The organism is Amorphus orientalis, from assembly GCF_030814015.1.
Taxonomy (GTDB): domain Bacteria; phylum Pseudomonadota; class Alphaproteobacteria; order Rhizobiales; family Amorphaceae; genus Amorphus; species Amorphus orientalis.
Map to the genome: position 1 here is coordinate 1 of NZ_JAUSUL010000006.1, position 55,902 is coordinate 55,902.

Consider the following 55,902-nt stretch of genomic DNA (forward strand, 5'->3'; position numbering starts at 1 on the left):
CGATGAAGGCATCGACCTGCGTGCGCAGGTTTCCGGCCTGACGGGAGAGGTCAGAGGCGGCGTGGACGATTTCGGTCGACACGCGACCGGTGTCGCTGGCGGCGGACGACACCGACACGATATTGCTGGAGACGTTTTGGGTGCCCTGTGCAGCCTGCTGCGCGTTCTGGGCAATCTCGCCTGTCGCGGCACCCTGTTCTTCCACCGAAGACGCGATGGCGGTGGAGATGTCATCGACGCGGCTGATGGTGTCGGAGATCGTTTCGATCGCCTTCACCACTTCGCTGGTCGCGGCCTGGACCTCGGAGATCTGGGCGGTGATCTCGCCGGTCGCCTTGGAGGTCTGCTCGGCGAGCGTCTTCACTTCCATGGCGACCACGGCGAAGCCCTTGCCGGCCTCGCCGGCCCGCGCCGCCTCGATGGTGGCGTTGAGGGCAAGCAGGTTGGTCTGGGCGGCGATGTCGGTGATCAGCTTGACCACGTCGCCGATGCGCTGGGCGGAGGCCGACAGGCCGCGGGCCAGGTCGGCCGCTCCGGTGGCCTCGCCGGAGGCTTCCGTGGCGATCTCGGCGGCCATGGCGACCTGCTGGGAGATCTCGCGAACGGAGGCGGCCAGTTCCTCGGCGGCGGTCGCGACCGTCTGCACGTTGGTGGTGGCCTGATCGGCCGCAGAGGCGACGGTCGCCGACTGGCGCGAGGTTGCGTCGGCAGATGCACTCATGGTGCCGGCGTTCTGTTCCAGGTTGCTCACGGCGTCCTGAACGGTGCGCACGATCGACGAGACTTCCACGTCGAACTGGTCGGCCAGGGCGTGCATGGCGGCGCGCTTCTCGGCTTCCGTCCTCTCCTTGAGGGCGGCCTGCTCGGTGCGCATCCGGTCGGCGCTCTTCAGTTCGTCGAGGAGCTTGCCGGTGGCGATCCAGATGTCGCCGATCTCGTCCTTGGACTGACGCGGCTCGAAGGCCAGGTTCAGCTTGCCGTCGGCCATTTCCGACAGGGTCCGGCTGGCGCGAACCAGCGGGCGGCTCATCAGCCGCGTGCCGATGATCATGGCGAGGGCCACGGCGAGCAGAAGGCCGACGACCGCCGTTACCACGACAAGGGTGTCCATACGGGCCGCGAAGGTGGCCTGGGCGGCGCGCAGGGCATCCATGTCGGCGCGGGTTTCGGCCGCGTAGGCCTCGACCTGTTCCTGAAGGGCCGCTTCGCGGGCGGTGGTTTCCTCGTTGTTGCTCTGTGCGCTCGCCGCGAAGGCGCCGACTTCGGTCGCCAGGCGCGCCGTTTCGACCCGGAACTCGCGATAGTCGGCCATCTCGGAGCGGAGGGCGTCGAAAAGGGCCCGATCCTCCGGCTGAACGAGCGAGTTCAGAGAGGAGAGGTCGGTCTCGATCTGGTCGAGTGCCTCGACGATGCCGGCGGAATAGCGCCGGGCGTTTTCGGCGTCGGAGCTGATGAAGATGCTGCGGGAGTCCAGAACCGCCTCGGTGAGGTGGCGATTGATCTGTTCGAGCAGGTCCACCCGGTGGGCGGCCGTTGCGAGCGCTTCGCTGCGCTCCTCCAGCTTGCTCATTGCGTAGAGGGAAATGCCGGTCACGCTGACGGTTGCGAGGCCGAGAACTCCAACAATGACGGATAGCTTGCCAATAATTTTCATTCTCGATCCTCCGAAGGGCGGCTCAGCTAGTGCTTAGCGGCGTCCTGGCCCTCTCCGTGTTCTGACTTGTCTTCTTCGACCTGCTGTGCCGGCGCGGCTTTGAGGACGCGGCTCATTTCTTCGCGGTCGATATAGTTGAGGCCTTCCAGAAGGATGTCCTGAACCACTTCGTAATTCAGTCGCTCGTTGGCGTTGTTCTTGATGGCCAGCGCCATTTCCGGAAGGTTGTACTTGGAGAGCTTGCCGAATTCGACCTGCCCGTTGGTATAGATTTCGCGGAAAGCTTCATCGACCACGAACGGATCGGGCTCGACGCTCATTTCGCGCAGGACGGCGGCGTCCGCCGTGTAGACCAGCTTGGCGACCACGTAGCCCTGGATGGTGCCTTCACCGACCATCGGAATGGTCAGCAGCTCGAGCTTGCGATACTCCAGACCCTCCAGGTACGGCTCTTCCTCCACCGCGGAGGCGCCGGACGCCCATTGGGCGGCCGCATAGCTCGACCCGAGCGCGGCGGCGCAGACCCAAAGCCCGATGATGACGAGCTTGATCATGGCCGCGCCTCACCGGCAGCGAACGGGGCCGAATAGGTGCCGTCGGACTCCGCCTCGCGGAGCGTGCAGGCGATGATCTCGGCGACTTCCTGAGTTGCCGTCAGGTGGGTGCCGAGCAGCGACAGGTCCCGCTCCAGCTTTCCACGAAGCGTGGCGAGCCGTTCGGCGATCTCCTGGTTCGGTGCTTCGCCGTTGGAGCCGCGCACGAGGCGCGACAGCTCCAGGAGAACGCGGCTCTTCTGACGGCTGTAGACATCGAAGTTGACCGAGCCGACCTGGCCGAGCGCTTCGATCTCGGCGTCGAGGCTGGCTTCGAGGCGATCCAGAAGGCTGTTCAGGGCGACGTTGTAGCGGTCAGCGTGCGTGCTCATATCCATCGTCTCACTTGGATCCACCGGGGAGGATGACGCCGAAGCGCGCGGCCGCGGCGGACAGGATGTCGCCCAGGCCGAATTCGCGGGTCTGTTCGGTTCCGGCCTCGGCTTCGGCCGACGCCTCGGCGGCGGGCTCGGACGGGGCCGCGTCGGTCATGCTGGACGCGGGACCGGTTGAAGCCGCGGCCAGCGCGGGATCGAGGCTGGCCATCCGCCGCGCCTCGCTCGCCTGAAGCTGACTGGCAATGCCGATGCCGCCTGCGCCCGCCATCTGCTCGGCGATCTTCTCAGACATCATCGACCGCCACACGGAGCCGGCGGTGCCGGATCCGAACACGCTGTCGGTGTCATCGGGCATCATGGTCTCCACGAAGGTGGTGAGGACCATCGCCTCGAAATCCTGGTAGGCGCCTTTCGGCTCGATGCCGGGCTGGCTGGCGTAAAGGACCTGGTTGTTGGCCCGGGTGGTGAGCGACGCACTGCCGTCGTTCAGGACCCGCGGCGCGCTCCGGCTGAAGCCTTCGAACGCCGCCTTGAAGTCGGCCTTGTCCGTGCCGGTCGGACCCGCCGCACGCCGCAGCCGATCCACCGCCTCCGCATAGTTCATCGGATCGACGGCATTCACCACGTCGAAGACGATATCGGAGGGAGGGCTGATTGCCATGTGAGCGACCTTCGTCGGGAAATTTAGAACGCGCTCACACTGCAATTGTTAGCTTACGGGAGGCTTGCATCGATCCGGCGAACCGGCTTCACCACTTCCTCAAGTCTCCGGCGCTCCATAAGGCGCTGATATTCTTTCTCGATTCGCTTCGCGGTTTCTTCGACGCGCTTCAGTTTCAGCTTCTCTTCCTTGAGCTTCTCGCGCTCCACCGCGGCCTCGGCCGCCTTGGCATCCGCTTCGGCCGCGAGTGAGCGGACCCGGCGGGCCATCTGCTCCACGAAGAAGCCGTGGAGGAGGGTCGCTTCGTCCAGCGCGGTAACCAGGGCGATCTCGTTCTTGCGCAGCTCCTGCTCGCTCTGGACCAGGCCGCTCAGCCGCTGTTCGGACAGGCGTCCGATCTGCTCCTGGACCGCCTGGAGCCGCTTCATGCGCTTGATTCGATCGTTCATCGTCTCACCCCATCGCCAGCCAGGCACCGAACGCGCTGGAGAACACGATCAGCGCTTCCTTGATTGTGAAGAACAGCAGCAGCAGCCCGCCCGCCGTCACGAACGGCATGGCGATGAAGAAGATCGGGATCTGCGGCGTCAGCTTGTTGGTGATGCCGATCGCGAAGTTCACCACCACCGAATAGATCAGGAACGGGCTGGTGATGCGCAGCGTCAGCATGAAGGCGTCGGCGAGCTGGTCCGCCACGTCGACCAGGCCCAGCCGCGCGGAGAAGCCGCCGCCGGGCGGCAGCACGCCGTAGGAGTCCACCAGCCCCGCCAGAAGCACCCAGTGCTGGTCGGAGGCGAACACCATGGCGACCGCAGTCATGGTGAACAGCAGGGCCGTGCTGGGCAACGGGCCGGATTCGTCGGAGATGCCGCCGAACATGCCGCCCAGGCCGACGAACTGCGCCGCGGCGATCGCCAGCGTCTGGAGCGCCATGAAGAAGATGCGCGCCAGGAAGCCGATCATGAAGCCGATCCCGGTCTCCGACGCGATGGCGAGCAGAAGGCCTGAGGGGCTCCCGTCGCCGGTGGCCGGCCGCACGATCGGATAGAGCACCGGCGTGAGCGCGAGCGAGATGGCGACGGCCAGGAACAGCCGCACCTGCATCGGCATCCGCATGCTGGACAGACCGGGTGCGATGAGGAGGCAGCCTCCGATGCGGCAGAACACGAGGAGCGCCGTGAAGACCGTCTCCGAGGCCAGTTCGCTCACGAGATGGTGCCGAGCAACTTGATCTCGGCGCCGCGCGCGATTTCGACATGGGACAGCACCGGAAGGGCGGGGAACATCCGCTCCACGATCATGCGCACATAGGGGCGCGCATCGGGTGCGGTGACGATGGCGAACGCCTTGCCCTCCGACAGGTGACGGCGGATCACTTCGGAGGCCTGGGTGCCGAATTGCTCGACCAGTCGCGGATCGACGTCGAACTCGATGACCTCGCCCTTGCTGTCGCGCTTGAGGGCCTGATGGAAGGTGAGGTCCCAGTGGTTGCCGAGGCGCAGGACATTGAGCTCGCCGCCGTCGGAGAGGTCGCCGCAGATCTGCTGCGCCATGCGCATGCGGACGTGCTCGACGACCTGTTCCGTGCGGCGGACGTGGGGGACGATTTCGGCGATCGCCTCGAGGATGAGATGGAGGTTGCGGATCGAGACGCGCTCCGCAAGCAGCAGCTTCAGCACCGCTTGCAGCCCTGAATAGGAGATCTGGGCCGGGCAGATGTCGTCGATCAGGCGCTTGTATTCCGGGTCGAGGCGGTCGAGCAGCGCGCGCAGGTCCTTGTAGGAGAGAAGCTGCGGCAGGTTGTTGCGGATGACCTCGGCCATGTGGGTGAGGACCACCGACAGGTTGTCCACCGGCGAGAACCCCTCGCGGCGCACTTCCGTGGCGAAGGCGTCGGTGACCCACATCGCCTCCATGCCGAAGGCCGGTTCGCGCACTTCCTCGCCGGGCACGTCCGGCTTGTGGCCGCCGCCCGTCACCACCAGGAGCTCGCCGATGCGCAGCTGGTGGCTGGCGACGGCAGTCCCGTGAAACTTGATCTGGTACGACTTGGTCGGCACCGAGAGGCTTTCGGTGATCTTAATCTCCGGGATCACGAACCCGTACTGGGTCGCGAACTTGCGGCGCATCTTGTTGACGCGCTGGGCGAGTTCCTGCGGATTGCGCAGAACGGTGGTGGCGAGCTGCTTGCCGACGGCGAGTTCGATCTCCGCGACCTTCAGCGATTCCTTGACCGATTCCTTGACCTCGCGCTGGCGCTCTTCTTCCTCCGCCTTGGCCTGCTCGGCTTCGGCGGCCTCCTTGGCGGCGAGCTGCTTGGGGACCGTGTAGCCTACGAAGGCCATGATGGCGCTCAGCACGAGGAAGGGCAGCATGGGCAGGCCGGGCATGACCGCGAAGATCGCCATCATGCCCGCCGCCACGAAGAGGGCCTTGGGATAAGCGCCGAGCTGGCCGAGCACCGCCTGTTCGGCCGTGCCCCGGGTGCCGCCCTTGGAGACCAGAAGGCCGGCGGCCAGCGACACGATGAGGGCCGGGATCTGGGAGACCAGACCGTCGCCGACGGACAGGCGGGTGAACACGTCGGCTGCTTCGGCCAGCGGCATGCCGTGGCGGGTGGTGGCGATGACGATGCCGCCGAAAATGTTGACCACGATGGTGATCAGGCTGGCGATGGCCTCGCCGCGCACGAACTTGGAGGCACCGTCCATGGAGCCGAAGAAGGAGCTTTCCTCTTCGAGTTCGCGGCGGCGGGCCTGGGCTTCCTTGTCGTCGATCAGACCGGCCGACAGATCCGCGTCGATCGCCATCTGCTTGCCGGGGATGGCATCGAGGGTGAAGCGGGCGCCCACCTCGGCGATACGCGTCGCGCCCTTGGTGATGACCAGGAAGTTGACCGTCACCAGGATCAGGAAGACCACGATGCCGATGACGAAGTCGCCGCCCATCACGAACTGGGAGAAGCCCTGGATGACGTGTCCGGCGGCCGACACGCCCTCGTTGCCGTCGGCCAGGATCAGGCGCGTGGTGGCGACCGACAGCGACAGGCGCATCAGCGTCGCGATCAGAAGGATGGTTGGAAACGACGAGAATTCGAGGGGTTTCTGAATCCAGAGGGCGACCATCAGGATCAGCACGGAGAATGCGATCGAGAGCGCCAGCCCGATGTCGATCAGGAAGGTCGGGATCGGCAGGAACAGGATGGCGAGAATGGCGATGACGCCGCCGGCAAAGCCGACGTCGCGCATCGGAAAGCCGCCTTGGGATCGGGCGCCCGTCGAAGATATGTCGGTCAATTCAGACTCCCCTTCCGGAGCCCGGCTCGGCCGCCTGCGGCGACCGGTCGTTCATAGCTCCAGATTCAAGCGCTTGGGCCACACCCGCCGACGGCTCATGCCGTGCGGTGCGAGCGGGTCACGGTCGGGACCTTGAACCCCGACGCTTTCGGGAAGCTTGCGTGCCGGATCGCCGACGTCGAAGGCGATGACCGACGCAATCCTGAGAGGGGCGCTGCGACGCGACAGCGGGGAGGAGGAAGGGGAGGGGACGCGCGGGACGGCCGACCGGGCCGGGTGGCCCGATCAGGGGAGCAAGGGTCCCGCAACCGGCTCAGAAGCCGGTGATGATCCGACCGTAGACTTCGTCGGTGAAGGCGAAGATCTGGGCGCCGATGAACGTCGCCGTCAGCGCGGAGACGGCGAGAATGGTCAGGATCTTCGGAATGAAGGTCAGCGTCATTTCCTGCACCTGGGTCAGGGCCTGAAACAGCGCGATCAGAATGCCGATCAGCATGGCTGACACGACGGCAGGCGAGGAGGCGACGATGATCGTCCAGATCGCCTGCTGGACGATATCGATTGCGTCGACTTCGCTCATCGTCAGCTCAGGACCACGCCGGGAGTGACCATCATCTTGGAGCCGTCGGTCAGCGTCGCCTCGGGACCGTAAGCGGTGACCCGAACGGACGCGACTTCGCCGCTCTGGGCGCCGTCGGCGGAGGTGACGGTGCGGCCGATCATGTTTCCGGCGAACGACAGCTCGGAGGAGGCCAGCAGGAAATCGAGCTTGGTGTTGGATTCCATCTGCTGCTCGACCTGGGAGAACGAGGCGAGCTGCGCCATGTACTCGGTCGAGTCCATCGGCTTGGTCGGGTCCTGGTTCTTCATCTGCGTGACCATGAGCTGCAGGAAGGCGTCATAGTCAGGTGTCTTGCTGGTGTCGCCGCCGGTCTTGGTCCTGGATGACTGGCCGAATGTCGAACTGTTGGTCAGGCTGTTGATGTCGGACATGGTGCCGCCTCGAATTGACTGGGGAGCGTGCGGTCCCGGCGCCGGCCGGGACTGCAGAGGTCGAAGGTCGGGTTACGCGACGGCGGTCTCGGCGAGCCGATCCGCCGCGCGGGTCCGTCCATGGCTTTCGCTCTGGCGAGACCTGCCGAGGATGCTGTCCTCGACGGCAAACAGGCGCCGGATCGTCCGCAGACCGTCAAACGGCCGGTGGGCCTCCACGTGGCGTTTGACTTCCGCCAGGCCTTCCTGGATGTCGGCGTTGGTGCAGGTGTCCACCAGCGCCTCGTGCATGCTCTCGAACAGGGCGCGCGTCGCTTCGGCGTTGCGCGGATCGATCAGCATGGTCTGGACCACGAAATAGAGCTGCCGGAGCGGCGTGGTTGTGTCCTCGACCTGCATGACGTGGCTTTCCAGCAGGAACGTCACGTCGTTGAGAAGCTCGAGCGTGACCTTGCGGCCGACCCGGATGACGGCGCCGTTGATGTAGATGCGTTCGCCGGCGCGCAGGGAGATCTGGATAGGCTTTGTCATTTGAGGCCGTCCCGAATGGTCCGGTTGATGTCGATGAGGCCGGCATAGTTCTGCGACTTGCCGGAGATGATCTGGTCGGCCTCGCGAATGATCCAAAGGCCGATCGACACGAGGTCGGCGCGCAGGGTCTCGTCGAGACCGTTCTCGCGATCCGCCAGGTCGCGGATGAAGAAACCCCACAGCTGCTGCACGTAACGCAGCGCCTTGATGCTTTCCGGCGCCATCGGATTCTTGGCGTCGGCTTTCCGCAGGAGCGCTATTCCGTGCTCAAGCGCCATGATTTCGCGGCCGCGCCGTTCATCACTGGAATCGTCGAGGACTTCTGCATAGGAGAACTTGTACATTTTTTCTCTGCTCTCGTTTATGCGTACTTCATGATGCTGAGGCGCATGATCTGCGTGGTCAGCGAGTAAGACATTTCGATCTGCGTGGTCAGCTGATCGACTTCCACCTTGGCGTCGACAGGGTCCACGGTCTCGAACGCGTTGATGCGGGTCTCGACGATGTCGATGGCCGCGTGCATGCGCTCGTCGGCGACGTTGATGCGCTTCTCGAAGTGTCCGAGGTTGGCGCGTTCGGAAATCGTTTCGGTCAGGCCGGAGTTGAGGGTGGTGATCGCGTTCTCGTAGACGACCTTTCGGGTGTCCGGATCGAGCGCGTTCATGTTGAACTCACCAAGCATGGTGAGCGCCTTGGCGAGCCTGCGGGTCGCGTCGGTGTTGGCGGTGATCGAAGTGCGCACCGTCTCGTCCGGCGAGATCCGGCTGGTGATCGCCTCGTCGCTGGCCGACGACCAGGTGGTCCCCCAGTCGGGATCCTGGAACAGGGCATCGAACTCGTTGTCGATGAAGTCCTGCATGTCGGCGGGCGTGATGGCGGCCAGGCCGGCGCTGTCGTTCTGGGGCGGAATGCTCAGGCCGAACTTGGCGATGAGCGCGTTGTCCACCGCGGTGCGCGGCGCCCCGTCGTAGTCCGCCATCGGCGGCTGCGAGGAGTTGATGCCTCCGAAGAGATAAACCCGGCCGTCGGTCGAGTTCATGGTCCGGATCAGGGCCTGCATGCCCTCCTTGGACTGGGTCTCCAGCAGCCGGATCGTCTGATTGGTGTCCGGATAGGTTGTGAGGTTCTGCTGGATGGCGTCCATGGTCTCGCCCATGGAGCCGAGCACCGTGTGCGTCTGGCTGATGCGGGCCTTGGCGAGCGAATTGGAGGTGATCATCGCTTCCAGGTTGCCCAGGTCGCGGCGCAGCGCCACGTTGCGGCCCGTGCGGTCGCCCAGCTTCAGACCCACGTCGGCATGGCGGCCGGTGCTCACCTCCTTGGTGGCATCCGACAGACGCTTCTGCATCTCGGCGAGGTTCGACCTCGGAGAATTGTGCAGCGTCGCGGTTGAGATCAGGCTCGTGCGCATGGGATTATCTCACGATCGTCAGGAGCGTCTTGTAGAGCTCGTCGATGAGGCCGATGAGCTTCGCCGACGCGGCATAGCTTTGCTCGAACTGGAGCTGCATCGCGTACTCCTCGTCGAGGTTCACGCCGGTCGCGTTGGACAGCGCCTCGGAGGAGCGGGCGAGGATGGCGGTGCTCTGGTCCACACCCCGGCTGGTGGTGGCGCGCAGGCCTTCGATCCACGAAGTCGATTCCGCCGCGAACTCCGTGACGCTGGACGTCGAGGACAGACCGGTGGTCGGATCGAACCCCTGGCTGGCGTCGAGGCCGTCGACCAGGGCGGACACGCGGGCGGAATAGCTGGCGGCGCCGGTGGTGTTGTAGGTGTAGTCGCCGCCGTTGATGCCGTCGCGGATGCGCGCGGTCGAGCCGCCCTGGTTCGGGTCGGCAGCCGGGTTCACCTTGAGGAGCCCGGCCAGGCCCGGGGTGGCCGGAGGTCCGGCCGGGATGCCGGGGGTCGGCGTATCCGTATAGGTGAACAGGCCCGGCTGATCCGGATCGAAGGGCGGTCCGACCTGGTCGGTCTCGGCGAACGCGGTGATCAGGCCGCGGGCGGTTTCGTCGAGCTGGCGCTGGAACGTGTTGGAAATGTCGTCGCGCAGCTGGGTGAGCCCGACCAGACGGCCGGACTGCAGCGGCATCGTCGCGCCCGCGCCGGTCACCGGCACGCCGTCGACCAGCACCGCGTTGCCCGGAACGCCCGGCGAAAGGACCGTGGACTGGTTGAACGTGACGGTGCGGGGATGGGTCTCGAACAGCGTCACGCCGCTGTCGGTGTAGAGGACGACGTCGTTCTTTTCGCGATTGACGACGGTGATGCCCATTTCCTCCGACAGGGAGGAGATGAGAGCGTCCCGCTTGTCCAGGAGATCGGTCATGTCGGCGCTGTTGCGCGACTGGGACACGATCTTCTCGTTCACGACCTCGAAGTCGGCGAGGATCTTGTTGATCCGGGCGACCGAGGAGCCGATGTCCTGATCGGCCTCGGTGCGGATGGTGTCAACCAGCGCCGAGGCGTCGTTCAGGGTCGTGGCGAGATCGTTCGCCGACGTCACCACGTTCCGGCCGAAGAGCGGGTCGTCGGGTGCGTTGGCGAACTCCACAAGCGCCGAGGACAGCTGGCCGATCTTGGCGGCCGGAGAGAGATCGCTCTCCGGATCTCCGACCGTCGTGGCAAGCCGGTCGAGGCCGTCGAGAACCGCCGACTGGGCGGTCTGTGACGACGTCGCGTTGAGCATGCGGGTGTACAGCGTGGAGTTGTTGGATCGCGTGACGTAGGCGATGCGCGCACCGCCGTCGTCGGTTGTCACGGTTCGCGCGACCTTGCGCGAGTAGTTGGGATCGTCCGCACCAGCGACGTTCTTGCCAGATGTAGCAATCTGGGTCGTCGTCGACTGGATTGCGGATCGCGCCGTGTTCAACGCTACCGACAGGCTCACAATCGTATCTCCGCTCTAGCTTGCTTGCTCGGATCAGCGTTTCAGGTTCATCAGCACTTCGAGCAGCTCGTTGCCGGTCTGGAAGACCTTCGAGTTGCCGGTATAGCTGCGCTGAGCGACGATCATTTCGGTGAATTCGGTAGCCAGATCGACGTTCGACTGCTCCAGCGCGCCGGAGATGATCTCGCCGTTGCTGCCTTCGGTCGGGAAGCCGACCATGATGTCGCCGGAGTTGAGCGTCGTCTGGAACACGTTTCCGGCCAGCTGCTCGAGCTTGTCCGGGCTCGGCACGTCGACGAGCGGGATCCGGAAGACCGGGATCTTCGACCCGTTCTCGTAGACCGCCTGGACCGTGCCATCGGTGCCGATCTCGACGTCGGAGACCACGCTGGCGGCGTTGCCGTTCCGCTCGACGCTCAGCGGCGTGTAGTCGCTCTTGAGCTGGCTCATGGACGAGATGTCGAGGGTCATCGGCTGACCGCCGGGGATGTTGAAGCCGACCGTGCCGGCGGCCGGAGCCGTCAGCTGACCCGTGGTCGGGTCGAAGGTCAGGTTGTTGGTGCTCAGCGCCGCGCCACCCGTGCTGTCGTAGATGTCGAACTGCCAGGTGTCGGCACCCGTCTTCGTGAAGTACATGTCCAGAACAACCTCGCCACCGAGGTTGTCGTAGGTCACGATGGAGCTCTTGGTGTGATAGGTGCCGGCCGCCGGAGCGGCGGCGGTGCCCGGAGCGGCCATCGCGGTGACGCGCGCGTCGATGTTGGCGGTCAGCTCGCCGGTGGTCGTCGGCGTCGCCTGCATGTTCATGGCGGTCAGGTCGACCGGGACCATGTTAGCGTAGCCGTTCAGGGCCGCCGCGGGCTGCTGGCCGCCGGAGATGTCGTAGCCCATCAGGGTGAAGCCGGCCTGGTTCTTCAGGAGGCCGGTCGCCCCGTCGACCTCGAAGCCGCCGGCGCGGGTCAGGAACGGCTGGCCGGAAGGATCCTGGACGACGAAGAAGCCGCTGCCGTTGACCGCCAGATCCGTCGGCGACGTGGTGTAGATCCGGGGGCCTTCCTGGCTGATGGCGTAGCGAACGTTGGTGACGACCGAGCCGGAATTGTAGCTGGTCTTGGAGTTCTGCATCAGCAGGGAAGAAAATTCGGTCGAGGCACGCTTGTACCCCGTGGTGTCGGCGTTGGCGATGTTATCGCCCACCGTCGAGAGTTTCGTGGACTGGGCATTCATGCCCGACACGCCCGTGCGAAGCATCCCGTAGAGGCTCATGGGTATTCTCCCGGTTGGACTTGCCGTACTAGAACTGGTTTGGCTTGTGCGAGGCTGGCCGTCTCGCGGGGGCCGCGGGACGAGACGATGGCGGCGGGCGCGGCGGGTTACCCCTTCATGATCCGCGCGAGCTCGGCGAAGGCGTCCTTGGACAGAGGCGTATCCGGGCTCTGTCGGAGCGCTTCGTAGATTTTCGGGACCAGGGCGACGGCCTGGTCGAGGTCCTGATCGGCGCCGGGCGTGTAGCCGCCCAGAAGCCGCAGATCGCGGGTGTCCTCGAAGCGCGCGATCATCGCCTTGAGGCGGCGGACCAGTTCGCGCTGCTCCTTCGACCAGACCAGTTCGGCCAGGCGCGAGATGGAGCCGAGGATGTTGACGGCCGGAAACCGTCCCTGATCGGCGATCGAGCGGTCGAGGACCACGTGGCCGTCGAGGGTGCCGCGAATCGAATCGGCGACCGGATCGTTGTGGTCGTCGCCGTCGATGAGGACGGAGAAGATGCCGGTGATCGTGCCGCCGCCGTCGAGGCCGGGGCCGGCGCGCTCCAGAAGCCGCGGCAGGTCGGAGAACGTGCTCGGCGCATAGCCGCGCGTCACGGCGGGCTCGCCGGCCGCCAGCGCCACGTCGCGGGCGGCATGGGCGTAGCGCGTCACGGAATCGATGATGAGCAGGACCGACTTGCCGAGGTCGCGGAAATATTCCGCGATCGACATGGCCGACTGCGGCGCGAGGCGGCGCATCATCGGGCTTTCGTCGCCGGTCGAGACCACGACCACCGACTTGGCCCGGTTCGCGGCCAGCGGACCTTCGAGAAATTCGCGCACTTCGCGGCCGCGTTCGCCGACGAGGCCGACCACCACGACGTCGAAACCTTCCGCGCCCGCCAGCATCGCAAGCATGGTCGACTTGCCGACGCCGGAGCCGGCGAAGATGCCGATCCGCTGGCCTTCGCAGAGCGGCGTGAACAGGTCGATGACCTTGATGCCGGTCATCAGCGGCTTGTTGATCCTTGCCCGGGTCATCGCGGCCGGCGGTTCCCGGTCCGGCGGCATCATCCTTTCGCCGCGGGGCAGGGGACCCTGATCGTCGAGCGGTTCGCCAAGCGCGTTGACCACGCGGCCGATCCAGCCTTCGTGCGGTTTCAGCCCCATGGCGCCGAGCCGGTAGGCGGTCTGGCCGACGCCGATGTTGATCTTGCCGTCGAACGGCTTGACCGCGACGGTCTCGTCGTCGACGCGGATGACTTCGCCGGTCACCTGGCGGTCGCCGTCGTCGAAGCCGACCCGGTCACCGAGCCGGAGAAAGGGCGACAGCCCCGCCACGCGGTAGTAGTGCGGCGCGACTTCGCGCACCACACCGCCGATCCGCACCAGGGGAACCTCGGTGCGGGCCTCTTCGAGCGTACCGGCGAGGCGCGTCAGGGTGTTCATGCGGCGCTATCCCTCTCGGTGCGGCGGAAACGAAGCACTGGCGGAGGATCAGGAGCTCGGGCCGAGCGACCGGATGGCCTGCTGCTCGGTGCTTTCGCTGCGCTCGACGGCGGATGCGGCGCTGTCGAAGGCGCGCGAGATCATGATGAGCTTGGTCATTTCCATGATCGGATTGACGTTGGCGCCTTCGGCGTAGCCCTGCTTCACCGAGTTGCCGACACGATCCTCGACGGGAAGCGCGGCCTGGTCGGACAGGACGGCGTTGTCCCCGTAGCGGCTGAGGCGCGCATCGGCCGGCAGCAGGAACAGGCCCAGCGCGCCGATCTGCTGCTCGCCCTGGGAGATCATGCCGTCGCGGCCGATCGAGACTTCGCCTGCGGCCGGGTCGATGGCGATCGGCGCTCCGCCGGCATCGAGAATCGGGTGGCCGGACGAGGACAGGAGGTCGCCCGCCTCGTTGATCTGCAGGCGCCCGTCGCGGGTGTAGGCGTTGCCGGCCGGCGTCTCGATACTGAACCAGCCGTCGCCGTCGATGGCGACGTCGAGCTTGTTGCCGGTGTAGGTCACCGGGCCCGCCTTGCGGGAAATGAAGGTGTCGCCGGTCGAAGAATAGGCCACTTCCCGCGTGCCGAGTTTCGACAGCACCGTGTCGAACTGGACTTCCTCGGCGCGGAAGCCGCCGGTGTTCATGTTGGCGACGTTGTGGGCGACCGTGGTCATACGGCGCTCGAGCGCGACCTGACCGGACAGCGCCACATAAAGACTGGACGACAAGATTTAGCCTCCGCGCCGGAATTGATTGAATGTCATGGCCAGGTCGAGCCCGATCGATGTCTGCGGCTGCCTGGAGAACAGAGTCAGAATTGGAGAGGTCTGAACGCCGGTCTTCATGTCCCACATGGCCGTGAACCGGGCGAGGAACTTCTCCAGTTCCTTCGGATCCTTGAGGGATGCGACATCCAGGCGCTTCTCGATGGTGGCGGCCTGATTGTCGATGTTCGCGCCCTTCATCTCGTCGGGGAAGCCGAGGGCCGTGAAGACGACCTCCTGAAGGGCGGGGTCGGCAAGGATGCTGTAGCCGGACTTGAGGCTGTCGACGTTGCGCTCGAAATAAAGCGCCAGCCGGACGCCTTCGTTCTCCTGTCCGAGATCCGATTCCAGGCTCTGCCGGACGTAACGGGAGACCACGTCCTCGCGGGCGAGGGCGAGTTCGGTCACCACGCTGCCGCTGTCGACGAAGTTGAAGCTGAGCGCGAATTCCTTGAAGCGGTCGTCGTCGAGCCGATTCACGTAGGCCTTCGGATCGTCCAGGCTCTCGCTCAGGATCTTCCGCATCAGGCCCTTGGCGTGCGACATCTCCTCGAGACCGAAGGCCTTCATCGCGTACTTGAAGAGCCGGGTATCCTCGAGAAACTCGTCGACGTTCTTCACCTTGGAGATATTCTCCAGGTAGTAGGTCGTCTCGAGCTTGACCGGAGCCTCCTGCAGCTTGAGCGACAGGGTGCGGTCGAGATCCCGCGTGGCCATACGATATGAAGTGTAGGTCGAGATCATGTTTCGATCCTCGGATGAGCCCGTGGATCGTGACCGCTCAGGCTTGCGCGAGGCTGCCCGCTTTTGCGCTGCGAAATAGCCTCCGATTGATCAGCCTCACGCAAGCTAGTGCGCCCAAAGTCGGTCCGCTCTCACAGGGAAGGATCGAACCTTGGGCGTTTTCCTTGGTCTCATCATCGGTATCGGCTCGATGGCCGGCGGCTTTATGGCCATGGGCGGTCATATCGGCGTGCTCTGGCAGCCGTTCGAATACGTCATCATCGGCGGCATCGCGCTCGGCATCTTCATCATCGCCAACCCGATGGCGGTGATCAAAGACACCGGCAAAGGCATATTCGAAGCCATCAAGGGAGCGGGCCCCAAGAAGCCGGACTATCTGGAGCTGCTGGGTCTGCTCTATTCGCTGATGCGGGAGCTGCGCTCAAAGCCGCGCAACGAGGTCGAAGGCCACATCGACAATCCTGGCGAGTCACCGATCTTCCAGCACTACGCGAAGATCTACAAGGACAAGTACTTGACGCAGTATATCTGCGACTATGTCCGCCTGATCCTCATCGGCAACGCCCGTTCGCATGAAATCGAGGCGCTGATGGAGCAGGAAATCAACACGATCAAGAAGTACAAGACCAAGCCGTATTCCGCGCTCAGCGCCGTCTCTGAAGCGCTTCCGGCGATCGGCATCTGCGCCGCCGTGCTGGGAATCGTGAAGGCGATGGGGGCCATCGATCAGTCACCGGAAATTCTGGGCCACTATATCGGCTCGGCCCTGATCGGAACCTTCATCGGCATCTTCGGATCCTATGCGATCATCGGCCCGCTCGCGACCAAGATCAAAACTGTCCGCGAGAAGCAGTGTCTGCCGTACATCATCATCAAGCAGTCGGTGATCGCCTACATGAACGGCGCCCTTCCGCAGGTGGCCCTCGAGCACGGCCGCAAGACGATTTCCGCCGCCGAGCGTCCTTCGATCGACGATGTCGAGAATGACGTGATTGCCAACACGCCGGGTTCGGCGAGCATGCAGCAGGCTGCCTAGTTCCATGAATGCGATGAATTCCCAGGCGCGCGGCGACAACATCCGCGACATGCTTCTCGACGCAGCCGGCCTGTCTCTCGACCGGCTGCCGATGCTCCACGTGATCTTCGACCGCGTGTCGACCTACTGCGCGGACGGTCTCCGGCAGCTCGCCGCGTCCCAATGCTACTACTCGATGAGCCACATCGAGAACGGCCGGATCGGCGACGTTCTGGAAGAATATGAAGGCAACGCCGTGGTCGGCGTGTTCCACGCCCCTGGCTGGGACTCCCATGTCATCGTCGGGTTCGACCGCGACTTCGTCTTCACCATGGTGGAGGCGCTGTTCGGGTCCGACGGATCGGAGCCGCCGATCGACGACGAACGGGCCTTCACCAACATCGAGCTGAGCATCTGTCGGGCGCTGTTCGAAATGGTCGGCAAGGCGATGAAGGAATCCTTCTCGCTGGTCACCGACACGACCTTCAAGTTCGAGCGTCTCGAGACCCGTCTCGACTTCGCGGTCATCGGCCGTCGCAACAACCAGTCGGTCGTGGCGAAGTTTCTGCTGCAGGCGATCAACCGCGGCGGCGAGATGTTCGTCATGATCCCGCAGTCGGCGCTGACGCCGATGCGGCAGACGCTGGCGCGCGCCTTCACCGGCGATTCGTCCGTCCGGGACGCGACCTGGGTCAAGCAGATCCAGACCGAGGTTCAGAAGACCACCGTCACCCTCAACGCGATCCTGGAATCGCGGAAGATATCGCTCGAAGAGATTTCCAACCTCAAGGTGGGGCAGGTGCTCCAGCTCTCGGCGACGCCGAAGACCCAGGTCAAGCTGGAAGGCAACAACCAGCCGCTGTTCTGGTGCCAGCTCGGCCAGGCCGACGGCGTGTACAAGCTGCGGATCGAGGACATGGTCGATCGCGAGCAGGAGTTCTACGATGACATCCTATCTGGCTGATACCGCGCTGCTCGTTGCTCTGGTCGTCACAAGCGTCATCGCGTTTGCGATGTACCGGCGCCTGAAGCGTCTGGAAGTCTACCATTCCGACTACAAGCGGATCCTGGCCGAGACCGACGACGCCCTTCAGGCGGCCCGCAGCGCCGTCGCCACACTGAATGCCGAAGGGCGCGAGACCGCGCTTGCGCTGGCCGGCCGCATCGAAGCGGCCGAGCGCCTCGTCCGCGAGATCGATACACGGACGGGCCGCTCCGGCCCTTCGGAAACCGCCCGCTCGAACGACAACGCCCGCTCCACGCTGGGCCAGTAGGAACTAGGGGATCCCCATGAACGACACCGATGATTTCTCCGACGACGAGACCCGCGACGACGCGTTCGAAGCGGAGGCCAGTGAGGGTGAGGAGAAGGTTGCGGAAAAATGGACCTTCGGGGCCGAGCGCAATCTCGACTCCATCCTGCGCATTCCCGTCGAGATGCAGGTCGTGCTCGGCTCGGCGAGCATGCCGGTCGCCAATCTGATGAAGCTTGGACGTGGCGCCATCGTCCCGCTGGACCACCGTGTCGGCGAGCCCGTGGACGTCGTGGTCAACGGCCGCATCATCGCCCGTGGCGAAGTGGTCGTCGTGGAAGACGACAACTCCCGCTTCGGCGTCTCGCTGACGGAGATCGTGGGCCCTCCGAGCGCCGACGGCCGCAACTGACGCCCACCCGGCGATCCCGAACGTTCCCGATCCGCAGAAAAGCGAACCCGTAAATGGTCACCGCTACTCCGACCTCGCGCACGCGCCCCCTCAAGGGTCCCGATAAAGTCGCCGCCCTGCTCATGGCGATGGGCAAGCCGACGGCCGCCCGCGTCATGCGGCATTTCAATGCCGACGAGATCCGCATGGTCACGCGGTCGATCGCCGAGCTGCGCCCGGTCGGGGCCTCCCAGATCGAGTCGATCATCGAGGACTTCGCGACCCAGTTCGGAACCGGCGCGAGCCTTGTGGGAACCGTCGACGAGGTCGAGAAGCTGCTCTCCGGCATCCTCGATCCGGACGAGGTGAAGCAGATCGTGAGCGACGTTCTGGGCAACCAGAACCACTCGATCTGGGACCGGATCTCCCAGGTCTCCGAGCAGTCGCTGGCCAGCTACGTCGCGAAGGAGCACCCGCAGACGGCGGCGCTGATCCTGTCGAAGGTGAAGTCGGCCTGCGCGGCCAAGACGATGGCGCATCTGACGCCGGAGCTGCGCAACGACCTCACCCGGCGGATGCTGACCTTCAAGCCGATCGTGAACGAGACGATGCAGATCATCGAGAAGACGATCCATGAGGATTTCATGGTCAACTTCTCGCGCAACGCCGGCTCCGACACCCATGCCCGCATGGCCGACATCATCAACAAGATGGAGCGGGACCAGATGGAGCAGGTGCTGGAGGATCTGGCCGGTTCGAAGCCGAAGTCCGCGGAGATCCTGAAGGGGCTCCTGTTCACCTTCGACGACATCGTCCGGCTCACCCCGCGCGCCCGCACCACCCTGTTCGACCAGGTTCCGACCGAGAAGGTCGTGGTCGCCCTCAAGGGCACGGATCCCGATTTCCGCGACATCATCCTGCAGTCGCTCGGCGCCCGCGTGCGGCGCATGGTCGAGCAGGAAATCGCGAACAGCGAGCCTTCCTCCCAGCGTGACATCGCCGATGCGCGCCGCGTCATCACCGACATGGCTCTCGAAATGGCCGGTCGCGGCGAGATCGAGATCGCCGATGCCGATGACGACGGCTACATGAGCTAGGCGGGCCGGGCACGTGGCCGAAGACCAGGATAAGGACAGCAAGACAGAGGAGGCGTCGGAAAAGAAGATTTCCGACGCGCTGGAGAAGGGAAATACGCCCTTCTCCAAGGAAGCTCCCATCTTTGCGTCCCTGCTCGGCATTCTCCTGGTGATGTCGTTTCTCCTGGCGGAAAAGGTGCCGGAGCTGGCGATCAAGCTCTCCCGCCTGTTCGGTGAGGCGGGCGACATGATGATCGGGGACGGCAGCGACGCCGTCGTCCTGCTGATCGACATCAGCAAGCTGATGGCTCTTTTCATTCTGCCGATCGTCGCCCTCCTGGCGGTGTTCGGACTGTTCGCTTCCCTTTCCCAGAACGCGCCGCGGATCGTCGGGGAACGGATCCGCCCGCAATGGAACCGGATTTCTCCGGCTTCCGGCTGGAAGCGCGTTTTCGGTGTGCAGGGTATGGTGGAGTTCCTACGCGCGCTGGCGAAGTTCGGGCTGGTCGGCGTCATCACCGTGATGCTGCTGCGCAACGAGATCGTCGGCGTCATCAATGCGGTGACGACGGATCCGACGCTTCTGCCGAGCCAGATCCTGTCGCTGTCGACCCGGCTGGTGGCCGCGGTCTGCGCCGCCACGATCCTCCTCGTCGCCGCCGATCTCCTGTGGTCGCGCTTCAAGTGGCGCAAGGATCTGCGCATGTCGCGCAAGGAGCAGAAGGACGAGATGAAGCAGATGGAAGGCGACCCGTTGGTGAAGGCGCGCATGCGCTCGCTCGCCCGCGACCGCGCCCGCCATCGCATGCTGACCAACGTGCCCGAGGCCACCCTGATCATCACCAACCCGACCCACTACGCCATCGCGCTGCGCTATCGCCAGGACGAGGGCGGGGCCCCGCTGGTGGTGGCAAAGGGCGCCGATCTGGTCGCGCTGAAGATTCGCGAAATCGCGACGCAGCACGAGATCCCGATCATCGAGGACAAGCCCCTCGCGCGTTCCCTCTACGACGCCGTGGAGGTCGATCAATGGATCCCGCCGGAGTTCTACACGGCGGTCGCGCGGATCATCTACTACATTTACTCCCACCCTGGAGGCGGTCGTGTCGAACACTAGCCATTTCATGGATATGTCGGGCGAGACCGTCGATACGCGGCGGCGCTACGAAAAATCGCTGGCGCGGCTGCTCCGGCCGTTCATCGCGGAACTGCAGCTCGCCGATGCCGGCGTTCTGATCGGCTACATCCTCTTCGAGCGCGACGAGCTGCTGGCGGACCTGATCGATTCCTCGACCGAGGGACATCTGAAGACGGGGTTCCTGCGCTACGGCGGAACGGCGAGCGCATTCTGCGAATGGGGCCGCAAGCCGATGGCCACCATCGAGCTGGAGCTCCGTCACACCCAGATGACCGCCTATTTCAGTCTGGTCTTCGATTCCGATTTCGTCGGCGTCAATCTGCACGGCCTCCTGTTTTCCCGCTGGCCGGGAGACGACGAGGAGACCTGGCGCCGCTTTGCCGCGGTTCTGGCCGACGGCAGCGTCAGCGAGACCGGCCCCGGCCGAATCGATCGGGCCGCGTCGGACCAGGCGTCGGATCGGTCCCAGAACTGATCGCCGACCGTCTTCTTTCGGACCTTCGAAACGCGCTGACGACGCCCTGTCGCCGGCGCGTTTTCGTTGGTGGTCTGCGCTCCGGGCCTAATTCCGAAGGCATCCGACTTCGCCCGCAGCCTGTCTCTTGTGCGGCGCAAAAAAAGTTCTTCGCCACCAGCCTCGGGCAAGGTTGCGCCCCTAGGGTCACCCTCGATGAAGCAGTGGAGGCTCCTGGTGGAACCTATTCATCTTTTTGGCCTTGCTGGCCGCCATGCGGAATGGGCGGCGACAAGGCAAGCGACGATCACCGCGAATATCGCGAATGCGAACACGCCCGGATTCGAAGCCAAGGACATCGAGCCTTTCGAGAGCGTCCTGGACAAGACGAGTCTGCGGATGGCCGCGACTTCGCAGGGGCATATCGGGGTCGGATACGGTCCGACCGGCGGCAACGAAGCGCGTGAAGTCGACACCTGGGACGTGACCCATTCCGGCAACAGTGTGCGCATCGACCAAGAGCTCGCCAAGGCGAACGAAACGAGCCGCGCTTTCACCCTCGATACCAGCATCGTGCGGTCGTTCCACCGCATGATCATGACCAGCCTGAGGAGCACCGGATGATCGATCCGTTGACGTCGATCGGCCGGCTGGCCGGCGCCGGACTGGAAGCCCAGTCCGCCCGGCTGCGCATCGTGGCCGAGAACCTTGCGAACGCTCAGTCGACGGGGTCGACGCAGGGAGCGGATCCTTACTCCCGCAAGACCATCCTGTTCGAATCCAAGTTCGACGCGGCGCTCGGTGCCGAGCGCGTGCGCGTCGATGCCATCGTGAACGACGACGATACGCCGTTCCGCATCGAATACGACCCGGGTCACCCGGCAGCGGACGCAGACGGCAACGTCAAGCTTCCGAACGTGAACATGCTCATGGAGATGGCCGACATGCGCGAGGCCACCCGCTCCTATGAAGCCAACCTACAGATGATGAAGCAGGCGCGTTCGATGGTGTCGATGACCATCGACCTCCTCAGGGGCTCGTGATGATGATGATTAACTCGATCGGGGCCGTCGGCTCCGTTGCCTCCGAAATCCGCCCTCAGGGCGCCGGCGCTGCGGCCAGCGGTGCCTCGCCGACCGAATTCGGCGACGTCCTGGCGCAGATGTCCAGCAATGCCGTCAACACGCTGAAGACCGGCGAGGCAGCGGCCCTGTCCGGCATCGAGGGCAACACCTCGGTGCAGAAGGTCGTCGAGGCGATCATGTCGGCGGAGCAGACGCTGCAGGCGGCCATCGCGATCCGCGACAAGGTCGTGAACGCCTACCAAGAAGTCAGCCGGATGGCGATCTGAGGACGGACCGATGAAAGCGCTTGCGATCGCCGCCACGGGCATGAGTGCCCAGCAGACCAACGTTGAGGTCATCGCCAACAACGTTGCCAACATCAACACGACCGGCTTCAAGCGCGCCCGCGCCGAGTTCGCCGACCTGCTCTACCAGTTCGAGCGGGTTCAGGGCGTTCCGAACCAGGGCGGCGGCGCTCCGGTGCCGGAGGGGGCCCGCGTGGGCCTCGGCGTGCGCACCGTCGGCGTGCGCAACCTGCACATCCAGGGCTCGCTGGCCCAGACCTCGAACCCGCTGGATCTGGCGATCAACGGCAAGGGCTGGTTCCAGATCGAGGGCCCGAACGGCGAGGCGCTCTATACCCGCGCCGGCACCTTCAACAAGGGGCCGGACGGCGAGCTCGTCACCATCGAGGGCTACAATGTCGAGCCGGCCATCATCTTTCCCGAGGACACGACCGACATCGTCGTGAACGAGTCGGGTGAGGTCTACGCCCGGCTCGCCGGCGAGGAGGAGCCGCTGCTTCTCGGTCAGCTGACCCTGGTCTCGTTCGCCAACGAAGCCGGTCTCGAGCCGCTCGGCGACAACCTCTTCCGCGAGACCCCGGCGTCCGGCGCTCCGTTCGAGGGCGTGGCGACCGAAGAGGGCCTCGGCAAGATCCATCAGGGCTACCTGGAATCGTCGAACGTCGACCCGGTGAAGGAAATCACCGAGCTGATATCGGCCCAGCGCGCCTACGAAATGAACTCCAAGGTGATCCAGGCCTCCGACGAGATGGCCGGCACCGTGTCCAAGGGCATCCGCTGAGGCCGCATGATGGTCCGCCTGCTTCGCCATCTCCTTTCGATCGCGACCCTGGCCGCTGCCGTTTCGGCGGCGGCCGTCGGGTCGGCAAGCGCCGGCCAGGTGCAGGGGCTGCTGCCCGTCCCGGCCGTCACGATCTATCCCGGAGACCTGATCTCCGGCGAGATGCTGACCGAAAAGCCGTTCTATTTCGATCCGGACCGGCCGCTGGCGGTGCTGGATTCGGCGCATCCGATCATCGGCAAGGTCGCCAAGCGGACCCTCGTGGCCGGCAAGCCGATCCCGAACAACTCTTTCGAGGATCCGATGCTGGTGTCGCGCGGACAGCCGACGGTCGCCCGCTTCGAGGCCGGCACCCTGTCGATCACGGCAACGGTGATGCCGCTCCAGTCGGGTTCGCTCGGCGCCATGGTTCAGGCCCGCAACATCGATTCCGGCCAGATGCTCACCGGCCTGGTCCAGGACGATGGCAGCCTGCTCGTGGGGGGCGGACTATGATGCGCTGGCTTCTTCTCATCGCCGCCCTCGTGGTCGGCGCGGCGGCCCCGGCCGGCGCGACCCGGATCAAGGACATCACCAGTGTCCAGGGTGTCCGCGACAACCAGCTCGTCGGCTACGGCCTGGTGATGGGTCTGCAGGGCACCGGCGATACGCTGCGCAACGCGCCCTATACGGAACAGGCGCTGCAGTCGATGCTCGACCGCATGGGCATCAACGTCCAGGACGTGCCGCTCCGGGCGCGCAACGTGGCCGCGGTGACCGTCACCGCCGACCTCCCGGCCTTCGCCGGCATCGGTTCGCGTATCGACGTCAACATCTCGTCCATCGGCGACGCCACCTCCATCATGGGCGGCACGCTGATCGTGACGCCGCTGATGGGTGGCGACGGCGAAGTCTATGCGGTGGCCCAGGGGCCGATCGCCGTGTCCGGCTTCAATGCCCAGGGCATCGCGGAATCGCTCACCCAGGGCGTGCCGACGGCGGGGCGCATCCCGAACGGCGCCATCGTCGAGCGGGTCGTGCCGGGCGGTCTCGCCAGCATCGGCCAGCTCGTGCTGGAGCTGGAGAACCCCGACTTCAAGACGGCGGCGCTGATCGCCGATGCGGTCAATGCCTACACTGAGACCCGCTACGGGCAGGGCGGCTCCCACGAACGCGATCTGCGCACCGTGGTCCTTAACCGTCCGAGCAACGTGTCGAAGGCCCGCTTCCTGGCCGAGATCGGCGACCTCACGGTCCAGCCGGATACGCCGGCCCGGGTGGTGATCGACCAGCGCACCGGAACGGTGGTCGTCGGCCAGAACGTCCAGATCTCGACGGTCGCCATGGCCCACGGAAATATCACCGTGCGGATCACCGAGCAGCCGCTCGTCTCGCAGCCGAACCCGTTCTCCGACGGCGTCACGGCGATCGTCCCGCGCACCACGGTGAACGCGGCCGAAGAACCCGGCCACCTCGCCATCGTGGGTGGCACGGATCTGCAAACCCTTGTCCACGGCCTGAACCGCGTCGGTCTCAAACCGTCGGACATCATCGCAGTGCTGCAGGCCATCAAGACGGCCGGCGCCCTGCAGGCTGAACTTATCGTCCAGTGAGCCGTCGCCTGACGCGGCGGCACGACGACCCAACGGGGAGGGATGGAACCATGATGGTTTCCCGCACACTCGCCGGCCTTCTGGTAGCCTCGTTCGCCGTCACGGCGGCCCAGGCCCAGGACGCCCAGACACAGGCCACCGACATCAGCGCGCAGCAGGCCAGAGCGGCCGCAGCCGCCGCGCTGCGTCCGTCGAACCCCGACGAGCGGGCGGCCGCCGAATACTGCTCCAACATCGCCGACCGGGCGGCGGACGCCCGCTTCCAGCGCCAGGTCGAAGCGCTCAAGGCGCTCGAGGTGAAGGTGCAGGACCGTATCGCCATGCTCGAGCAGAAGCGGGCGGAATACGAGGACTGGCTGGAGCGCCGCGAGAAGTTCCTCGCCAGCGCGGAAGAGAACCTGGTCGCCATCTACACCGAGATGCGGCCGGACGCAGCCTCCGAACAGCTTGCGATCATGCATGAATTCACGGCAGCGGCGATCCTCGCCAAGCTTCCGCCGCGCACCGCGAGCGCGATCCTCAACGAAATGGATCCGAGCACAGCGGCCCAGCTCACCAACATCATGGCGGGGCTTGCCAACCCCGAGACCAATCGAAGGAATTCGGGATGAAACCCTGGCTCTATGCGAGCGTGGCGGGCGCATTGCTCCTCGCCGGCTGTCAGTCGCACGACAACCTCATGAGCGGCCCGGAGCTGACCCCGGTCGGCTACGGCGTCAACGTGGCCACTGCGCCGGTTCCGACCAGCTTCGCCGCGGCCGGTCCGAGCTCCCTGGGCTCGACCTGGGGCGGGCAGGGCGTCGATCTCTTCCGCGACATCCGCGCGGCTCATGTCGGTGACGTGCTGACGGTCCTCATCCAGATCAACGATCAGGCCCAGTTCGACAACGCCACCGACCGGTCGCGCGACGGCAATGCGGATTTCGGCTTCTTCACCGCACTGTCCGCCGTCGGCTTCGGCGCCGGCGGCGGCTCGGGCGAAGTGTCGGCCGATCTCGGGATCGACTCCAGCACGAGCTCGTCGGGCGAAGGTTCGATCGACCGGTCGGAAAAGCTCCGCCTGTCCGTCGCCGCCGTCGTTCTCGACAAGCTGCCGAATGGCAACCTCCTGATCAGCGGCTCCCAGGAGATCCGCGTGAACTACGAGGTTCGGGTGCTGAACATCGCCGGCATCGTGCGTCCGCTCGACATCTCCGACAACAACACGATCCCTTACGACAAGATCGCCGAGGCGCGCATTTCCTACGGCGGACGTGGCCGGCTCACCGACATGCAGCAGCCTGCATGGGGTCAGCGGGTTTACGACAAAGTCGCTCCGTTCTGATCGGGTCCCGCCATGGCGAAAGACACGCAAGGTAACGATCCGGCGGAGGCGGCTCCCAAGGACGGGAAGAAGAAGGGCGGCGGCACCATCATCGCCGTCGTGCTTCTCACGCTGCTGGCGATTGGCGCCGGCGGTGGCATCGGCATCAAGGTCGCCTCTTCGGTCGAAGAGGCGGTCACCAGCCGCGAGGAAGCGAACGAGCCGGTCGTCCAAGCGAGCCAGCTCAAATATTCCGGCGACATGGTCCTCCTGTCGCTGGATCCGGTCATCATCAACCTGGCCGCTCCCAGCGACACCTGGATGCGTCTGGAAACCGCGATCGTGTTCCCCAACGGCGCGCTGGAAAACCCGCAGATCGCGGCGGCCCAGATTGCCCAGGACATCGCCGCCTACGGGCGCACGCTGTCGCTGAGCCAGCTGCAGGGGCCCTCGGCGCTTCAGTATCTGCGAGACGACCTGAACGAGCGGGCGATCGTGCGCACCGGCGGCAAGGTCAGTGAACTCGTCGTCAAAACAATGGTCCTGCAATAATGACGTTCAGCGGCTTTCTCGCCCCCCGCAACCTCGCCGCCGCCGGCATCGCCGCGGCGGTCATGACGGTGCCGCAACTGGCCGCGGCCCAGGACATTCCGTCCCTCGGCAGTCTGCTGCCGGAGGGATCGTCCTCCGCCAGCGGCCGGATGATCCAGTTCATCGCCCTGATCACGGTGCTGTCGATCGCACCGGGCATCCTGATCATGGTGACGAGCTTCACCCGGTTCGTGGTCGCGCTCTCGTTCCTGCGTTCCGGCCTCGGCCTGCAGACGACGCCGGCCAACCTGATCCTGATCAGTCTCGCCCTGTTCATGACGTTCTTCGTCATGCAGCCGACCTTCGAGCGGGCCTGGGAGGACGGCATCCAGCCGCTCACGGAAAACCAGATCACCGAGCGGGAGGCCTACGAGCGCATCGTCGACCCGTTCCGCACCTTCATGCTGAACAACGTGCGCGAGAAGGACGTGCTTCTCTTCGCCGATCTCGCGGGCGTTTCGCCGATCGAGCCGGGGGATACGGTCGAGCTGCGCATCCTCGTTCCCGCGTTCATGATTTCCGAGCTCAGGCGCGGTTTCGAGATCGGCTTCCTGATCGTGCTGCCGTTCCTCGTAATCGACATGATCGTCGCCACGCTGGTCATGTCCATGGGCATGATGATGATGCCGCCGACGGTGATCGCGCTGCCGTTCAAGATCCTGTTCTTCATCCTGATCGACGGCTGGAACCTCTTGATCGGCAGCCTGGTGCGGTCGTTCTTCTAGCTGCGCTGCCACTCGTCCCGCCCGACGGCGGGACCCGAAACCAGAACGGGACGCCGGTGTGATGCCGGCGTCCCGTTTTTCGTTTTAGCGCCGTTCTTCGCGCGCCCGGGCATGGACCCGCGAATGCGAATGGTCTCGGACCTGGGGCGGCGAGACCATGCCGGACGCGCCGCGATAGAAGCGGCCATTCCGGGTCGGCACAGGTCGACGAGGCGGATCCAAGCCGCGTCGGCGTCCGGTGGAGCGCCTCGGTTCGCCCGACTGCGGCGTCTCAACAGCTTGCCTCTCGAAGAGGCCGGAACGGCAATGGCTCAGCAATCCCTTCGCCCGGTCGCTGCTGCGGCAAGCCTGCACGCCCAACCTCGGCCCTCCGCATCCCGATGCCTCGGGGGTTCTCTGGTCCACATTTGCGGAACGGACCCGACCGCAGCCGCCGACGAACGTCGCGGCGCAGGGCCGGGCGCCGTGGCCGTCTGCCGTCATTCCGTGCGCATCACCGGACGGCAGCGGCTCCCGGCGCCCGGCACGTCCTGATCCCTGATTCCGCCCTGGTTCGCACGCAACGCGCCGTTGAGCGCATCCGGGCAGGGTGGACGGCCTGGCCCGTGGCAGCGAAGCGGATCTCTCCGCCTCAAAGCGATTTCGCCGGTTTTCGCCTTGGCGATCCCAAGGCGCCGACACCCGCCGCAAAGGGCCGTTCGACGCCCGCAGATTTTTTCTGCCTCAAGCGCTTTTTTGTCAGCTTCGAGAGCGTCGGCCATGCGTCCGGTTTGCTGTTTATGCTGCATTGCAACATAGGCGTGAGCCTGTGCGGTCCGGTCCCTTGTCATCGGGTGCGGCGCCGGCGGTCCACAAGTTTTCCCGGCATTCTGCAGATTTTTCTAACAAAACCTAAGGCAATCGGTTTACGTCGCTTTTGTGAATATGTTGAATAAATACGTTAATTAACTACAAATTGAAAAAAGTATTGCACTGCAGTATTAGATACTTGACCTGTGGAGTCCACAACCTTCGCGCAAGCTTCGTCTGCGAATGTCCGGCCATGGCAGGTTGGCTGGCACCGAAAAGCGGAGTCAGCGTCGGGTCTTAGAAAGAAAAGACGGCTCGGCAACCAAAGGCATGATGTCGCCCTGCCATACCGGTGAAACTCCGGTATGTCCCCCGCAAACCACACTTAAAAGTAGAGGGACATTCCCATGACGAGCATCAACACCAACACCTCGGCGATGGTCGCGCTGCAGACGCTGCGCTCGATCAACAACAACCTCGACGAGACCAACAACCGCGTGTCGACGGGCCTCCGGGTCAACTCCGCCGCCGACAACGCCGCTTACTGGTCGATCGCTACGACGACCAAGTCGGACAACGGCGCTCTCGGTGCCGTTAAGGACGCCCTGGGCCTTGGCTCTGCCTCGGTCGACACCGCCAACACCGGTCTCGACACCGCCCGCGAAGCCCTTCAGAAGATCAAAGAGAAGCTCGTCACCGCGACGGCTCCTGAGACCGACAAGGGCAAGCTGCAGACGGAAATTTCCAGCCTTCTGCAGGGCATCCGCAGCACGGCCGACTCGTCGGTCATCTCCGGCAACAACTGGCTTTCGGTGAACAACTCGGGTGACACGAAGGACGTCGTCGTGTCGTTCTCGCGTACCGGTTCTTCGATCGCTGTCGACACCATCCAGGTGAACATCGACGACTTCGCCCTCTACGAGGACGGAACCAGCACCGGCATCATGGATCAGTCGCGCCGCGTGGCGAACTCTGAGTTCACCATGAGCACGCTGACCGGCACGCCGGACATGACCGGTGAGACCGTGTCGTTCGACTTCAACGGCACCGAAGTGCAGATCAACGCTGCGACCGTGGCTGCCGTCGGCAACAACGACAACGTCGTCGACTCCGCTGCTGAACTTGCGGCCGTCTACGACCGCGCCTTCGCTGACGCCGGCATCACCGGTGTGACGACCCAGGTTGACGCGAACGGCGTTCGCTTCTCCAGCACCGAGTCGTTCACGGTCTCCAACGTGACCAGCGTCAACACGGCTGGCCAGGCGGCTGCTCTCGGTCTGACCAACGGATCTTCGACCGAAGCTCAGTTCGAGCGGACCCTCGGCGGTCTGACCGGTACGCCGGACATGACCGGTGAGACCTTGTCGTTCGACGTCAACGGCACCACCGTGACCGTCGATCAGACGGTGATGGCTGGGGTCGGTAACGCCGACGCCGTCGTCGACACCGTGACCGAGCTGGCTGACGCTTATCAGGCTGCTCTGTCCAACGCCGGCATCAACAACATTGATGTCCGGGTCGATGCCGCCACGAACAACATCGTGTTCGGCAGCAACGACGAGTTCACCATCTCGAACTCCCGTGCGTCGACCCCGGCGAACGTCGGCAACCTCGGTATGTCTGATGGCGAAGCCACCATCACCAACGGCTATGACGCTGGTGCGGTTGCCAACATCGACATCACCACTGCCTCCAAGGGTGAGATCGCTGGCTTCCTGAAGATCGTTGACGCCGCGCTTCTCGACATGACCGACGCCTCGACGAAGGCCGGTGCTCTCACCAGCCGGATCGAGTCGCAGGAGAGCTTCGTGATGGCTCTGATGGATGCGAACGACCGCGCCATCGGCACCCTGATCGACGCCAACATGGAAGAAGAGTCCACCCGTCTGAAGGCGCTGCAGACCCAGCAGCAGCTGGCTGTCCAGTCCCTGGGCATCGCCAACTCCTCCAGCCAGAACGTGCTCTCGCTGTTCCGGTAAGGTCCTCAGACTTCGCTTCCCCACGGGGAAGATCGGTTACGCCCTGAACTCCCTGGTTCGGGGCGTAACCATCAAAGAACGCTCAAATTGGGCTGGTCATCGAGCTGCCTTTGTCCGGGGCAGTCCAACCCTTTGGCGCATGGCATCGCTGTGGGAGCAAGCTTCAGGCAAGCTTCCGCAGCGATGTTGCGTGCCATAGCGGGTTGGCTGTTTGCGTTCAGAGGCAAGCAGAGCGGTCCGGACGGACACCGTGTCCGCATCCAAAGGCATGATGCCGCTCCGCTATACCGGTGAAAGCCCGGTATGTCCCATCCATTCATCTGACTTCAGATCCAAGGGACATTTCGATGACCAGCATCAATACCAACACCTCCGCAATGGTCGCGCTGCAGACGCTGCGCTCCATCAACACCAACCTCGACGAAACCAACAACCGCGTGTCGACGGGCCTGCGGGTCAACTCCGCCGCCGACAACGCCGCCTACTGGTCGATCGCCACGACGACCAAGTCCGACAACGGTGCCCTCGGTGCTGTTAAGGACGCCCTGGGCCTTGGCTCCGCCTCGGTCGACACCGCCAACACCGGTCTCGACACCGCCCGCAAAGCCCTTCAGATGATCAAGGAAAAGCTCGTCACCGCGACGGCTCCCGAGACCGACAAGGGCAAGCTGCAGACGGAAATCAACAGCCTGCTCGAAGGCATCCGCAGCACGGCCGACTCGTCGGTCATCTCCGGCAACAACTGGCTTTCGGTCGCCAACTCCGGCGAGACCAAGGACATCGTCGTGTCCTTCTCGCGTGCCGGTTCGTCGATCTCCGTGGACACGATGAACGTCGACATCGACGACTTCGCGCTCTACGAGGCCGGCACCAACTCCGGCATCATGGACAAGACCCGTCGCGTCGCGAATGACGAATTGACCATGAGCACCCTGACCGGTACGCCGGACATGACCGGTGAAACCGTTCGGTTCGACTTCAACGGCACCGAAGTCCAGATCGACGCCGCGACCGTGGCTGCCATCGGCAACAACGACAACGTCGTCGACTCCAACGCCGAACTCGTGGCCGTTTACGAACGCGCCTTCGCCGACGCCGGCATCTCTGGCGTCACCGTCCAGGCCGACGCCAACGGCGTTCGCTTCTCCAGTGCCGAGCGGTTCACCGTCTCCAACGTGACCAGCGTCAACACGGGCGGCCAGGCTGCGGCTCTGGGCCTGAGCAATGGCTCCTCGAGCCTGGCTCAGTACGAGACGGTTCTCGGCGGTCTGACCGGTACGCCGGACATGACCGGTGAGACGCTCGAGTTCGACGTCAACGGCACCACCGTGACCATCGATCAGGCCGTGATGGCCGGTGTCGGCAACAACGACGCCACCGTCGACACCGTGACCGAGCTGCGTGATGCCTACCAGGCCGCCCTGGCCAACGCCGGCATCAACAACATCGAGGTCAAGGTCGACGCGGTGACGAACAACATCGTGTTCGGCAGCGACGAAGAGTTCACCATCTCGAACTCCCGTGCGTCGACCCCGGCGAACGTCGGCAACCTCGGCATGGCCGATGGCGAGGCCACCATCACCAACGGCTATGACGCTGGTGCGGTTGCCAACATCGACATCAGCACGGCCACCGCTGGTGACATCGCCGGCTTCCTGAAGATCGTCGACGCCGCGCTGCTCGACATGACCGACGCCTCGACCAAGGCCGGTGCGTTCTCCACGCGCATCGACTCCCAGACGGAGTTCGTGACGGCTCTGATGGACGCCAACGACCGCGCCATCGGCACCCTGATCGATGCCAACATGGAAGAAGAGTCCACCCGTCTGAAGGCGCTGCAGACCCAGCAGCAGCTGGCGATCCAGTCCCTGGGCATCGCCAACTCGTCCAGCCAGAACGTGCTCACGCTGTTCCGGTAAGACCAGACGCAGCTTTCCTTCGGGAAGGTCAGGGCCACGCTGGGCGACCAGCGTGGCCTTTTTCGTGTCAACCGGCAGACCTGAGCAGCGCGCGGGCTAGGAACAAAACGCGCTGGAGGGACAAGCGCTTAGCGCGTCCGCTTACGGGGCGCGATTCCGTAGGTGCGCTGCAGCAATAAGTCGCCCGGACGGCGCTGCCTGCAATGTCCGCGCAAGGTTGATCGTCGAATGTCGGGACGCAGCCGGCATGAGACCACCGAGCCGGCGCACCGAAGATGTGTTCCCAGCCAGCCGGAAGCAGACCGGGTCCCCCGGTCGGTGGACGGATCAAGCGTGACCTTCGAGGATCGGAAGCAGTCGATGAGCGGCCGCGAGCAGGCAGAACGCCTGTGGACAAATATCAAAGAGCTCGGCACCCGCCGGCTCGTCGCCCTGGGCCTCGTCGGGCTCACGGTTCTTCTCGTCGTGGGCGTCGGCGCCTACTATCTCAGCCAGCCTGAGCGAGAGGCCCTTTATGTGGGCCTTTCCCGCGAAGACGTTACCCGGATGGGCAGCGCGCTGAAGGATGCCGGCATCGATTTCGATGTCTCCTCCGACGGCACCTCCATCCTGGTCGCTCACTCCGACACATCCCAGGCGCGGATGTATCTGGCCGAAAAGGGCCTGCCTCAGGACGCCAACTCCGGCTACGAACTCTTCAACGAACTCGGTTCGTTCGGCCTGACCTCCTTCATGCAGGAGATCACTCGGGTTCGCGCGCTCGAAGGCGAACTGGCGCGCACCATCCAGTCGATGAACGGCATCAAGGCCGCGCGGGTTCACATCGTCCTGCCCGAGCGCGGTTCGTTCCGGCGCGATCAGCAGGCGGCTTCCGCCTCCGTCGTGATCCAGACCGAGAGCGCCCAGGATGCGTCGGCCGCGCCGGCGATTCGCCATCTGGTGGCGTCCGCATTGCCCGGCATGAAGGTCGACGGCGTCACGGTCCTCAACACCGAGGGCGCCGTGCTCGCGTCCGGCGAGGATGGCGCCACCGCCGCCGGCGGCAAGCTGGCGCGTCTGCAGAACCAGGTGAATGCGGAGATCGAGGAGAACATCCGCCGCACGCTGACGCCCTATCTCGGTCTCAACAACTTCGAGATCAGCGTCGCCTCCGAACTCGACACCGACCTGACCCGGACCTCCGAGACGATCTTCGATCCCGATTCCCGGGTCGAGCGGTCGATCCGGACCGTCCGGGAATCGGGTCAGTCGCGCAACGCCGCGACCGATGCGCCGGTGACGGTTCAGCAGAACATTCCTCAGGAAGAGCTTCCGGCCGACAGCGGCGGCGGGTCCAACGAGCAGAACGAGCGCCGCGAGGAACTCACCAACTACGAGATTTCCTCGAAGGTGGTGGAGACCGTCAGCGACGGCTTCCGCGTGGAGAACCTCTCGATCGCCGTTCTGGTGAACCGCGAGCGGCTGATGGAAGCCGCCAGCACCAACGGCAGTGCCATTCCCGTCGACACGCAGATCGAGGAAATCGAGGCTCTGGTCGCGTCGGCGGCCGGCCTCAACCGCGATCGCGGCGATCAGCTCAAGGTGTCCGCCGTCGGCTTTGCCACCGGCGCCGGTGACCTGGAGCCCGCGCCCCCGCTGTCGATGGTCGATCTCCTGATGCGCCAGTTCGGCACGCTGATCAACGCTGCCACCATGCTGGTCATCGCCGTCCTCCTGATCTGGTTCGGCCTGCGGCCGGCAATGCGGGTGATCCTTGCCCGTCCGGAGAACGAGGAAGCCGGCGACATGGAAGCGGCTGCGCTCGCTTCGCCTGACGGCTCGGTTCTCGGCCTCGAAGGCGGCGAACAGAGCATCATGGCCGACGATGACATCAACCTCATCGAGGACGTCACCTCCAAGCGCAACCGCACTCCGCAGAAGCGCCTGGAGCAGATCGTGGACTACGACGAATCGCAGGCCGCAGCCGTGCTTCGCCAGTGGCTCACCCAGGAAGTTAAGGCCTGATCCACATGAACGCCTTCGCGCATCTGATCGCCAACTTCGGGTCTCCCGAACCCTGCAAGACGCCCGCCGACCCGAAGCTGCTGCCGTTCGGGGTCCAGGAGACGCCGGTGGAAACCGGGCCGAACCTGGAAGAGATGGAAGAGCGCGTCCGGGCCGAAGCCCGGGCGGAAGCGGACGCCCGGTGCGAAACGGTGCGCGCGGAGGAGCGTGCGCGCTTCGAACGCGACCTGGCCGAGCAGCGCGAAGCCTGGTGCGCGGACGAGAGCGCCCGTCTGGCGACCCAGATGACGACCGCCTGGGGCGAGCTGGAGGACGGCATCGCCGACAGCCTCGCCCGGGTGATCGGCCCCTTCGTCAAGGACGCCGTCCGTGTCGAGGCGGTCGCGGAAATCCGTCGGACGATCACCGCCGTTCTGAGCGACGCGGGAAACAAGTGCGTCAGGGTCACCGGCCCCGAGGATCTGCTGGACCGGCTCGCCTCCGAACTCGGCGAGCGGGCGGCCGGACTGTCGTTCGAGCCGGGCGAGACCGTCGATATCCAAGTCACCGCCGACAATACGGTGATCGAAACACAGCTGGGCGCCTGGTTCGAGCGCCTGGCGTCCGCCATTCGTTGAGGCTGCAATGAGCCAGGGTGAGCATCAGGATCTCATCATCATCAAGCGTGTTGATGAGGAAGAGCACGAGCACCACTCCAGTGCCTGGAAGGTCGCGCACGCCGACTTCATGACGGCCATGATGGCCTTCTTCCTGATCATGTGGCTGATCAATGCGACCGACGACGAAGTCCGCAAGATGATCGCGGCCTACTTCAATCCGGTCGATCTCGCCGCCAGCGTGACCAACCAGAAGGGCGTGCTCGATCCCGCCGACGCGCAACTGGTTGCGCCGCCGGACGGGGAATCCGGCAAGGGAGACGGCGAGGGGCGCGCGGAAGAAGTGCCTGCACCCTCCGACGCGGAACATTCGGCACGCGAGAAAGCAGCCTTCCAGGATCCGTACTCGGTGCTCGCCAAGCTGGCCGAGGAAGTCGAGCCGAACCAGAACAGCGACGTCAACGCGCCGGAAGGCGAGGCGGGCGATCCCGGCCAGAGCGGTGGAGACGTGCTGCGCGACCCGTTCGACCCGGCCTACTGGCAGAGCGAAGAGGCCCAGATGGAGCCGCCGGTGACGATCGCCGGCGGGACGGCCGGCAAGACCGGTCCGGACCAGACCCATTCGGATACGGCTGCCGAGCGTCAGGCTGCTGCCCAGGCTCAGGTCATGGGGCGGGAGCAGGGGGCCGCGACCACGGCGACCGCCGCTTCGGTGGGAGGAGCCACCTCCTACACGCAGCAGCCGCTCGGCCGCCGCCCGCTGGAGTTGACCGGCGCAGCCGTCATTCTTCCGCCGGAGGAAGGCGTCATGTCGAACGACAGCGAAGTGACGGAGCTCGCCCGAGACCTCGACATCGCAATGGAGTCGTCGATCGACAGCGGTGCCAAGCCGCACCTTCTCGTCCAGGAGACCAGCGAGGGTCTGCTCGTCAGCCTGACCGACGACATCGACTACTCGATGTTCGAATCCGGCTCCGCCGTGCCGGCGCCGAAGGTGGTCGTGGCCATGGCCCGGATCGCCGAAGCCCTTGCGCAGCGCGACGGCGAGATCGTGGTCCGCGGCTACACCGACGCCCGTCCGTTCCGTTCCGAAACCTATGACAACTGGCGCCTGTCCAGTGCGCGCGCGCACATGGCCCGGTACATGCTCATTCGCGGCGGCCTCGACGAGGATCGGATCGTCAGCGTCGAAGGGCGTGCGGACCGCGAGCTCAAGAACGAAGCCGATCCCAATGCCGCGGAAAACCGGCGGATCGAGATCCTGCTGCGCGAACCCGACCAGGGTGGTGGTGAATGATGCGGCGTTCGCTTGCGCCGGTGCTTGCCGCCGTCCTCGCGTTTTCGCAGGGGCCGATCTCGGCCGCTCCGGCGGCCGCCCAGTCGGGCGAGCCGATGGTTCTAGTTCCCGGCGACGAGCCGGTCTCCGCGCGTGAGCGGTCGCGCGGGCTCCTGTCGTCCATCCGGCGCGCGGTGCCGACGGTGCTGCGCGATCCCGAGGTCGTCGCATCCGAGCGGCAGGCCGCCCAAGGCGCACGGGCGCCGGTCGTGACGGATCCGGCGCCGACGGAGGCACCCGCTCGCCCGGTCACGGCCGCCGCGGCCGTTGCGCCCCTCCCTCCGGCGCGCCCGCAGACACCGACCGTCTCTGCGCAAGACGGTTCGACCGCGACTGCGGCAGAGGTTGCGGCCGAGGACAAGGCGTCGGCCCAGGCGGAGCCGGAGGCCGTCGGAGGCCTCGAGTTCGCCGTGCAGCCGGGTTTGCCGGCGGAGCTCGCCAACGAACGCGCTTTGGACCAGGCCGCCAGGGCCGTCATGTCGGCGAAGACGTCCCGCAACAAAGAGACCGAGCCGGCACCGGTCGGCGCGGACCCGTCTGCCCCGCGCGGAACCGGTCTGGCCCCGATCGAGCCGGTGTCCGACCGGACCTTTGCCGAGGCGGGCATTCCGGTGCCGCGCCCGGCCGCGATCCCGGGCAACGAACCGGATGCCGCTTCCGAGGTCGCCGAAACGGCGGAAACCCTGCAAGGGCCGCCGTCCTCCCCGGTGCTGGCTGACGGCGTCGAAACCTCGGGTGTTGAGACCGCCGGCGCCGGCGTGGACGCCATTGGGCCGCAGCCTGTTCTGGCCGATGCCGGAGATGCGACCACGGACGGACACGAAGATGACGCCGGCGAAGTCCAGGCGGCCGGCCATCCGGCCGGGTCCGAACCGCTCGTGGCGGACGCCCCGACGGACGCGGAGCCTGAAGCAGCCGACGCAGCGACCACCACCGAGCTCGGTCCGCAGGTTTCCGAAACGGCTGACCTCGCCGAGGCGGATCCGGACCTGTCCGAAGACGTCCCGGGCGTCGGCGGTGGCGAGACCGCCTCTGTCACGCCGTCCGTCGACACCTCGGACAGCTCGGACGAGGGTGCGCTGGCCGTGACCGCTGTGGACGCCGAGCAGGCCTACGAGGAACACGTCGTCGATCCCTCGGATGCAGAAGTCTATGTGGACGAGCTGGTTGCGGAGATCGCCACGGCCGGTATGCGGCCCGATGCGCCTGCGGCCGATGCCGTCCCCGAGCAAGCTGATACCCATCAGGATGCGATGCATCAGGATGCGACCCATGACGACGTCGGCGATCCGGAGACCGGGCAGGGCGGGGATGCCGAGACCGTAGCGGCCGCTGGCGTCGCTTCCCATGCCACCGAAGCCGATCACACGCCGAATGCGTCCGACACCTCGGAGGCCCACGGCGACGCGGACCACGCGACTGCTCCCGGGCCGGCGGGGCCGCACGGGGGAACCCCGGAGACCGAAACGCAGGCCCATGCCGGCGATTCCGCCCATGGTGAGGCGGACAGTGCGCCTCATCAGCCGGCAGAGACCAGCAGTTCACCTCATCCTGTTGATGTCGCCGCAGCAGATGCGGGCGGCCGGGTCGGTGCGGCCCTGGCGGCCGCGATGACGGGACAGGCGGTGGAGACCGGCTCTCACGCCGGTGAGGCGGATGCCGCTCACGACACGCCTGCCGCCGACATGGCGGGCCACGATGCGCACGAAGCTGAAACCGGTGCGCATTCCGATCAGGCACACGGGACTTCAGACGAGGCGCAGGGCGCCAAGGCCAAAGGCGACGATCATGGCGTTTCGGACAAAGACGAGCCTGCGCCGGTCGAGCCCCTGACCCAGCCGTCCCGGCTCGGCAGCGCGGCAGACCAGGTCGGTGGCGCCATTGCACCTCCCTATCAGCTCGTGCGCACGCTCCAGACGCTCCAGGACAACATCGCAGCCGGTTCGGCCGACGCGCTGAACGCCCAGAAGGTGTTGCTGGCCCAGATGCACGCGGACCTGTTGGCCGTCGATCCGGAGGTCTGGCAGGACCGCCGCAACGCCGAGGCGCTGATCGTCTACACGCTCAGCGGCGGTCGGCCCGAGGTGACCCGCGAACTCCTCTCCCGGGAGGAGGCGCCGAACGTGGACGAGCGTCTCTTGCGGGCGGCCCTCGCCTATGTCGAAGGCCGCGAGCTCGAGGCGCGCAAGATGTTCGAGACCATCGAGCCGCTTGACCTGCCGAGCAGCATGGCGGGGCAGGTGGCCCTGGCCAAGTCGACCCTGATGCTCGACGTCGACCGCGCGAAGTCCATGGAGCTTCTCGACGTCGCGCGCCTGCTCTCGCCGGGCACGCTGGTCGAGGAGGCTGCCCTGCGCCGTGAGATCTACCTCGCCAGCGAGCGCAACGACATCGACCTGTTCGAGCGTCTGGCGCTCCAGTACTTCTATCGCTTCCGCAACTCCGTCTACGCCGGCAACTTCCGCCAGCGGTTCGCGGATGCGCTGACGCGGATGAGCTTCGTCGACGATCCGGAGCAGTTCGACCGCCTGAACAGGCTGCTGGTCGACCTGGACGACGCCGACAAGCGTGAGATGTACCTGGTCGTGGCCCGTGCTGCGGTGAACGAAGGCAAGACGTCGGTGGCCGCGAAGGCGGCCGATGCGGCGCTCGCCTCCGCCGAGCCGAACTCGCGGGACCGGTCGCGGGCGCTCCTGTACCGGGGTGCGGCGATGGCGGTCACGCCGGAAGGGCTGGAGACCTCCATCGACGATCTCACCCGGGTCGACCGCCGGGTGCTGACCCCGTCGGACGCCGCGCTGTTCGATGCGGCGGCGGCGACGGCGGATCTCATTCTCAACGCTCCGGAAGGCTCGGCGATGGCCCAGGTCGACCTGACCGAAGACGACGAGACGTTCCCCGAATCTGACGTGGTTTCACAAGCGGCATCCGCCATCGAGGCGGTCGACGCGCTCCTGAAGGAGACGCAGTGATGTCAAGGATTGCTTTTTCCGCTCCCGAGTTCATTGCCCGGGACGATGCGGTCGGGGCGCACGCCCGTGCATCCGCCAAGACGGGCCAGGACGGCCAGGTGGCGAAGGACGGCAAGGAGGGCGTGTCCGAGTTCGCCGCGCTCCTGAAGAAGGCGGCGGAAACCAAGACCGGCGGTAACGCGTCCGAACAGGCCCAGGCCGGCGCCGGCCAGAAGGCGGGCACGTCCGATCTTCGGAGCGGGCTCGGGCGTCCGGTGCGGCAGGAAGAGGACGGCTCGGAGCTTGCCGGAGAAGGACAGTCCGGAAGCGACGGGGACGCGCAGGCCCAGGGCGACGACGCGGCCCAGACCACCCGGGACATGAGTCTGGCGCAGCTTCTCGCCGCATGGTCGGAGACGTCGCCGCGAGCGGCCGCCGGACAGGCGGCTAACGGGTCTGCCGCCGCCGAACAGAGCGCGAAGGCCGGTGCGGGCGCGCGCCAGGGGGCCGGCTCGGTCACGTCCGGCCAGTCGGATCCGTCCGCCCAGGGCTGGACCGGTCCGGCGATGCCGGATGACGCCGACGCGCTCGCCTCCACCACGCCGAAGATGGCGGCCCATATCGTCGACCGCCAGACCCATTTCGCCCCGGTGCAGACCCGCGCCATGCTGGGTGCCAAGTCCGAGACCGGGGCGGCCGGCACCCCCGGTACCGCCGCGGAAGCCAATGTGGCTGCGCGCACCGAACCCAATGCCGCCGCGCGCGGTGGCGCGGTCGAAGGTCCGGCCGAGCGGAAGCAGTCCGGCGGACCGGATCCGCGCGTCCAGGGGCAGCGCATGGCGGAGCACCCGGGACAGCAGCAGCCCGATGAAGGCCGCGCCTCTTCGTCGTCCGACAAATCCTCCTCCGACAAGGGCTGGCGGATGGCTTCCGCCGGTGCGACCGGATCGGAAATGCCGCAGGCGCCCGGCTCCAACGGCCAGGCCGGTCTGCCCCAGTCGACGCTGCAGCGTCTGGGCAGCAGCCTGGTGGCGACCGCCGGAGACCTGGTCGGCGCCCGGATGTCCCCCGCCGCGACCGCCGATCCCCAGACCTCCGGCGACAATATGGTCCGCATCCTCGAACTCGAGCTGACCCCGGCCGAGCTTGGGCTGGTGCGCGTGCGCATGCGGATGAGCAACGGCGGGCTCGAGCTGCAGGTGGCGGCTGCGCGTCAGGGAACGGCCCAGCTTCTGGAGCAGGACAGCTCCAAGCTGATGTCGATCATCAAGGACGCCGGCTACGACGTGGACTCCGTCACGATCCAGGCTTCGAACGACGGGTTCCGCTCGCATCTCATGCCGCATGGCCGGCAGGAGGCCTCGTCGATGCCGAACCCGAATCCCGGCGGCGGCTCGTTCCAGCCCCAGGGCGAAACGGGCGCCGGCGGCGGCAACGGCCGCGACCGCAATCCCAATTCCGACAACACGTCTTCTCAGTCTTCGTTCAAGGACGACGATGGTTCAAATGCTTCGAAAGGCGAGACTTCTCGCTCTGGCTCTCTTTACGTTTAGTGGTCTCGGCGCAGGAACGGCTTTCGCCGGCAATGTCTGCGAGAAGGAGATGGAACGGGCCTCCGCCAAGTATGGCGTCCCGCTCGGGATCCTCTATGCCGTGGGCTTGACCGAAACCGGCCGCAAGGGATCGCTTCAGCCCTACGCGATGAACATCGAGGGCGCGTCGTTCTTCGGGGCGAGCGCTGCCGATGCAAAGCGCAAGTTCGCCGAGGCGCGCAGTCAGGGCAAGAAGCTCATCGACCTGGGCTGCATGCAGATCAACTACCATTATCACGGCGAAAAATTCCGCTCGATCAGCCACATGCTCGAGCCGAAGGCGAATGTCGACTACGCGGCACGCTTTCTTCAGGAGCTGAAGGCGCGCGAGGGCACCTGGACGATGGCGGTCGCCCGCTATCATGCCGGACCCAACAACGATCCCGCCCAGAAGCGGTATGTCTGTGCGGTGATCCGGAACATGGTTGCCGTGGAATTCGGAACCTGGACGCCGAACGCCCGTCGCTTCTGCGCCTGACGCTCCGGCTGCACCTCTCGAAATCGGGTTTGGGCGTCTTCGGAGACCGGCTGATGCCGGTCACCGGGGGCGCCTTTGCGCTTCCCGTGTCGCAACGGAACGCGTCTGCTCGCGGGAGGGCGTCCGGACTTCGGTGAAAGACCGGGCCGCGCGCAAAAAAAATGCCCCGCCGACCGGGATCAGGTTTCCGGATCGGCAGGGCATTTTGGAGGGCAATTCGGTAGTCGAGCACTGATGCTGTCAGATTACCGCAGAAGCCTGATGCGTTCAGTCGGCCGTCATCCTCGGGCGCTTTGGTCGGCGGTCGCTCCTCTCGCGGATCGACCGGGATTGGTACATGCGCGTTGGCCCCGGACCTTCGTGATCTTCTACGGGCAGCCCCGCAAGCGTCGAGAGCTTACGGGAAAAGGGAATCGATATCGTCCTGGCTGACGACATCCACGTCACCGTTCAGGACCGGACCGTGCATGGCAACGCCGGCGCTGGTCCGGGAGAAGGAATGCGGGCCCGACTTGCTGGTTTCGCTATGGTCCACATCGCCGAAGTCGGTCCACAGCTCGGCCATCGTGGAGATGCGGCCTTCGATGAAGTGCATCAGGCCGATCACCTTGCTGATCCGCTGCCCGGTGATGTCCTGGAAGTTGCAGGCCTCGAAGATGCGGATCGTGTTGTCGCGGATCTCGGTGATCTTCGCGATGTCCTCGTCGCTCGCGGTCGCCTGCAGCTTGGCTGCCAGATCGTCGATGGCCTCTGCCGACGACAGAATCGTATCCGTCGCCGCCTCGGTATTCGCAACGACGGCGTCCAGCTCGTCCGCAGCGCGGTTGAACTGCGCGTTCTTGTTTTCCTTCTCGTTCAGGGACGTCAGCTCGCCGCGCGTCTGCGTGATCGCGTCCTGAATCGTCTCGACACCTGCCAGAAGGGTGACGCCGGACTTTGGCGACGACACTTCCTGGGCCCAGTTTTCCAGACGACCGATCAGCCCGCGCAAATCGGAGAGTTCGCTGTAGATCCGATCCAGAGGGGTGTTGGTTGATGGCGTGAATTCCATTGGTTCGCCTTCTTTTTTTCGACTGGCCATCTCGATCCGAAACGGCCGCCTCTCCGTCGACATCAGCATCTCCTATTGGCTATGTGCTCAAAACCGGAAGTATCTATTGTCAGAAGTCCCCGAATTCGTAAATGGCTCCACGATTAGCCAGGCAAGCTTCGCGCAAGTCACCTTCAGTTACACCGTATTCGTTAAATCCGGTGCGCTCGCTTCAAAGTGAGCGCCTTTCCGACGACCCATCACATGGAGCTAACGATGGCGCTCGACCTCTCGATGCCGGTCCTGGTTGTGGACGACTACAAGACCATGATCCGCATCATCAAAAATCTCCTGAAGCAGCTTGGGTTCGAGGACGTGGATGAAGCGGCCGACGGACAGGAAGCTCTTGGTAAGCTGAAGGAGCGTAACTACGGTCTGGTCATTTCCGACTGGAACATGGAGCCGATGACCGGTTACGAGCTGCTTCAGCACGTACGGTCCGACGAAGCTCTGAACGGTATTCCGTTCATCATGGTCACGGCGGAAGCCAAGTCCGAGAACGTCGTCGCCGCGAAGAAGGCCGGTGTGTCCAACTACATCGTGAAGCCGTTCAACGCGCAGACGCTCAAGGGCAAGATCGAAACCGTCTTCCAGAACTGAGCCGCGGTACGCGCCGGGCACGATGAGCCATGCGCATGCTGCGCGAGGCGAGAGTGCGCGCGGCGCTTATCGCAGCCCTGGTCAGCGCATTGCCCCCATGTGCAGTGGCAGAGGACGCCGCCCGGTCGCGGCCGTCCCTGCACGCGCAGGTCGCTGACGGATCGGATCGTGCCGAACCGGCCTGGAATCCGACTCCGCCCGAAATACGGGGTCCCGATCGCGGATACATCGAGGACGAGATCAAGGCGGCGATGAACATGACGCCGCCCGGCCGCCAGGTGCGTCTCGACCTGCGGTCCGGAAGCCGACTGCTTCTCACCGTGTCTGCCTACGAGATCGGACCCGGCAGGACCGATTGCCGAACATTCCACTACCGCTATCAGGCCTTTCCCGCGGCCACAGCAGAGGTCGCCGGGCGCCGGTGCTGGTTCGAGACCACGGGCTGGCGGGCCCTGCGCCCGGACGAGCTCTTGAGTTCCGATGGTCTCGCGCAGCCTGGCTATGGTCGTGGAACCGGCGGGAAGGACTCCGGCGAGGCAGGGAATTTTCTTCCCGACACCGGGAACCCGTCGCCGTCTTCGCTCGTTGATGGCGAGGATGACGAGTCGTCGACGAAGGGTTCCTCCGACGACACGGCCGTGGATGACGCTGGCGAAGGCTCGATCGAGGCGGGCGAGGACGACAATAAGCGTCCGGGAAAGCCGTCGCGGGTCATTCTTCCGTTCATCCTGGACCAAACCACCACCAAATCCCGATGAATTTCACTCCATTTTGGGGGTGGTTCGGGCTTGTGCGTCCGCTTCCCGAGAAATGATAAGCGTTAACAATCGGTTAACGATTTCCGCCTTCGCTCCGGATCGGTCCATCTTGGTCCGGGGAGGGCATTTGCGCCCGAATCTTCATCCTCAGGTGGTCATTTTCGGGTCGGTTGTGTGCACGAATGGGCACATGGTTCGTCCAATGCCTCCCAATCGGGAGTGAATGGATCGGAAACGACTCCCAATCCCGAACAGCTTTCCATTGAATGGAATGAATTAGGCTCGTACCCAGAGATTGTGACGCGGCGGTCTTGCCGACACTTGGTGCCGAAAAGAAAAAAGCGGTCCAATTCGAAGAAACCGTTTAGGAGATCTCGCTCGTGTACGTTGTCGTCGATCATCGTGAGGCAGTGACCTCTGGTTATCAGTCCGGTTTCGCACGGGAAGGCTTTGCTGCCATCGGGCTCTGCTCGAAAGAATTCAAGGAATGGCTGACCAGCGCGTCGGATCAGGACATTGAAGCCGTTCAGGGTTTTCTTCTTGGTGATGTGGACGGTCGCACCGCGTATCCGGAGATCATCCGCAACCACTCCCGCGCACCGATCATCGCGCTGAGCGAGGAGCGCTCTCTCGAGCAGACGCTGGAGCTGTTCACCTCCGGGATCGACGATGTGGTCCGCAAGCCGGTCCATGTGCGCGAGATCGTGGCGCGCTCCGACGCTGTTTGGCGGCGCGCGAATGCGGTCGAGAAGCCGACCTCCAGCGGGCGCCTGAAGGTGTTCTTCAACGGGCGCGACCCGGAAATCGACGACGAGCCGCTTCCGCTCCCGCGCCGCGAGCGTCACATTCTCGAATATCTGGTCAAGAACAGCTCCCGCCGGGTCACCAAGACGCAGCTCTTCAACGCCATCTACGGTGTTTTCAACGAGGAGCTCGACGAAACCGTGATCGAGGGCCACATGAGCAAGCTCCGCAAGAAGCTTCGCCAGCGGCTCGGCCACGAGGTGATCGATGCGAAGCGCTTCCTGGGCTACCGCTTCGTCGCCTGATGAGGGGGCGGGCGCGTCACGCCCCGCCGCCGAGACGCTTGGTCTGACGGTCGACGAAATCGCGCATCCGCTTGCGGCCGCCGTCGGTCAGCTTGACGACAAGGCGTCGCCGGTCTTCCTGATCGGGGACCCGGTCGATGAGGCCGGCGGACTGCAGGTCGTCGATGCGGCGCAGGGCGGTGGTGGTCGGTGCCCCGGAGGCGAGGCACAGGCTGGTGACGGAAATGGTCCGTCCGCTCGCCTCCGCAAGCGCGAGGTCCAGAAGCATGTCCCAGGACGGATCCGAAAACAGGTTGGAATCGAAGATGGCGTCCCGGTCCGTCCGCGCGGCGACGAGCGCGCGCAGATAGGACGAATGGGACGGCAGCTCCGCCCCGTTCTGGGATGGTGCGGCTCCGGCGCTGTCCGCCGACAGCGCCAGCGCATGATCGATGGCGTGGCCGACTTCCTCGGGCAGGATCGGTTTCTGGAGAAAATCAACCGCCTGGAGGCGCAGCGCCGCCACGGCGCGATCCAGCGATGCATTGCCGGTGATCACGATGGCCATCAGCGGGCGTGATTTTCTCCGGAAGCCGAGCTTCTGAAGCAGTTCGATGCCGTTGATGTTCGGCATCTGGATGTCGGTGACAACGATTTTCAGCTGAGGGTTCTCGTCGACGAGCCGCAGCGCGTCGTTTGCGTTGTTGGCCGACAGAACAGGATGGCCGAGCGCCTCCAGGCCCTCCCCAAGCTCCTCCAGAACCAGCGGGTCATCGTCGACAATCAAGACTTTCGGCGCGGACATTATTACCTATCCGGCCGACCGCTCGAGCGTCGCGTATCCCAGGTTCGTTTCCATCTCCGGCAACATTGCGATCAACTCCGGCAACGGGCGCTTTTTCGAGATCAGGTATCCCTGAACATAGTCCACTTGGTTCGCGCGGACGAGGGCCATATCATCCAGATTTTCAATGCCCTCCGCAACGATCGCAAGGTCGAGGCGCCTGCCGAGGTGAGCCAGTGACTCGTAAATCCCGCGCCCCTTCGACCAGGTTCGGGCCGCTCTGATCAGCTCCATGTCGATCTTGATTTCCGTCACCGGCAGATTGGCCAGCTGCAAAAGCCCGCTCTGGCGTTGACCGACGTCGTCGAGCGCCAGCCGGAAACCGGCGATCCGCAACTTGAGCAGCGACTGCAGCGCGGCGAAAGACGAATCATAGAGCCCGTTTTCCGTCAGTTCCAGGATCAGCTGGTGCGGTTCGATGCCGGCAGCTTCGACGACAGAAAGAAGCGAAGTTACAATCTTAGGTTGTGTAAGCGCTTCGATCGGCGCATTGATGCTGACGGTCCCCGACCAGCCGGCGCGAGTCCAGGTCCGGCATGCCACGGCAGCTTGCTGCGCCACGTTCTCCGTCAGACGTGCGATCAGGGCGCGATCGCCTTCGATCGCGTTGATGATGTCGATCGGAGACACCTGCCCGAGGCCGGGCAGCCATCCGGCGAGCAGGGCTTCTGCGCCACAGAACGACAGGTCCTTCGAGCGGACGATCGGCTGATATTCGACCGGCAGCGTGTCTTCGTCCAAGGCGGCGTCCAGCGCATTGCGGATGTCGGAAGCGGCTGGCGGCACGTAGATGGAGCAGGGGGCGACCTCGCGGGCCGACCGCAGCAGCGCCTCCAGGGCGAACAGGTCGAACGGCTTCTGCAGCCCGGCCAGCACCGTCAGTCCGGCTCGTTCGGCCGCCGCCGCGGCGGCCCTGAGGACGGGCTCCCCGTGGCCGGTGATCAGAACGATTCGGGGGGGATGGGCCGTGGTCGTCAGCCCGAACAGCACGTCGGTCCCGTCCATGCCCAGAAGGACCATGTCGAGGACGAGGATGTCGGAAGGCGCGAAATCCGTCGCCGCGATCGTCGAGCCGTCTTCCAGACCGATGACGGGATGGCCGTGGGCGGACAGAAACTGACCGATTTCTTCCCTTAGATCGGGGTCGTCATCGAGAACGATGATCCTGCCCCGCGTTTCCCTGACGTGTTGCATCTGTCGGCGCGACTTCTCTTTAGATCGCCAGCCGCCTCTCGACATCGTTGAGCAGCGCGACCGGATCCACTGGTTTCAAGTAGAGTACGTCGGCCCCGAGGTCGTCAGCGGTCGTATCCTCGATAACGTAGCCCGTCATGATTGCGTGAAGCTGTGGCCGCATCTCCTTCGGAAGGGCCTGTGCGAAGGCGATCAGGGACGTCCCGTCGCGATCGTCGAGTCGCAGGTCCGTCAGGAGCAGGTCGGGTCGCGGTCCCTCCACCAGAAGCCGCTTGGCATCCACCGTGTTGTGGCAAAGCCGCACCTCCCAGCCGTGCTCGTTGAAGAATTCCGAGAGTTCCTCGACGATCTCCGCCTCATCGTCGCACATCAGGATCTTGAACGGTGCCACTATGCGGCGCTCCTTGCGGAGGCGGCGGTCTGCGGAACCGGCACGACGACGGTGAAGCGCGCGCCGTCCGGCGTATTCTCGGCGTGAATGTCGCCATCCATCTTCCGGACGATATTGCGCGACATCGACAGACCCAGGCCGGTCCCTTTTTCTTCCGGCTTGGTTGTCATGAACGGCTCGAAAATCGTGCCGATCATGGCGTCGGGAATACCGCCGGCATTGTCCTCGATGATCAGGTAGACCTTCACGCCGGTGGTGGTGGCCCGGATCGTCACGGTCCGGTTTCGCGGCTCGTCGGTCTCGCAGCCCTCGAAGGCGTCGCGGGCGTTGAGCAGGATGTTGACGATGACCTGCTCGAACAGGGTCTGCTCGCCTTCGATCGTCATGCCATCGGGTAGCGCGATGTCGAGCGCGAGGTTGATGCTGGCGAGCCGGAACTGTTCGGCGACAAAGCCGATGGCCAGGTCGATCGTCCGCGCGATCGGGAAGCGTTCCGTGCTCATCTTGGCCTTGCGGCCGTACCGGCGGACCTGATCGGTGATCCGCTTGGCGCGTTCCACCTGCTCGTCGATGCGGGAGATCTTCGCGAGCACGGCGGCGGTGTCGTCGCGTGCCAGCAGGTGCCTCGCATTCGCCGCCGCCATGCGGATGACGGCGAGCGGCTGGTTGATCTCGTGGGTGATGGCCGACGCCATTTCGCCGAGCGTGGAAAGCTTCGCCGCCTGCAGGAGCTGATACTCCGCGTCGCGGATCTGCGTGTTGTCGCCGAGCGCGATCAGGCATTGCGGCCGGCCTTCCCAGACGACGGTGACGCAGAGCCCGCGCAGGGCGATGATGCTCCCGTCTTCCTTCTGGAAGGAGAAGGCGCTCCCCTGGTCCCCGGAGCTTCCGAGGCCACTGCGCGACGTGGCGATGAAGCGGCGCCATTCCGGATCGTCGTAGGGCCGGTCGATCATCTTGGTGGCGGCCACGTTCGCAAACGAGACCGAATAGTCCTGCGGATCGAACACGACGATGATCGCCGGCATGGATTCCACCAGCGCATGCAGGCTCTGCCGGCTGGCGGCCGCTTCCTCCTGAGCCTCCTGCATGGCGTTCAGGCGTTCCCGGTCGCGGGTCGTCTGAAGATAGAGAAAGAGCACCAGGAGCCCGCCGGAAACGAACAGAAGCGCGAGCGGGAGGAAGGCCGGGCTTTCCGCGAGGATCTCTTCGCGGCGGGTGATCTCCCGGTTGTTGGCGATCGACGATTGCAGCAGCGTCTGCAGGACCGGCTGCAATCCTTCCAACTCGCTCTGCACCCGGTCCAGCCAGGCCACGCGCTCCCATTCGGACAGGGTTGTGGGAGCGGCGTCGAGATAGGTGTCGAGCGTGGTCTCGTAACCCTGCAGCTGACCCTTGTACTGCTCGATGTCGGTCAACAGCTTGCCGTCCTCGGAATCGTAGAGAAGCGGCAGGCGCGAGCTCAGGATCGCCAGCCTCAGCTGCAGGTCTTCGAAGTTCTGGTCGGTCGGAGCGAACGAGGCGACGCGGACAGCGGACAGGGATTTCACCAGCTCCAGCTGGGCCTGGTAGGCGACCCAGCCCGATGTCCGGATGCTCGCCGACAGCGCTTCGCGGCCCTGCTCGCGTTCCCAGTAGAGAAGGGCTGTGCTGGCGAACAGGCCGAGTGTCGTGATCGCGAGGACGATGGTCAGCCCGCGCGAAACCGACCGGCTCTGGTCACTCGACGAAGAAGTCGATCGTTTCGACCTGCCAAACCATCCGGTCATGATAAATCTGCCTGTCCAGTATTTCGGGTCGATCATCGACGGGATAGACGACCCAGAAAGGCCCCTTGTCGCGGATCAGCATATGGTCGCCATTGTGCTTCGTGGCGAGGATCGCACCCAGGTCGGCCCAGTCCTCGCGGGGGAGGGTCGCGACATAGTCGTTCAGCGCGACGAATTTCGCCGACTGAACCGGTTGCGGTCCCAGGTCGGCGATCGCGCCGATCGACGGTCCGGTAAAATGGTGGACGCCTTCCATCCAGCGCAGCTGCGTCTCCACCTCACCCTGAGGAAGCGCCTCGATATCCGCCCGGTCGAGCCTGGTCTGCTTCATGACTTTGCCGTCCGGCGTCACCCAGCGGACGAAAACGTGGTCGTGGTCACTGAGAGCATGCGCTCCGATCGATAGGGCGACCAGGGCGACGACCGCAGCGATCACCCTGACAAACGCGGACATTGTCTTTCGCTCCAGATCCGGTGACCGGTACTCGCAAGGCCTGGCCGGGTGCAATTCATCGTCGATAGGCGGTTTCAATGCTATTTTAGGGAGACTTCATATTTGCACAGCAACCGGGGGAGGGCGACTGTCTTTTGCTCCATTTTGAGAGTGAACTATGACTTTCGACTCCGAAGTCCAGCGGCCGGGATGAGGGCTGTCGGGACCGTCGCGGCGGCACGCTTCGTCGGGCGCGGGTCACCTGCAATGCGAAGGATCCGTCGACGAAGCCGTTCGTGAGGGTGCCACCCGGCAGGAAAAGGCTCCGGAGCACGTCCCGTTCAGGTGGAAACGGCATGAACGTCAAGGACTTGATCGAGATATCGAATGCGAAGCCGTTTCTTGCCATTCAGAGGTTTCCATCCGAGCGAAAAAGGCTCTAGGAAGAGCCCATGTCGATCGATTCCGTTGTCATCGTCGGGGCCGGCCATGCCGGCGTCGAACTCGCCCATTCCCTCCGTAAGGAGAAGTTCGAGGGCCGCGTCGTCCTGATCAGCGCCGAGGCGGTCTACCCGTACCAGCGACCGCCGCTGTCGAAGGATTTCCTGAAGGGCGGCGGAGACAATCCGCTGCTTCTGAAGGCGGAGGCCCTCTACGAGAAGATGGGGATCGAGCTGAAGCTCGGCCGCACCGTCGCCGGCATCGACAGGGATGCGCGCACCGTGACCCTCGATGACGGGGAGGTCATTGCCTACGACCGGCTCGCGCTCGCCACGGGAGCCCGCAACCGCCGTCCGCCGGTCCCCGGCCTTGAAGACCCCGCGGTGCTGGAACTGCGCGATCTCGCCGATAGCCGCCGTCTGCTGGAACGGCTTGAGGGGCTCAGCCGTGTCGCCATCGTCGGTGCGGGCTTCATTGGTCTGGAAATCGCAGCCTTCCTTGCGGAGAAGGGCAAGTCGGTCGAGGTCGTCGAGCTTGCGTCCCGGGTGATGGCGCGTGCCGTCTCCGAGCCGGTCTCCGACTATTTCCTCTCCTATCACCGCGGTCTCGGCACCGAGATCCATCTGGAGACCGGCGTGACCGCGATCGCTCATGAGGCGGACGGTGTCCGTGTGGAGCTTTCAGACGGCCACGCGCTGCAGGCCGATGCGGTCCTCCTGGCCGCCGGGGTCGTTCCGAACGTGGAACTTGCGGAAGCGGCCGGCCTCGCGGTTGCGGACGGCATCGTCATCGACGACCGGCTCCGGACGTCCGATCCCGCGATCTTCTCGCTCGGCGACTGCGCTTCGTTCCCGTGCGCCTATCTCGACGGCCGGCAGATCCGGCTGGAATCGGTCCAGAACGCGAACGATCAGGCGCGCCTCATCGCCCGGCAGGTAATGGGCGGCGACGAAGCCTACGCCGCGCTCCCGTGGTTCTGGAGCTACCAGGGCGAGGCGCGCCTCCAGATCGCCGGCCTCGGCATCGGCTACGACAGCACCGTCCTCAGGGGCGATCCGGCCGAGGACAAGTTCTCGGTGTTCCTCTATCGCGACGGCCGGCTCGTGTCGGTGGAATCGGTCAACGCGCCGGGCGATCACATGGCCTCGCGCAAGCTGATCGAGAAAGGCATCGAGGTGACGCCGGAAGCCGCGGCGGACCCGGCCACGGAGCTCAAGAAGCTCATCGTCTGAGCGATCTGGAGAGCGGAAGCTGCACGATGACGGTCAAGGTCCACGGCATCAAGAACTGCGACACGATGAAGAAGGCGCGCGCCTGGCTCGACGAGCACGGCGTCGACTACGAATTTCATGATTACAAGACGAAGGGCGCCCCGCCGGAGCTTCTGCGCGGATGGGCCGGCGAGGTCGGCTGGGAGCCGCTTCTGAACAGGGCCGGCATGACCTTCCGCAAGCTGCCGGACAACGAGAAGGCGGAAATCGACCAGGACAAGGCGATCGCGCTGATGTCGGCCCAGCCGTCCATGATCAAGCGGCCCGTGGTCGAGGCGGACGGCAAGCTCCTGATCGGGTTCAAGCCGGACACCTATCAGGCCACGTTCGGCGGCTGACCAGGCCGTCTTCCGGATGGGAGAAATCCACCGACCGGCAGCCGGTGATGGCTTGGCCGGATGCCGCCTCAGAGTGCGTCGGAGCGGGCGGCTTCGGGCGACAGCGGGCGGGTCCCGTCGCCGACGCGGCGCAACGGCGTGCCGCCGAGGACATCGTCCTCGATGGCTTCCAGCGAGCGGCCCTTGGTCTCCGGCACGAAGAACAGTCCGATCACGAAGGCGATCACGCACATCGCCATGAACAGCCCGATCACCCCGGCCAGTCCCATCAGTTCCACCAGGGACAGGAAGGTGAAGGCGACGAGCATGTTGAACAGCCAGCTCGTGGCCGAGGCCGTGGCAATGCCGGCCTCCCGGATGGTCGAGGGGAAGAGTTCCGACATCAGCACGAAGGGGAGCGGTCCCAGGCTGACGGCGAACGCCACGATGTAGAGGCCGAGCCCGATCAGGCCCAGCGTTGGGAGGCCGAAGACAGACGACACGATCACCAAGGCAAGCCCGGCCACCATGAAGGCGCTTCCGACGAGCATCAGCGGGCGCCGGCCCGCCCGGTCCACCATCCAGAGCGCGACCACGGTCGCCAGGAAGTTCAGGAGGCCCAGCCCGAACGTGGCGGCGAGTGCCGAGGTGCCTTCGGTGAAGCCGAGCTGCTCGAAGATGTGCGGGGCATAATAGAGAATCCCGTCGATGCCGCTCAGGTTCTGCAGCACGAACAGGAAGCTGCAGAGGATCAGGACGGCCATGGTCGAGCCGCGCCGGATGGTTGCCATCAGGGCGGCTTTCGGGACGTCGTCGCCCATCGGCGACATCTCCGCAACGTTCAGTTCCAGAACCAGGCGTTCGGCCGCGCGGCGGGCATCGTCGGTGCGGTTGCGGCCGAGCAGCCAGCGCGGGCTCTCCGGCAACAGCGCGACGACGACCAGCCCGACCATCGAGGGGACGATGCCGATGCCCAGGATCAGGGACCATGACTGCTGGCCGGGCAGGAGCAGCGGCGTGGCGTAGGCGGCGAGAATGCCGGCGGTGACGGCGAGCTGGAAGGAGGCCACCACGGTGCCGCGATAGCGGGCCGGCGTGATCTCGGCGCCGTACATGGGCGCGATCATCGAGGACAGGCCGACGGCGATGCCGACCAGCATCCGGGCCGCGACGAGCAGCTCGTAGCCCGGGGCGGAGAGGGCGATGATGTTGCCCACGGCAGCGAGTGAGAAGGCGATCAGGAGAACCAGCCGGCGGCCGAGCCGGGCGCTCGACGGGCCGGCGGCGATCGCGCCGATGAAACAGGCCGCAGGAACCGAGGCGACCAGCACCTGCTGGCCGAGAATATCCAGCGTCAGGTCGGCCTCGATCTGCGCCAGCGAGCCCGCGATGGAGGCGGTCGAATACCCGAACAGCAGGCCGGACAGGGACACCATGGCCGCGGACAGGCAGAGCGCGATCAGCTGCATCGGCTTTCCGGAATCTTGGATTTTTCGAAAGCGACGCGAATCCAGGTTGATCCCGCCACAGCCCCAGATTTAGAATTTGCATTCTATCATGTGAAAAATTTGTAATTCAAATGTTTTATTCCTTTGGTTTTAAGTATAGTTGGGCGGGCTGTAAGGAGAAGTACAATGGGGCTGACCGATACATCCGGAGAGGGTGCGCAGCATTCGCATCCCAACCGGCTTGCAATCGATGGTGGAACGCCGGTGCGGACCGATCCGCTGCCGTGGGAACTGCCGGGGGCGCACTATATCGGCGAAGAGGAACTGGAGCTGGTCTCGCGCGTGGTGAAGGCGCGCAGTCCGTTCCGCTTCTACGGGCCCGATCCGCAGCACATGGTCGATACGCTGGAACGCGAATGGCGCGAGGCGTTCGGCCACGCTCATGCGCTCGGGGTCTCGTCGGGGACGGCCGCGCTCTCGATCGCGATGGCGGCCCTCGACATCGGGCCCGGCGACGAGGTCCTGGTGCCCGGCTATCTCTGGGTAAGCTGCGTCTCGGCGGTGGTGCGCTCGGGCGCGATCCCGCGCCTGGTCGATATCGACGAGACCTTCTGCATCGATCCGGAAGACCTGGAACGGAAGATCGGACCGCGCAGCCGTGCTGTCCTCTGCGTCCACATGAGCGGGGCGCCGGGACGGATCGGCGAGATCGCCCGCATCTGCAAGGCGAGGGGCCTCGCGCTGATCGAGGACTGCGCCCAGGCGGCCGGCGCGAAGTCCGGCGGCACGCCGGTCGGCCGGTTCGGCGACATCGCCATCTTCTCCTTCCAGCTCAACAAGAACCTGACGTCGGGTGACGGCGGCATGATCGTCTGCGAGGACGACGCCCTGTTCCGCCGCATCGTGGCGCTGCACGATCTCGGCTATGCCCGTACGCCTGCCGGTCGGCTGGATACGTCCGATCCGGACTGCCAGCTCTGGGGCATCGGCGCGCGCATGTCGGAACTGGCCGGCGCGATGGCGCTCGCCCAGATGCGCAAGCTCACCAAGATCACCGGCTCCATGCGCGATTCCAAGTGGCGGATCCGCCGTGCGCTCGCCGACGTGCCGGGCCTCGCCTTCCGCGACGTGCCGGACCCGGACGGCGACACCGGGCCATTCCTCCTGATGATCCTGCCGGACACGGACATGCCCGACCGCTTCGTCGCCGCGCTGCGCGCGGAGGGCATTGCCGGACCCGACGGCAGCCTTGCCTGCCTGACGATGCGGGAATGGGGGCTCCACTGGTACTTCAACATCCCCAGCCTGGTGAACAAGCGGTCGAACTCCCGCGACGGCTTTCCCTGGACCCATCCGTCCAACGCGTTCGGGGCCGACTACGATTACGGCCACGGCGCGCTGGCGCGGTGCGACGACCTCCATTCGCGGGGGGCGATCCTGACCATCGCTTCCACCTTGAGCGAACGCGACGAGGCTGACATCGCAACGGCGATCCGCAAGGTCGCAGGCGCGATCCTCCGATAGGAGGACGCGCACACCGGGGTTGGGAGGAAACCATGATGATCTATTTCGTGGCCGCCGTTGCCGGCGTGGCCGGCTTCCTGTTCGGATTCGACGAGGGCGTGATCGCAGGCGCGCTGCATCTCCTGCGGGCGCAGTTCGACATCACGTCGACCCAGGAAGGCGTGATGACCGCGGCGGTGCCGTTCGGCGCGCTGTTCGGCGCTCTGGCCGCTGGGCGCGCTGTGGAGCGGTTCGGCCGACGGCGCATGCTGCTGTTCGCCGCGCTCCTGTTCGTGATCGGGGCGGCGCTGGCCTCCGCGGCGCTCGGCGCCGTCATGCTGACCCTGGCCCGGCTGGTGCTCGGCTTCGCCATCGGTGTCGCGGGTCTGGTGGCGCCGCTCTACATCTCCGAGAGTTCGCCCGCCGACAAGCGCGGCATGCTGGTGTCGATCTACCAGCTCGCCATCACGCTGGGGATCCTGGGCGCCTATCTGGTCGGCTACGCCTTCGACGATTCCTGGCGCACCATGTTCGCGATCGGCATGATCCCGGGCATCGTGCTGTTCGCCGGCATGGCCGTCCTGCGCGACACGCCGCGCTACCTCGCCATGACCGGACGCCGCGACGAGGCGCGCAAGGCGATCGCGTCGCTGCGCGGCATCCGCACCGATGATCCCCGCATCGAGACCGAGTTCGCCGAGATGGTGGAGACCGCCGATGCGGACCGGGGCCACGGAAGCTGGTCGGAACTCTTCGGGAAGGTCGCCCGGCCGGCGCTGGTGGTGGCGATCGGGCTGTTCTTCCTACAGCAGCTCTCCGGCATCAACGCCGTCATCTACTACGCGCCCAGCGTCTTCGACGAAGCCGGCTTCGGCGACTCCTCGACCCAGATCCTCGCCACCGTCGGCGTCGGCACGGTCAACGTGCTGATGACGCTTGTCGGGATGGCGCTGATCGACCGGATCGGCCGGCGCAAGCTGCTTTTGGCCGGGTTCCTGGTGACGGCCCTGTCGCTTGCCATGATCGCGATCGGCGCGGCCACCGACGCCCAGGCCATGGACGTGGTCGCCTTCGTGGGCCTCGTCCTCTATATCGGCGCGTTCGCCGCCAGCATCGGTCCGCTGCCCTGGGTGATGATGTCGGAGGTGTTTCCGCTCAGCGTCCGCGGCCGCGGTATGAGCCTCGCCTCCATCACCAACTGGGGCTTCAACTTCCTGGTGGTGTTCTCCTTCCCGATCCTTTTGAACCATATCGGGCTGGCCGGCGTGTTCGGGATCTACGCCTTCATCTGCGCCATCGGGATTATCTTCACCTTCCGCTACGTGCCGGAAACCAACGGTATCCTGCTTGAGGATATCGAGGCCTTCCTGCGCACCGGCCGGCCGTTCCGTCAGTTGGGCATGGCGACCGGACCGGCCACCGCGGCGGCGAAGGGGGCGGCGGAATGACGGCCCGGGATCTGACCGAAGCCGACGCGCGGCCGATCCTGGCCGCGCTCGTGGCCCGCAGCCCCTATCGGGCCGGGCTGGAGCCGATGATGGACGACATCGTCCGTATCGCGCTGGCCAACACCCAGCTGCGCGAGGCGCTTGCCCGGGTGGCGTCGCGCTCCGGCGTGGCGACCACCGGTCGCGTCACCAACGCGGAGCTGGGCTCCGACCGCAAGCTCCTGGCCGTCTATCTGGAGCACGTTTTCTTTGCCTCGCCCGGCTTCCTGGCCTCGGTCGGCGAGTGGCCTGTCGGGAGGATGCCCGATGCCCGCTGAAGCATCCGCCTGTGACGTGGTGATCGTCGGCACCGGAGCCGGCGGCAGCATCGTGGCCCACCAGCTGGCCAAGGCCGGCCTCAAGGTCGTGTCCCTGGAATCCGGCGGCCGTCTGCCGGAGGACTACTTCAAGACCACCGGCCGCCCGGTTCCGGCGGTGGACTACGGCATCGGTCCCAACACCGTCTGGCCGTCCGATCCCCACGACAGCCTTTTTGTGCATCCGCTGTTCGCCGACGGAAAGATCGGCGCTTCGCCCCGTCCGCCGGGCGGGTTCCGCCACTTCCAGGTGCTCAAGGTCAACGGCCTTCAGAACCTCTGGAACGGCGTCAGCGTCCGCTTCGCCGACCACGATTTCGACGACTGGCCGTTCGGCTACGACACGCTGGCCGAGGACTATTCCGAGGTCGAGCGTCTGATCACCGTCTGCGGCACGAAGGAGAACATCGACGAGCTTCCGGACGGCGAGTTCGTGCCGCCCAAGCCGATCCGCCCGCCCGATCAGATGATCGTG

General features: G+C 65.2%; 59 protein-coding genes (1 of these 59 only partly in view). 35 read left to right on the forward strand and 24 right to left on the reverse strand.

The window, feature by feature from the left end; genetic code table 11:
* From J2S73_RS20145 to J2S73_RS20225, 17 genes are all read right to left on the reverse strand, one after another.
* The coding region (locus tag J2S73_RS20145; RefSeq protein WP_306887490.1) for a methyl-accepting chemotaxis protein at window positions 1-1,654 on the reverse strand (1,654 nt) is incomplete at its 3' end.
* Window positions 1,655-1,680: 26 nt separating this feature from the next.
* Window positions 1,681-2,208 (reverse strand): hypothetical protein, encoded by a 528-nt coding sequence (locus J2S73_RS20150; protein WP_306887491.1) that lies wholly within the window; start codon window positions 2,206-2,208, stop codon window positions 1,681-1,683.
* A complete protein-coding gene (locus tag J2S73_RS20155) occupies window positions 2,205-2,579 on the reverse strand; it encodes a flagellar protein FlgN (RefSeq protein WP_306887492.1) in 375 nt (124 codons plus the stop codon). Before J2S73_RS20155 ends, J2S73_RS20150 begins: the two co-directional genes overlap by 4 nt.
* Before the next feature lie 10 nt (window positions 2,580-2,589).
* Entirely contained in the window at window positions 2,590-3,246 is a 657-nt protein-coding gene (locus J2S73_RS20160) for a rod-binding protein (RefSeq protein WP_306887493.1), read from the reverse strand.
* Window positions 3,247-3,299: 53 nt separating this feature from the next.
* On the reverse strand, window positions 3,300-3,695 hold the full coding sequence (locus tag J2S73_RS20165) for a hypothetical protein (protein WP_306887494.1): 396 nt from the start codon (window positions 3,693-3,695) through the stop codon (window positions 3,300-3,302).
* 4 nt (window positions 3,696-3,699) lie between these two features.
* Window positions 3,700-4,455: a flagellar biosynthetic protein FliR gene (locus tag J2S73_RS20170; RefSeq protein ID WP_306887495.1), complete on the reverse strand. Its 756-nt coding sequence runs from the start codon at window positions 4,453-4,455 to the stop codon at window positions 3,700-3,702.
* Window positions 4,452-6,494, reverse strand: coding sequence for a flagellar biosynthesis protein FlhA (flhA, locus tag J2S73_RS20175; protein ID WP_306887496.1), 2,043 nt, complete (start codon window positions 6,492-6,494; stop codon window positions 4,452-4,454). Before flhA ends, J2S73_RS20170 begins: the two co-directional genes overlap by 4 nt.
* A gap of 361 nt (window positions 6,495-6,855) precedes the next feature.
* Window positions 6,856-7,122, reverse strand: a complete 267-nt coding sequence (locus J2S73_RS20180; RefSeq protein ID WP_306887497.1) for a flagellar biosynthetic protein FliQ — start codon at window positions 7,120-7,122, stop codon at window positions 6,856-6,858.
* A 2-nt stretch (window positions 7,123-7,124) separates the two neighbouring features.
* On the reverse strand, window positions 7,125-7,535 hold the full coding sequence (gene flgD / locus J2S73_RS20185) for a flagellar hook assembly protein FlgD (protein WP_306887498.1): 411 nt from the start codon (window positions 7,533-7,535) through the stop codon (window positions 7,125-7,127).
* A 72-nt stretch (window positions 7,536-7,607) separates the two neighbouring features.
* The gene (gene flbT / locus J2S73_RS20190) at window positions 7,608-8,066 is read right to left on the reverse strand and encodes a flagellar biosynthesis repressor FlbT (RefSeq protein WP_306887499.1); all 459 of its coding nucleotides are present in this window, start codon (window positions 8,064-8,066) and stop codon (window positions 7,608-7,610) included.
* Window positions 8,063-8,410: a flagellar biosynthesis regulator FlaF gene (gene flaF, locus J2S73_RS20195; RefSeq protein WP_306887500.1), complete on the reverse strand. Its 348-nt coding sequence runs from the start codon at window positions 8,408-8,410 to the stop codon at window positions 8,063-8,065. Before flaF ends, flbT begins: the two co-directional genes overlap by 4 nt.
* 17 nt (window positions 8,411-8,427) lie before the next feature.
* On the reverse strand, window positions 8,428-9,477 hold the full coding sequence (locus tag J2S73_RS20200; RefSeq protein ID WP_306887501.1) for a flagellar hook-associated family protein: 1,050 nt from the start codon (window positions 9,475-9,477) through the stop codon (window positions 8,428-8,430).
* A gap of 4 nt (window positions 9,478-9,481) precedes the next feature.
* The gene (flgK, locus tag J2S73_RS20205) at window positions 9,482-10,954 is read right to left on the reverse strand and encodes a flagellar hook-associated protein FlgK (protein WP_306887502.1); all 1,473 of its coding nucleotides are present in this window, start codon (window positions 10,952-10,954) and stop codon (window positions 9,482-9,484) included.
* 33 nt (window positions 10,955-10,987) lie between these two features.
* The gene (locus J2S73_RS20210) at window positions 10,988-12,220 is read right to left on the reverse strand and encodes a flagellar hook protein FlgE (protein ID WP_306887503.1); all 1,233 of its coding nucleotides are present in this window, start codon (window positions 12,218-12,220) and stop codon (window positions 10,988-10,990) included.
* 107 nt (window positions 12,221-12,327) lie between these two features.
* On the reverse strand, window positions 12,328-13,650 hold the full coding sequence (gene fliI / locus J2S73_RS20215) for a flagellar protein export ATPase FliI (protein ID WP_306887504.1): 1,323 nt from the start codon (window positions 13,648-13,650) through the stop codon (window positions 12,328-12,330).
* A 48-nt stretch (window positions 13,651-13,698) separates the two neighbouring features.
* Window positions 13,699-14,424, reverse strand: coding sequence for a flagellar basal-body rod protein FlgF (gene flgF / locus J2S73_RS20220; RefSeq protein WP_306887505.1), 726 nt, complete (start codon window positions 14,422-14,424; stop codon window positions 13,699-13,701).
* Window positions 14,425-14,427: 3 nt separating this feature from the next.
* Window positions 14,428-15,204 (reverse strand): DUF1217 domain-containing protein, encoded by a 777-nt coding sequence (locus tag J2S73_RS20225; RefSeq protein WP_306887506.1) that lies wholly within the window; start codon window positions 15,202-15,204, stop codon window positions 14,428-14,430.
* Between the two features lie 151 nt (window positions 15,205-15,355).
* Here J2S73_RS20225 and motA point away from each other — a divergent pair, with 151 nt between their 5' ends.
* The 26 genes from motA to J2S73_RS20355 all read left to right on the forward strand — a co-directional run bounded on the left by motA (window position 15,356) and on the right by J2S73_RS20355 (window position 40,536).
* Window positions 15,356-16,240, forward strand: coding sequence for a flagellar motor stator protein MotA (gene motA / locus J2S73_RS20230; protein ID WP_306887507.1), 885 nt, complete (start codon window positions 15,356-15,358; stop codon window positions 16,238-16,240).
* A gap of 4 nt (window positions 16,241-16,244) precedes the next feature.
* The gene (locus J2S73_RS20235; protein ID WP_306887508.1) at window positions 16,245-17,183 is read left to right on the forward strand and encodes a flagellar motor switch protein FliM; all 939 of its coding nucleotides are present in this window, start codon (window positions 16,245-16,247) and stop codon (window positions 17,181-17,183) included.
* Entirely contained in the window at window positions 17,164-17,493 is a 330-nt protein-coding gene (locus J2S73_RS20240) for a hypothetical protein (protein WP_306887509.1), read from the forward strand. Before J2S73_RS20235 ends, J2S73_RS20240 begins: the two co-directional genes overlap by 20 nt.
* 16 nt (window positions 17,494-17,509) lie before the next feature.
* Window positions 17,510-17,884, forward strand: a complete 375-nt coding sequence (fliN, locus tag J2S73_RS20245) for a flagellar motor switch protein FliN (RefSeq protein WP_306887510.1) — start codon at window positions 17,510-17,512, stop codon at window positions 17,882-17,884.
* 53 nt (window positions 17,885-17,937) lie between these two features.
* Window positions 17,938-18,960 (forward strand): flagellar motor switch protein FliG, encoded by a 1,023-nt coding sequence (locus J2S73_RS20250; RefSeq protein ID WP_306887511.1) that lies wholly within the window; start codon window positions 17,938-17,940, stop codon window positions 18,958-18,960.
* Between the two features lie 13 nt (window positions 18,961-18,973).
* The gene (gene flhB, locus J2S73_RS20255) at window positions 18,974-20,056 is read left to right on the forward strand and encodes a flagellar biosynthesis protein FlhB (protein WP_306887512.1); all 1,083 of its coding nucleotides are present in this window, start codon (window positions 18,974-18,976) and stop codon (window positions 20,054-20,056) included.
* Complete coding sequence (locus J2S73_RS20260; RefSeq protein ID WP_306887513.1) at window positions 20,043-20,552, forward strand: BspJ family T4SS effector nucleomodulin; 510 nt, start codon at window positions 20,043-20,045, stop codon at window positions 20,550-20,552. Before flhB ends, J2S73_RS20260 begins: the two co-directional genes overlap by 14 nt.
* A 195-nt stretch (window positions 20,553-20,747) precedes the next feature.
* Window positions 20,748-21,155, forward strand: a complete 408-nt coding sequence (gene flgB / locus J2S73_RS20265) for a flagellar basal body rod protein FlgB (RefSeq protein WP_370874477.1) — start codon at window positions 20,748-20,750, stop codon at window positions 21,153-21,155.
* Window positions 21,152-21,574 (forward strand): flagellar basal body rod protein FlgC, encoded by a 423-nt coding sequence (flgC, locus tag J2S73_RS20270; RefSeq protein ID WP_306887514.1) that lies wholly within the window; start codon window positions 21,152-21,154, stop codon window positions 21,572-21,574. Before flgB ends, flgC begins: the two co-directional genes overlap by 4 nt.
* A 5-nt stretch (window positions 21,575-21,579) precedes the next feature.
* Window positions 21,580-21,882, forward strand: coding sequence for a flagellar hook-basal body complex protein FliE (gene fliE, locus J2S73_RS20275; RefSeq protein ID WP_306887576.1), 303 nt, complete (start codon window positions 21,580-21,582; stop codon window positions 21,880-21,882).
* Window positions 21,883-21,892: 10 nt separating this feature from the next.
* Window positions 21,893-22,681 (forward strand): flagellar basal-body rod protein FlgG, encoded by a 789-nt coding sequence (gene flgG / locus J2S73_RS20280; protein ID WP_306887515.1) that lies wholly within the window; start codon window positions 21,893-21,895, stop codon window positions 22,679-22,681.
* A gap of 6 nt (window positions 22,682-22,687) precedes the next feature.
* Complete coding sequence (gene flgA / locus J2S73_RS20285) at window positions 22,688-23,176, forward strand: flagellar basal body P-ring formation chaperone FlgA (RefSeq protein WP_306887517.1); 489 nt, start codon at window positions 22,688-22,690, stop codon at window positions 23,174-23,176.
* The gene (gene flgI, locus J2S73_RS20290; protein ID WP_370874479.1) at window positions 23,176-24,273 is read left to right on the forward strand and encodes a flagellar basal body P-ring protein FlgI; all 1,098 of its coding nucleotides are present in this window, start codon (window positions 23,176-23,178) and stop codon (window positions 24,271-24,273) included. The genes flgA and flgI overlap by 1 nt, the downstream gene beginning before the upstream one ends.
* 50 nt (window positions 24,274-24,323) lie before the next feature.
* Window positions 24,324-24,884 carry a MotE family protein gene (locus J2S73_RS20295; protein ID WP_306887519.1) on the forward strand — a complete coding sequence of 187 codons (561 nt, stop codon included), beginning with the start codon at window positions 24,324-24,326 and terminating at the stop codon, window positions 24,882-24,884.
* A complete protein-coding gene (gene flgH / locus J2S73_RS20300) occupies window positions 24,881-25,597 on the forward strand; it encodes a flagellar basal body L-ring protein FlgH (RefSeq protein WP_306887520.1) in 717 nt (238 codons plus the stop codon). Before J2S73_RS20295 ends, flgH begins: the two co-directional genes overlap by 4 nt.
* 12 nt (window positions 25,598-25,609) lie before the next feature.
* Window positions 25,610-26,128, forward strand: coding sequence for a flagellar basal body-associated FliL family protein (locus J2S73_RS20305; RefSeq protein WP_306887521.1), 519 nt, complete (start codon window positions 25,610-25,612; stop codon window positions 26,126-26,128).
* Between the two features lie 62 nt (window positions 26,129-26,190).
* Window positions 26,191-26,892: a flagellar type III secretion system pore protein FliP gene (gene fliP, locus J2S73_RS20310; RefSeq protein WP_306887577.1), complete on the forward strand. Its 702-nt coding sequence runs from the start codon at window positions 26,191-26,193 to the stop codon at window positions 26,890-26,892.
* Between the two features lie 605 nt (window positions 26,893-27,497).
* A complete protein-coding gene (locus J2S73_RS20315; protein WP_306887522.1) occupies window positions 27,498-27,827 on the forward strand; it encodes a hypothetical protein in 330 nt (109 codons plus the stop codon).
* A 261-nt stretch (window positions 27,828-28,088) separates the two neighbouring features.
* Entirely contained in the window at window positions 28,089-29,660 is a 1,572-nt protein-coding gene (locus tag J2S73_RS20320; RefSeq protein WP_306887523.1) for a flagellin N-terminal helical domain-containing protein, read from the forward strand.
* Window positions 29,661-30,007: 347 nt separating this feature from the next.
* Entirely contained in the window at window positions 30,008-31,579 is a 1,572-nt protein-coding gene (locus J2S73_RS20325) for a flagellin N-terminal helical domain-containing protein (RefSeq protein ID WP_306887524.1), read from the forward strand.
* Between the two features lie 360 nt (window positions 31,580-31,939).
* Complete coding sequence (gene fliF, locus J2S73_RS20330) at window positions 31,940-33,583, forward strand: flagellar basal-body MS-ring/collar protein FliF (RefSeq protein WP_306887578.1); 1,644 nt, start codon at window positions 31,940-31,942, stop codon at window positions 33,581-33,583.
* 5 nt (window positions 33,584-33,588) lie between these two features.
* Window positions 33,589-34,200 (forward strand): hypothetical protein, encoded by a 612-nt coding sequence (locus J2S73_RS20335; protein ID WP_306887525.1) that lies wholly within the window; start codon window positions 33,589-33,591, stop codon window positions 34,198-34,200.
* Window positions 34,201-34,207: 7 nt separating this feature from the next.
* Window positions 34,208-35,476, forward strand: coding sequence for a MotB family protein (locus J2S73_RS20340; protein ID WP_306887526.1), 1,269 nt, complete (start codon window positions 34,208-34,210; stop codon window positions 35,474-35,476).
* Window positions 35,473-38,487, forward strand: a complete 3,015-nt coding sequence (locus J2S73_RS20345; protein ID WP_306887527.1) for a MotC family chemotaxis protein — start codon at window positions 35,473-35,475, stop codon at window positions 38,485-38,487. Before J2S73_RS20340 ends, J2S73_RS20345 begins: the two co-directional genes overlap by 4 nt.
* A complete protein-coding gene (locus J2S73_RS20350; protein ID WP_306887528.1) occupies window positions 38,487-40,019 on the forward strand; it encodes a flagellar hook-length control protein FliK in 1,533 nt (510 codons plus the stop codon). Before J2S73_RS20345 ends, J2S73_RS20350 begins: the two co-directional genes overlap by 1 nt.
* Complete coding sequence (locus J2S73_RS20355; protein ID WP_370874478.1) at window positions 39,973-40,536, forward strand: transglycosylase SLT domain-containing protein; 564 nt, start codon at window positions 39,973-39,975, stop codon at window positions 40,534-40,536. Before J2S73_RS20350 ends, J2S73_RS20355 begins: the two co-directional genes overlap by 47 nt.
* A gap of 397 nt (window positions 40,537-40,933) precedes the next feature.
* Here the strand turns inward: J2S73_RS20355 and J2S73_RS20360 are convergent, their stop codons facing one another.
* The gene (locus J2S73_RS20360) at window positions 40,934-41,587 is read right to left on the reverse strand and encodes a protein phosphatase CheZ (RefSeq protein WP_306887530.1); all 654 of its coding nucleotides are present in this window, start codon (window positions 41,585-41,587) and stop codon (window positions 40,934-40,936) included.
* A gap of 255 nt (window positions 41,588-41,842) precedes the next feature.
* Between J2S73_RS20360 and J2S73_RS20365 the strand changes: the two genes are divergently transcribed.
* The 3 genes from J2S73_RS20365 (at window position 41,843) to J2S73_RS20375 (ending at window position 44,033) form a co-directional block, all read left to right on the forward strand.
* Window positions 41,843-42,226: a response regulator gene (locus tag J2S73_RS20365; RefSeq protein ID WP_306887531.1), complete on the forward strand. Its 384-nt coding sequence runs from the start codon at window positions 41,843-41,845 to the stop codon at window positions 42,224-42,226.
* A gap of 29 nt (window positions 42,227-42,255) precedes the next feature.
* Window positions 42,256-42,984, forward strand: coding sequence for a hypothetical protein (locus J2S73_RS20370; protein WP_306887532.1), 729 nt, complete (start codon window positions 42,256-42,258; stop codon window positions 42,982-42,984).
* A gap of 380 nt (window positions 42,985-43,364) precedes the next feature.
* A complete protein-coding gene (locus J2S73_RS20375; RefSeq protein ID WP_306887533.1) occupies window positions 43,365-44,033 on the forward strand; it encodes a response regulator transcription factor in 669 nt (222 codons plus the stop codon).
* Between the two features lie 16 nt (window positions 44,034-44,049).
* Here J2S73_RS20375 and J2S73_RS20380 read toward each other — a convergent pair whose 3' ends face one another.
* Genes J2S73_RS20380 through J2S73_RS20400 form a run of 5 tightly spaced genes read right to left on the reverse strand, consistent with a single transcriptional unit; the run spans window position 44,050 to window position 48,742 of the window.
* Complete coding sequence (locus J2S73_RS20380; RefSeq protein ID WP_306887534.1) at window positions 44,050-44,817, reverse strand: response regulator; 768 nt, start codon at window positions 44,815-44,817, stop codon at window positions 44,050-44,052.
* A gap of 6 nt (window positions 44,818-44,823) precedes the next feature.
* Window positions 44,824-46,095 (reverse strand): EAL domain-containing response regulator, encoded by a 1,272-nt coding sequence (locus J2S73_RS20385; RefSeq protein WP_306887535.1) that lies wholly within the window; start codon window positions 46,093-46,095, stop codon window positions 44,824-44,826.
* Window positions 46,070-46,441, reverse strand: coding sequence for a response regulator (locus J2S73_RS20390; protein WP_306887536.1), 372 nt, complete (start codon window positions 46,439-46,441; stop codon window positions 46,070-46,072). Before J2S73_RS20390 ends, J2S73_RS20385 begins: the two co-directional genes overlap by 26 nt.
* Entirely contained in the window at window positions 46,441-48,210 is a 1,770-nt protein-coding gene (locus J2S73_RS20395) for a sensor histidine kinase (protein WP_306887537.1), read from the reverse strand. The genes J2S73_RS20390 and J2S73_RS20395 overlap by 1 nt, the downstream gene beginning before the upstream one ends.
* A complete protein-coding gene (locus J2S73_RS20400; RefSeq protein WP_306887538.1) occupies window positions 48,161-48,742 on the reverse strand; it encodes a putative pterin-binding protein in 582 nt (193 codons plus the stop codon). Before J2S73_RS20400 ends, J2S73_RS20395 begins: the two co-directional genes overlap by 50 nt.
* Before the next feature lie 353 nt (window positions 48,743-49,095).
* Between J2S73_RS20400 and J2S73_RS20405 the strand changes: the two genes are divergently transcribed.
* Together J2S73_RS20405 and J2S73_RS20410 are read left to right on the forward strand one after the other, a co-directional pair.
* Window positions 49,096-50,316, forward strand: coding sequence for an NAD(P)/FAD-dependent oxidoreductase (locus J2S73_RS20405; RefSeq protein ID WP_306887539.1), 1,221 nt, complete (start codon window positions 49,096-49,098; stop codon window positions 50,314-50,316).
* Between the two features lie 26 nt (window positions 50,317-50,342).
* The gene (locus tag J2S73_RS20410; RefSeq protein WP_306887540.1) at window positions 50,343-50,693 is read left to right on the forward strand and encodes an ArsC family reductase; all 351 of its coding nucleotides are present in this window, start codon (window positions 50,343-50,345) and stop codon (window positions 50,691-50,693) included.
* A 68-nt stretch (window positions 50,694-50,761) separates the two neighbouring features.
* Here the strand turns inward: J2S73_RS20410 and J2S73_RS20415 are convergent, their stop codons facing one another.
* Window positions 50,762-52,141: a sugar porter family MFS transporter gene (locus J2S73_RS20415; RefSeq protein WP_306887541.1), complete on the reverse strand. Its 1,380-nt coding sequence runs from the start codon at window positions 52,139-52,141 to the stop codon at window positions 50,762-50,764.
* Window positions 52,142-52,306: 165 nt separating this feature from the next.
* Here J2S73_RS20415 and J2S73_RS20420 point away from each other — a divergent pair, with 165 nt between their 5' ends.
* The 4 genes in view from J2S73_RS20420 to J2S73_RS20435 are tightly spaced (at most 32 nt apart) and all read left to right on the forward strand, a layout consistent with a single transcriptional unit that may run on beyond the window.
* Window positions 52,307-53,644 (forward strand): DegT/DnrJ/EryC1/StrS family aminotransferase, encoded by a 1,338-nt coding sequence (locus tag J2S73_RS20420; protein ID WP_306887542.1) that lies wholly within the window; start codon window positions 52,307-52,309, stop codon window positions 53,642-53,644.
* A 32-nt stretch (window positions 53,645-53,676) separates the two neighbouring features.
* The gene (locus J2S73_RS20425) at window positions 53,677-55,071 is read left to right on the forward strand and encodes a sugar porter family MFS transporter (RefSeq protein WP_306887543.1); all 1,395 of its coding nucleotides are present in this window, start codon (window positions 53,677-53,679) and stop codon (window positions 55,069-55,071) included.
* On the forward strand, window positions 55,068-55,388 hold the full coding sequence (locus J2S73_RS20430; protein ID WP_306887544.1) for a hypothetical protein: 321 nt from the start codon (window positions 55,068-55,070) through the stop codon (window positions 55,386-55,388). Before J2S73_RS20425 ends, J2S73_RS20430 begins: the two co-directional genes overlap by 4 nt.
* Window positions 55,378-55,902, forward strand: partial view of a GMC oxidoreductase gene (locus J2S73_RS20435; RefSeq protein WP_306887545.1) — the beginning only. Its footprint extends 1,110 nt past the window's final position; only the first 525 of its 1,635 coding nucleotides appear in the window; the start codon lies at window positions 55,378-55,380; its stop codon lies beyond the right edge, outside the window. The genes J2S73_RS20430 and J2S73_RS20435 overlap by 11 nt, the downstream gene beginning before the upstream one ends.

Coding starts and splice junctions, on each gene's coding strand:
- fliF (WP_306887578.1), top strand. CDS start 31,940: ATGAGCGGCCGCGAGCAGGCAGAACGCCTGTGGACAAATATCAAAGAG.
- fliP (WP_306887577.1), top strand. CDS start 26,191: ATGACGGTGCCGCAACTGGCCGCGGCCCAGGACATTCCGTCCCTCGGC.
- flgG (WP_306887515.1), top strand. CDS start 21,893: ATGAAAGCGCTTGCGATCGCCGCCACGGGCATGAGTGCCCAGCAGACC.
- J2S73_RS20235 (WP_306887508.1), top strand. CDS start 16,245: ATGAATGCGATGAATTCCCAGGCGCGCGGCGACAACATCCGCGACATG.
- flhA (WP_306887496.1), bottom strand. CDS start 6,494: ATGCGCGACGTCGGCTTTGCCGGCGGCGTCATCGCCATTCTCGCCATC.
- flbT (WP_306887499.1), bottom strand. CDS start 8,066: ATGACAAAGCCTATCCAGATCTCCCTGCGCGCCGGCGAACGCATCTAC.
- fliE (WP_306887576.1), top strand. CDS start 21,580: ATGATTAACTCGATCGGGGCCGTCGGCTCCGTTGCCTCCGAAATCCGC.
- fliI (WP_306887504.1), bottom strand. CDS start 13,650: ATGAACACCCTGACGCGCCTCGCCGGTACGCTCGAAGAGGCCCGCACC.
- J2S73_RS20380 (WP_306887534.1), bottom strand. CDS start 44,817: ATGTCCGCGCCGAAAGTCTTGATTGTCGACGATGACCCGCTGGTTCTG.
- J2S73_RS20305 (WP_306887521.1), top strand. CDS start 25,610: ATGGCGAAAGACACGCAAGGTAACGATCCGGCGGAGGCGGCTCCCAAG.
- J2S73_RS20320 (WP_306887523.1), top strand. CDS start 28,089: ATGACGAGCATCAACACCAACACCTCGGCGATGGTCGCGCTGCAGACG.
- J2S73_RS20425 (WP_306887543.1), top strand. CDS start 53,677: ATGATGATCTATTTCGTGGCCGCCGTTGCCGGCGTGGCCGGCTTCCTG.
- J2S73_RS20340 (WP_306887526.1), top strand. CDS start 34,208: ATGAGCCAGGGTGAGCATCAGGATCTCATCATCATCAAGCGTGTTGAT.
- J2S73_RS20200 (WP_306887501.1), bottom strand. CDS start 9,477: ATGCGCACGAGCCTGATCTCAACCGCGACGCTGCACAATTCTCCGAGG.
- J2S73_RS20350 (WP_306887528.1), top strand. CDS start 38,487: ATGTCAAGGATTGCTTTTTCCGCTCCCGAGTTCATTGCCCGGGACGAT.
- J2S73_RS20295 (WP_306887519.1), top strand. CDS start 24,324: ATGATGGTTTCCCGCACACTCGCCGGCCTTCTGGTAGCCTCGTTCGCC.
- J2S73_RS20210 (WP_306887503.1), bottom strand. CDS start 12,220: ATGAGCCTCTACGGGATGCTTCGCACGGGCGTGTCGGGCATGAATGCC.
- J2S73_RS20365 (WP_306887531.1), top strand. CDS start 41,843: ATGGCGCTCGACCTCTCGATGCCGGTCCTGGTTGTGGACGACTACAAG.
- J2S73_RS20240 (WP_306887509.1), top strand. CDS start 17,164: ATGACATCCTATCTGGCTGATACCGCGCTGCTCGTTGCTCTGGTCGTC.
- J2S73_RS20410 (WP_306887540.1), top strand. CDS start 50,343: ATGACGGTCAAGGTCCACGGCATCAAGAACTGCGACACGATGAAGAAG.
- J2S73_RS20430 (WP_306887544.1), top strand. CDS start 55,068: ATGACGGCCCGGGATCTGACCGAAGCCGACGCGCGGCCGATCCTGGCC.
- flgD (WP_306887498.1), bottom strand. CDS start 7,535: ATGTCCGACATCAACAGCCTGACCAACAGTTCGACATTCGGCCAGTCA.
- flgH (WP_306887520.1), top strand. CDS start 24,881: ATGAAACCCTGGCTCTATGCGAGCGTGGCGGGCGCATTGCTCCTCGCC.
- J2S73_RS20355 (WP_370874478.1), top strand. CDS start 39,973: ATGCTTCGAAAGGCGAGACTTCTCGCTCTGGCTCTCTTTACGTTTAGT.
- J2S73_RS20165 (WP_306887494.1), bottom strand. CDS start 3,695: ATGAACGATCGAATCAAGCGCATGAAGCGGCTCCAGGCGGTCCAGGAG.
- flgI (WP_370874479.1), top strand. CDS start 23,176: ATGCGCTGGCTTCTTCTCATCGCCGCCCTCGTGGTCGGCGCGGCGGCC.
- flgC (WP_306887514.1), top strand. CDS start 21,152: ATGATCGATCCGTTGACGTCGATCGGCCGGCTGGCCGGCGCCGGACTG.
- J2S73_RS20225 (WP_306887506.1), bottom strand. CDS start 15,204: ATGATCTCGACCTACACTTCATATCGTATGGCCACGCGGGATCTCGAC.
- J2S73_RS20360 (WP_306887530.1), bottom strand. CDS start 41,587: ATGGAATTCACGCCATCAACCAACACCCCTCTGGATCGGATCTACAGC.
- J2S73_RS20250 (WP_306887511.1), top strand. CDS start 17,938: ATGGTCACCGCTACTCCGACCTCGCGCACGCGCCCCCTCAAGGGTCCC.
- J2S73_RS20415 (WP_306887541.1), bottom strand. CDS start 52,141: ATGCAGCTGATCGCGCTCTGCCTGTCCGCGGCCATGGTGTCCCTGTCC.
- J2S73_RS20405 (WP_306887539.1), top strand. CDS start 49,096: ATGTCGATCGATTCCGTTGTCATCGTCGGGGCCGGCCATGCCGGCGTC.
- fliN (WP_306887510.1), top strand. CDS start 17,510: ATGAACGACACCGATGATTTCTCCGACGACGAGACCCGCGACGACGCG.
- J2S73_RS20345 (WP_306887527.1), top strand. CDS start 35,473: ATGATGCGGCGTTCGCTTGCGCCGGTGCTTGCCGCCGTCCTCGCGTTT.
- flgA (WP_306887517.1), top strand. CDS start 22,688: ATGATGGTCCGCCTGCTTCGCCATCTCCTTTCGATCGCGACCCTGGCC.
- J2S73_RS20395 (WP_306887537.1), bottom strand. CDS start 48,210: ATGACCGGATGGTTTGGCAGGTCGAAACGATCGACTTCTTCGTCGAGT.
- flaF (WP_306887500.1), bottom strand. CDS start 8,410: ATGTACAAGTTCTCCTATGCAGAAGTCCTCGACGATTCCAGTGATGAA.
- flgB (WP_370874477.1), top strand. CDS start 20,748: ATGAAGCAGTGGAGGCTCCTGGTGGAACCTATTCATCTTTTTGGCCTT.
- J2S73_RS20155 (WP_306887492.1), bottom strand. CDS start 2,579: ATGAGCACGCACGCTGACCGCTACAACGTCGCCCTGAACAGCCTTCTG.
- J2S73_RS20420 (WP_306887542.1), top strand. CDS start 52,307: ATGGGGCTGACCGATACATCCGGAGAGGGTGCGCAGCATTCGCATCCC.
- J2S73_RS20325 (WP_306887524.1), top strand. CDS start 30,008: ATGACCAGCATCAATACCAACACCTCCGCAATGGTCGCGCTGCAGACG.
- J2S73_RS20385 (WP_306887535.1), bottom strand. CDS start 46,095: ATGTCGAGAGGCGGCTGGCGATCTAAAGAGAAGTCGCGCCGACAGATG.
- J2S73_RS20180 (WP_306887497.1), bottom strand. CDS start 7,122: ATGAGCGAAGTCGACGCAATCGATATCGTCCAGCAGGCGATCTGGACG.
- J2S73_RS20335 (WP_306887525.1), top strand. CDS start 33,589: ATGAACGCCTTCGCGCATCTGATCGCCAACTTCGGGTCTCCCGAACCC.
- J2S73_RS20150 (WP_306887491.1), bottom strand. CDS start 2,208: ATGATCAAGCTCGTCATCATCGGGCTTTGGGTCTGCGCCGCCGCGCTC.
- J2S73_RS20160 (WP_306887493.1), bottom strand. CDS start 3,246: ATGGCAATCAGCCCTCCCTCCGATATCGTCTTCGACGTGGTGAATGCC.
- J2S73_RS20370 (WP_306887532.1), top strand. CDS start 42,256: ATGCGCATGCTGCGCGAGGCGAGAGTGCGCGCGGCGCTTATCGCAGCC.